The following is a 57,671-nucleotide window of genomic DNA, read 5'->3' as shown; positions in this document are numbered from 1 at the left end:
TTTCTTGCTGGCATTTGTTATTCTTTTAGTTTTGCTTAATCATAGGGCATTTATGAAATTGGCGTCGCTTTTTTCTACAAATAAAGTTGATAAAGAACTTCATAAATATGTAAAAGATAGTAAAAAAATGGGTCGCACAAGAAATGAAATCCACAATAGGCTTCATACTGTTGGGTGGGATGCTAAACGAATAGATGATATTTTAAGTCGACATTTTAAAAAATAGTTTAATTATTCTTTTAATTTTTTATTATTTTATTAAATAATATTTGCATAATTAATTGGTTGATAAGTATATGAAAAAAAATAAACTAAATATTCTAATTTTTTTACTTATTTTAATAATTTGCAGTTATTCAGTTATTTCTGAAATTGAGTCTTCAGAGATGATTGTTGATGCAGTAAGCAATGAAGATGCTTCTTGGGTGTATGTTAGTGACAATGTAATAGTTGATTTAAATATTAATTCTGGAATTACTATTCAAGCTACTGATTCTGATTGGGAAATAAGTTATTTAACAACTGATCTGTTATTTTTTCCAAAAGCCACCTGGAAACAAAAAATTCAGAGTTTTCTTAAAAATCCAGAACCTCAACAACAAACCGCGGAATATATGCGATTTAGGTGGGACGCACCAGTACTTGGAGATTATGATTTTGATATCCAAGCAAGAATAAAATCATTAAATGCATTCAAACTGATTCCAACAAAAGTAACTTTTCCAATAACTCAACAATTATCTTCAGAGGTTTCTAAATATGTTGTTAGTACGGATAATATTGATTCTGATGATGACGCAATAATAAATATTGCAACACAACTTGCAGAGGGAGAAGATGATTTATTTATATTAACTCATAAAATTGCAGATTGGGTGCGTCATGAAGTTGAATATGACTTAAGTACGTTAACTGCAGATGTTAGTCAAAAAGCAAGTTGGGTCTTACTAAACAAGCAAGGAGTTTGTGATGAATTAACAAGTTTGTTTGTTGCGATGATGCGAGCGGTTGGAGTTCCTGCAAAGTTTGTTAGTGGAATAAGTTATACTGATGATCTTCGATTTTCTGAATCTTGGGGTGCGCATGGTTGGGCAGAAGTATATTTTCCAGGAGTTGGGTGGGTTGATTTTGATGTAACTTATGGTGAATATGGATTTATTAATCCAACACATATTAAATTAAGTGAATCTGCAGATAGTTCTGATGCTGCTACAAAATATGAGTGGAAAGGACGAAATATTAATGGTGTCGCAAAAGAACTGGATGTTAAAACAAAATTAGTTAGTTATTCTGGTAGTATGTCTCCTTTGGTTTCATTAGAAATTAAACCTTTTGAAAAGCGAGTTGGTTTGGGATCCTACAATTTAATTGAAGTGAGTATATCCAATTTGGTGGATAGTTATATTTCAACTACTTTATTATTATCTAAAGTTCAAGAAATAGGTGGAATTTTAGAAGATGACTATGTTCGTCGAATTGCGCTAAAACCTAAAGAACTTAAAAAAACATATTGGCTTGTTAAAGTTAAGGAAGGTTTAGGTGAAAATTTTATTTATTCATTCCCTTTAGAAGTTAGGACTCCTCAAAATGATTTAGCTGAATCATTATTTATTTCAGTTAATGGTGAGACTGTACTTGGAAAATCTCAATTATTGCAATTAATTGATTCAACAAAAAAAGATGAAAAAAAATTCAATAAAGAACTTAACTTAAATTGCGTTTCAGAAAAACAAATATATTATTCTTATGAAGAACCAATTATTTCTTGTACTCTAAAAAATGTGGGTAATGTAAATTTACCAGAACTAAAGCTTTGTTTAGAGGGGGATTGTAAATTTGATGATTTAGTAATTAATCAAGAGAAAGTGTATGACTTTAGAATAGTTCAACCCCAACCTGGGAAAAATAAATTGATATTTTTTGTTGAAAGTGATGATGTATCAAAACAATTGTTTTTTGATTTGCATGTTAATGACAAACCTGAATTAATTTTAGACGAAACCGAATTTCCTGTTGAAGTCGAATACGATACAGATTATCAAATTAAATTTTTACTTAAAAAAGAAAGTTTATCTGAAGCTACGAATGTTCAAATACTTATTGATGCAGGAGTTATTAAACAAAATATCACTGAACAAACTTTTAATCAAAATAAACAATATGTTATTAATCTTCATAGCATTGATTTATTAACTGACTCAACTGAATTTTTTATAAATATTACTTATCAAGATTATAATCAAAGAAATTATACTCTCGAAGAACAATTTATGATCAAATTAAAACCCTTAACTATTTGGCAAAAAATAACTAGGGTGATAAGGCAAATTGATTTTAAATTAAGGTCTTGGTTTGTGAAAGATGCGCAAACTGAGAATACTTCACAATTTACGTCAGCAATTTAATAAAATATAAAAAGATAAAACTTAATTAACTATTTTAAGCATTTTAGACCTTGTGAGTGTTATCCTGTTTAATTTTGGGCGGGGTATTATGTTTAACTTGAAATTGGTTTATTATGTTTGATTGAAAATTAATTAGTGTGTGAAAAATGAATTATTCAAAAAAAATTAATTTAATTGGATTAGTTGTTTTGATTTTGATAGGTATATTTCTGGCGGGATGTCAAGCACCAACAAAGGTGGAATTAGATCTAATTAAACAAAATAAAGACTCTTGCAATCAAGACTCTGATTGTGCGTGCGGTGGTGTAGATATAGATTCGAGGCAGTGTTTTATAGGTAATGTGTTATATCAACAAAATTTTGTAGATAAAAGTGTGGATTGTCCTGGCTTTTGTCAAGCAAAAACAAAATGTGTTGTGCGAACATGTGTGAGTTTGCCTGATTTAGATCTTTCATCAGGTGTTAAAAAAACAGAATGCAGTGCGGATTCTGATTGTATTGTTGGTGGGTGTAGTGGACAAATATGTCAATCAAAAAATTTACCTCCTGAATTTACGACTTGTGAAGTAAAACCTGAATATGCTTGTTACTCGCAAATTAAGTGTGGGTGTGATGCTGGTTTTTGTAATTGGGATAAAACAAAAGAATTTAATTTATGTTATGAAGAAAAAGTAAATTTGCATTTGGAATAAATTTTAATTATTTGATTAATTATTGTTTGATTGAGCAATTGTTTGTGAGTGTTTTTTGTAAGCGTTGTTCGATTGAGTGATTGTTTGATTAATTGTTATTTGATTAATTATTAGTTTATTTATGAACTGTAAATTGGATGTTAATAAAAAATGGCAACAAAAATGAAAAAAATAAATCAAAAAGTGTCTGTTAATATGGATCCTAAGTTTGAGAAGATAACTCCTGACACTAGTGTTCTTATTGATGGGATATTATCAAAATTAATTCGAACTAAAAAAATAAGTCCTGTTGAAGTTATATTTCATGAAGCAGTTCTCGCTGAACTTGAACATCAAGCAAACGAGAATAGAACTACGGGAATATTGGGACTTGAAGAACTAAAAAAAGTACGTGAATTAGGACTAGAATTAGGATTTGAAGTAAAATTTACTGGCTCTCGTCCCACATTATATCAAATTAAAGATGCAAAATTAGGTGAAATCGATGCCATGATTCGAGATCTTGCGTGGGAGACAAATTCTTGTTTGGTAACCTCTGATAAAATACAAGCAAAAGTTGCTGAATCAAAAGGTATACTTTGCGAATATGTTCCAAAAACTCAAAAAATAACCAAATTAAAATTAGATCAATTTTTTGATGAACAAACTATGAGTGTTCATTTGCGAGAATTAGTACTTCCATATGCTAAAAAAGGAAGACCTGGTGCTTGGACATTTGAAGCTGTTCGAGAAACTAAGTTAACTAATAAAGAAATTAAGGAAATTAGTGATGAGATAATTGAAGAAGCAGAAAGAAGGCAGGATTCGTTTTTAGAAATAGAGCGAAAGGGAAGTTTAATTATTCAATTAGGTAATTATAGGATTGTTATTACAAAACCTCCATTTTCTGATGGGTGGGAGATAACTGCAGTAAGGCCAGTAAAAAAATTGAGTTTAGAAGATTATGAGGTTCCTCAAAAAATAATGGAGCGAATTGAAACTCAAGCAGAAGGAATACTTATTGCGGGAGCACCCGGACAAGGAAAATCTACTTTTGCACAAGCTTTGGCAGAATTTTATGCGAACTTGGGAAAAATTGTTAAAACTGTAGAAGCTCCTCGAGATTTAGTATTGCCTGAAGAAATAACTCAATATGCAATAAGTCATGGAAGTCCAGAAGAAATTCATGATATTTTATTGTTATGCAGGCCTGATTATACAATATTTGATGAAATGCGAAATACTCAAGATTTTAGTCTATTTGCAGATATGAGACTTGCAGGAGTTGGACTTGTAGGTGTTGTTCATGCAACTAATGCAATTGATGCAATTCAAAGATTTATTGGACGATTAGAACTTGGTGTGATTCCTCAAGTAATAGATACAGTTCTTTTTATCAAAGATGGGGGAATTGGAAAAGTATTTGAGATTGAAATGAAAGTTAAAGTTCCAAGCGGGATGACTGAAGCAGATCTTGCACGACCTATTGTTTGTGTTTTTGATTTTTTAACTGGAAAACTTGAGTATGAAATTTATTCTTATGGTGAATCAACAGTTGTAGTTCCCGTAACTGAAGAAGATTTAGATTCAGGAGACTCGCCTGTTCAAGCACTTGCAAAACAAGAAATAGAAAAAGCAGTTCAAAAATATGCGAAGTCAGTTGTTGTAGAAATGAAATCTGATCGGAAATGCACTATTAAAGTTCCTGAAAGTGATATGGCAACAGTTATTGGCAAACAAGGAAAAACAGTAATTGCACTTGAAGAAAAATTAGGTATGAAAATTGATGTGCAAGCATTAGCGGCTGACGAAGTTGATGAGCAAAGAGATCTTGGACAAGAAATAACTTTTGATATGGAAGTTAGCAAAAAAACAATACAATTATTTTTGGATTCGATGTATCAAAACGAACTTGTAGATGTATATGTTGAAGGAGAATTTTTGCTAGAAGTAAAGGTTAGTAAAAAAGCAATAATTAAAATTAAAAAAGATAACAATATTGGTAAAGTTCTTCTAAGGCATATTAAAAATGGTGATGAGATCAAATTATATGTTTGATTAAATTAATTTATTTTTTGATTTTTATTTTTTTTATTTTTTTAATGACTCATAAAACTTTTTTGCAGAAGTAAAATGGGGTAGGGAGTGTTGCTTTGCAATTTCTCTAGCTATTTTTTTATAACCAAAAATTGCGATGGGGGTTATTTTGATTGGAGTGTGATGGATTACCTCATTATATTCTATTAATTTGTGTTTTTGTTTTGAAAGTGTTTTGTGATTATTTGTTGTTCTAAATTTATTTACTTGATCCCATACTATGTTAAGAGTTGGGAATTTTTTTAATAAACTGGGTATGTTTTCGAATACAAACTTTTTGAATCCTGGGATTAAATTGTGGTTATAATAAATGTGGAGATTATTTTGAATTCGATAGTATTGGACAATTATTTTTTTAGCATCAGATAAAAGAACTAAATCGAATGGATAAATGAAATCTGGTTTTTTATTTGTAGTAAAAATTAAACCTTGTGATCTATATGTTTTTAGATAGTTTTCGTGTAAAAAAGAACAGGCTAATCGACGTTCCCTGCCAAAACTTTTAGTATTAGGTTTTATTGTGTTTGTTTTAATTATATTGTGAATTGATTGATAATTAATTTTTTCTTTTTCTTTTAACGTTTTTAGAATAAAATCGTCCTCAAAAGATTTTGCAAAAAATTGAGTTTTTTCAGAGAACTTTTTAGGTGGTTTTTTCATATTTTTAAAAAGAAAGTTTTTTGTTTATTAAATTTTCTTATTTTGGAGCTTTTTTTTGGATTGGATATTAATTATTTTTTTTCACAAATAACATATATTTTGACATATGGTGTTTTGTGCTCTCTATCTCTAAAATCAAGCATTCCCGAATATCTAAATTCTTCAGTGATTTTAAATGTTCTTTTTATTGTTTCATACCATTTTTTTTGTACGCTTGGATTTTGCATGGTGCATGAAGCAACAAAATAACCTGTATCTTTGAGCGGTTTTGTCCAATTATTAATATTTCCGCTGAATAGATTTGGAAAAAATCCTGTATTAAATAATCCTATTAGCATCATATTGTGCACAGAAATTACGTCAAATTCTTGATCTTGAAATGGTAATTTTTTTCTGGCATCATGAACTATGTCAACTCCTTCTTGTTCAAATAAATCAAGTCCTGTGTATGTTGTGTGTGGATAAATTGATCTAAGTCTAGTTCTTGTTTCTGTATTGCAACATCCAATATCTAAAACAGAGCCAGTCCATATGTGTGGAGTTGATTTAAAAAATTGATCAAAACCATCCATTTCTCTGACTGTTTCTTCTGTAAATGCGCCTAAATCTTGTCCTGGATGTAGTTTAATATCTCTATTTCCCCAAACTAGCTCTCTTCTGTCGTGATGTAATTTAATTGCAGTTTCTAAATGAGTTTCATCAATTAGTCCTTGAGAAACATATGCTTGTGCTTCTGTTAGTAATTCAGGTCTATTTGGTGCATGTAGTAATCCTATTCTCCATAGTGTATCTTCTGCTCTTGTTTCAAATGCTTTTCGAATTCCAGAATCTATAGTTGGATTTTGCATGGTTCTAATTTTTGGTATGTTTGTTATAAATTTTATGTTTTTTAGCTATTGATGAGTAATGAAAACAAAAGATTTAAATATGATGAGTGCGTATGAGTTGTTTATGAATTTAGAAAATTATGTTAATTATTTTGAATTTCTATTGGTTTATCTAGTTTCTAGTTCGAGTAGTTCGCAGTAAGCGATTGATCATTGTTTAAAATTCTGAGAGTTCTTAATGCAATTATGTTTAAGAAGTTAGAATAATCTATGTTGTATTTGGATTGTTCTTATTTTGTTTTTGATTGTAAAGAGCTAGTTAGAATTCTATTAAAAAATTAAAAAATATGTGAGGAAATGAAAAATGAAACAAATAAGACAAATAAAAATAAATGAAAAAAATGGATATATAAAAACTGAAAAAAATACAAAAGGTGGTTGTCCCTCTTGTCATATTTGATATGGATGGGACTTTGCTTGCCTGTGAAACATTAGAAGTTATTGCAAAAGAGATTGGAGTTGTCAAAGAAGTAAAAGAAATAACTGATGCTGCAATGAATGGTAAATTAGATTTTGAAGAAGCAGTTAAAATGAGATTAAATCTTTTACGAGGAATAGGTGTTGAAAAAATAGTTGAGATCGCGCATGAACTTCCTTTAATGCAGGGCGCACAAAGAACAATTAATGTTTTGAAAAAAAAAGGATTTAAAATTGGGATTATAACTGGAGGATTTGAACTAGTTGCAGAAGTTATAGCAGATAAATTGGGCGTTGATTTTTTTGTGGCAAATAAGTTGGAAGTAGTGGGTGGAGTATTGACTGGAGAATTTAAGTTAAATGTGAATGGAAATAAAGATTTGTTGTTAAGAAATGCTGCATTGCATTGGGGTGCAAAAATAACGGTTGCAGTTGGAGATGGTGCAAATGACATACCTATGTTAAAAGAAGCAGATTTGGGTATAGGATTTAATGGGAAACCAGTTGTTGTGGCTGCAGCTAATAAAAATATACAAAATGACTTAAGAAATATATTGCCAATTATAGACCCTATAGTGCAAAAATTTTTAAATAAAGTAAAATAATTAATTAAATACTATGCGAGGTGCATGAAATGTTCAATATCAAACTAATAAGAGAAAATAAAGAAGAAGTTATAAAAAATTTAGAGCGAAGAAAAGAACCTGAATTTATCAAAATGGTTGAAGAAGTTTTTGAAAAAGATGGTGAGTGGCGAAAAAAACAATTTGAATTGCAAAAACTCAAAAAAGACAAAAATGAAATTAATAAAGAAATTGCTGCGCTTAAAAAAATAGGTCAAAATGCAACAGCAAAACTTGCAGATGCTAAACTAATTCCTCAAAAAATTGAAGTAGCAGAATTAGAAGTAGTTCAAATGAAAGAAAGAATTGATTTTCTTTTAATGCGAATTCCAAATTTACTTCATGAAACAGTTCCGTATGGTGCGGATGATAATGAGAATGTAGAAGTAAAAAAATGGGGCACTCCAAAAACTTTTGACTTTGAACTTAAAACTCATGCAGAAATTGCGGAAGAATTAGGTGTTGCAGATTTTGAACGAAGTAGAAAAATTGCTGGAAAAGGATTTTATTTTTTGAAAGGAGATCTTGCGCTGTTAAATCAAGCAATAATTAGACTTGCTACGGAGTTATTAGTTAAGAGGGGATATACTTATGTTGAACCTCCATTAATGTTGCGACGAGAAGCGTATGAGGGAGTAACTGATCTGGCTGATTTTGAAACGGTGATGTTTAAAATTGAGGATGATGATCGCTATATGATTGCAACTGCAGAACATCCAATGGCAGCACAATTTATGAATGAAACAATTGATGAAGAAAATTTGCCTTTAAAATATGTTGGTTATTCTATGTCTTTTAGACGAGAAATTGGGACTCGCGGAGTAGATGAAAAAGGTCTTTTTAGAACACATCAGTTTAACAAAGTAGAACAATTTATTTTTTGTAAACCTGAAGATAGTTGGAAATTTCATGAAGAATTATTAAAAAATTCTGAAGATATATTTCAAGCGCTAGGAATTCCATACAGAGTTGTAAATATTTGTACGGGAGACATTGGAATTGTTGCCTCAAAGAAATATGATGTTGAAGCTTGGATGCCACGACAAAAACAATATAGAGAAGTATGTTCAAACTCTAATTGTACAGATTACCAAGCACGAAGATTAAATATTAGGTGTGGTAAGGAAGGTGGAGATAAAAGACTACTCCATACTTTAAACAATACTGCGGTAGCTACATCTCGAGCAATGGTTGCAATACTTGAAAATTATCAGAACAAAGATGGAACAATAACTATTCCTGAAGCTCTGCGGCCATTTATGTTTGGAAAAGAAAAAATAGAACCTTTGAAAAAGTTTTAATTTTGATTGAAGGAGGGTATTTTTTGTTTTAAAATAATTTTTTTTATTCTTATTTGTTTATTTTTAGTTTTTTAATTTCTGGTTTTGTTTATTTATTGGAAGTTATTTTTTTATTATTTTAAACTATTTTTATCGAAAGATTTATTAAAAATTTAAACTTAAAATTCATTTATTGGATTAAGAGGTGATTTTTTGTTAATTGAAGGAAAAAAACACGTTTCGATAACTTGGCATATTTATTTAGCAATAGGACTAATTGTTATTGTTTTTTCTGCGCTTATTGATGTGAAAAAAATGAGTTTATTTATTTTCTGCGGCATTGTATTTGTCATACTTGCTTTAATTAAATACCTTAAATTAAAAATTTCTGAATCTGGAAAAAAAGAACATAAAAATAATCAGCATCATTTGCATAAAACTTCAGGTCATCACTCTCAATTACACCCTCATAAAACAAAATATGTTAAATGTAATTCTTGTGGCTCAGTAAATCACTCTCATGTTTCTAATTGTCATAAATGTAAAACTAGATTTAAATAATTGTGTTAAAGATAAACTTGTTAATAATTTTAGGGATTATAGATTGGACTTGTAATTAAATGTTTAGAACAATTTTGTTTAATTAAGTCTCCAATTCCCATTCCATTAATATTGATAACAAAAATTCCTGTATTTTCTATTGGAAGAAATTTTGCAAAATTAACAATTTTTTCATTTAATAAATTAACGAGCATACATGCAATTGGAACTCCATGCCCCACTACTAAGATTGTTTCTTTATCATGTTTGGATTTGAGTTCTTCTAAGAATTTTTTAATGCGATCATTAACTTCTAAAACTGATTCTCCATCTAAGGGTCTAAATTTATAATATGGGAGTCCGACACTTTCAACTGCTTCGTTAATGACATAGCGAGGTAGTCGTTCATAAACTCCTTTGTTTTGCTCTCTTAATTCAGAATTTTTAATTAATGCTAAGTTTTGATGAAATTGAATAATTTCTTTAGCAGTATTCATTGTCCTGGAAAGATCACTAGAATATGCAAAATCAAGTTTTTCGTCTTTTAAACTTATTGCTACTTTTTTTGCTTGGTCAATCCCTTTTTGTGTTAATTGACTATCTGATTGTCCTTGAGTAATTCCTTCAATATTGTCTTTAGTTTCTCCATGTCTAACAATAATTAATTTCATAAAACACAAGATTTGGAACTCATTAATAAAATTTTTTGTGTTTTTTAATGATTAGGTCAAATAAGTATCCATTTGAGTTGGAAATGTTTATAAATCAGACTTTTTTTTTAATTGATATGTCTAATAAGCAGCTAGGTAAAGAATTTGTAAATAAGCCCATAATTCTTCCAGGAAGTCCATTTTGGAATGTTATGAAAACATTTGGTCGCGATGAAGCATTTGCCTGGGTTTTTAATACGATAGGAACAATAGTTTTTGAAATTCTAATTCGTATGAATTTTGTGCTTGTTGGAGCGTCACAAGGAACTCATGTTTTAGCATTATCACTTATTGGTCCAATTGTTGAAAAATTTGGTTTTTTTGTTGGGCATGTGAAAGAAGCTTGTGAAATTTATAAAACGACTCCTGTTAATGAACGAAAAAGTAGATTGTTTTATTTTAAGCGGGCAGTTAAGGGTGGTACAAAAAGTTTAATTTATGATTTATTAGTTCATGATCCAATCTATGTAATACTCATGTTTGTAGGTCAAAAATTATTACCAACAACACCTGCTTGGTTACTTGCGATGTCAAGTTTTGTTTTTGCAGTGTTTTTAGTTGCGGGTTTAGATGTTTTTTGGGAAGAATTGAAATATTGGTTATTCAAACAAAAATTAAAAAAATTTGGGTTTGGAATAGAAAGTTATTATGAATCAAGATTTTTAATAAGTTCAAAAAGAAATCCTCAAAAACTTGTAAAAAAAATATCAAAAGAATTTAATCTTACTAACTCTAAAACTTTTAAATATTCTGATCAATATTATGCAGATTCTTTATCTTCATATTCTGGGAGAAGTTCTAAAATAAGAATTAGAAATAGAACTAAATTATCTGGAACTTTTTTTAGAACAATTCAAATAGTGTATTCTCGAGCATCACAATTAGAATCAAACTTGCCTGAGCAATTTAATTTTTTTCCACAATATAAAGAAAAATTATATTATAAATTAAAAAATAAATCTTCTTTACAATTGCATAATTTAGAGAATAAATTTCTTCAAAAATTTATGAAATCAGTTACTGATGAAAGAACTGTTGAAATAGATTTTGAACGAACTTTAAATTATGGTGATGAATTACTAGTTTGTGTTGATAAAGTTAAAAATTTGAAAAAACCTTATTTTTTCTTAGAACTTAAAACCTATAAAGATAAACTTTTGTTAAAAGAAGCAATGCGATATGTTATGCTTCATTTTCCTGTTTTACAAATCACACATGGTAAACTTGAAATGAATCAAATCAAACCCGTCAAAAAAATAAAAAAGAAAAAATAATTTAGTTAATTTACTTATACTGGTCGTCTTAAATAAATTCGTTCTACGCAGGCAGGGTCATAAATCGGAAGTTGAGATTCAAGCCGCATTGGTTTAAAACCTAATTTTTGAAATAAAGTCATCGATGCAGCATTTCTAACATCAGTTCTTAGAGCAACTTCTGTTAAGCCTTGTTCACTTATTTCTTGAATGTATTTCAAACCCAATAAAGTTCCAATTCCTTTAACTCTCGAATCATTTCTAACTGCCATTTCATCCATATAATTTGTTTGACCATTAACAACAGGTTTTAGAAATTCAAATTGTTCTAAAGGCAGTTTATATCCCCAAGTAAATCCAACAATTCCTATGTCTGCTTCTGCAACTAAAACTACTGGATTTTGTTGATCTAATGCAAATTCTAAATCTTGAATTATATCTTCGCTCGTCCAAAATTCAATTAGTTCTAATTCAGTATCACATTTTTTGCAATTAGGTTTTTTACTTGTTTTGATTTTTTCTGCTTCTTCACGTCCATAGTTTACTTCACAACTTGTACATTTCATGTACTCGTTCCATGGAGGCTCTGCAAATGCTGACTTGTAAACACTAATTAAACCAGTTAAATCCGAATCTTCATAAGGTCTGATGAATACAACCAGCGCTTTCTTGCGCCTTAGCCTCCAGGGGTGTTAGTTTTGTTTGTTTGTTTGTTTTCATTTTTTTATTCCTCCAAATAGTTTATTTTTTTAGGTGAGAATGAAATTTGATCTAGAATGATCTTTAATTATGATGAGAAAAAAGGGCAGTAGGCGAGAATTGAATCGTTAAACAAAACTTTGCAAAGTTTTGATACAAAGCATTCCAGTTAGATCTTGTGAGCCTCGATCTAACGAAAATAAGTAGGGCGGTAGGCGAGAATTGAACTCGCGTCTCAGGATATCTATAAACAAATTTACAAAAATTTTTATTTATTTGTTTACCACAGTCCTGTATACTAACCGTTATACGACTACCGCCATTTGTAATCTTGATGAACGAAGTGAAGAAAATTATTTTGCGTATCAATTGAGCATAACCAATTGCCGTTATACGACTACCGCCATTTTTTGAGCTTGAAACTTTATTTAGAATTTTGTATGTTTTATTTTTTACTTGAGCGCTTAAGCTAGAACTTAATTTTTGAAACGCAATGCTATTAGAATCAGTTTGGCCAACAATGAATACAATCAGCGCTTGACTGCGCCTGAGCCTCAATTAAATCGGTTTTCATAATGAATTTAGAAGTTGCTTAAGTAATATTTAAATCTTTTGAAATGAGTTATTTTTTTGAATTTTAAAACTCAGTTAATTTTTTCATTTTACTTACGTGGATAATAGTTGTTCTACCTTCAGAACCGCCTGAAATAGTTTTAGTAGTGATATATTTATTATCTGAAAGTTTTCGAATTCTTCTTTGAAAAGTTTTGTATATTGCTTTACCGCCATTTTCTTGATAAACTTTGTAAATATCTCCAATTTTTTTCCCATCGTGATCTTGAATAATTGCTAAAATTGTTTGCATGTCATCTTCGAGATCTGCAGGTTTTTTTACAAAAAATTCTTCCATTTTAGTTAAAGTTTCTTGAACATGTTCTTTTGTGATTTTTTTAGAAGAATAATTTTCTGCAGTTAAACCTGATTCTCTCAAAATATTTAATCCTGCGCGAATATCTTTTAAGTCTCCTGCTTTATTTGCTGCAACTACAAATGCATCATCATCCCATACTCCTGGAACAAATGCATAGCCTAATCTTTCTTTTAAAATCCCGAATGTTTCTTGCGCATTATATTGTTTAAATTCAATCATTTCAGGAATAAGTCTTGACTTTACTCTTTGATCTGCATCAATTAACCATTCTTTGTAATTAGTTATTAGAAAAATTGTTTTTTTAAAAATCTCCTCAATAATAGTATATAGAAAATCTAAATCTTCAACTTTATCAATCTCATCAAACGCAAACACTACTGATTTTTTATTTAGAACATCTTTAACAATTCTAAATAATTCTTCTGTTTTTTTATTTTGAGTAAATCTGTAATCTATTTGAGCACAAATTTCTAAAATGATTTTGTAGGTAGTATTTTTTTGCCAACAATTAAGATATATGACATAAACATCATCACTTTCTTCTTCTAATTCTTTTAGAACAAATTTCATAGCTGCGGTTTTTCCAATTCCTGGAGCACCATAAATAAAAACATTTTTTCCTGTACGGCCTTGAAGTAATGGCTTGATGCATGCGGCCATTCTAAATTGTTCATTTTCTCTATATGGTAATAGTTTAGGTAAAAACTCATAATCTAGGGCTTGTTCCATTCTAAATAGTGATTCAGAAGCACCTAATGTATCTTTAAATAAACTCATGGGAATATGGAAATTTTTCTTTTTTATATAGTTTTGGGAAAAGATCTGATTTAGTAATTAGTTTTTGTTGCGTTATTTAATTAATTCTTATAATATTTAGTTAATTTTATTTTTTATTTTATTTTTGTTGTCCTGTGGTTATTTGGTGTCTGGACAATGAATTTTATGTTTTAGTGCTGTGCGAGTTTCATTGGACACTGGACATTGGTGCGGGTGAGCTATATAAACTGATTCTAGCACATTATGAATTATGAACATTGTTGCCAAACAAATTTTTTAAAAATTATTTTTTAGATTTTTTTGTGGTTTAATTGATCTAAAAAAAATGAATGAGGTGAAATAAATGATAGGAACACAACAATATGATCCATCTGATGTGAGATTAAGCACTATAGAAGATCTATTTTGGAGACAAATTACTGAAAAATCTGCAAATTGTATGGATCGTCCATTAGATAGTTTTGATAATCAATTTAGCGAATAAATTAATGTGTGAGTGAGTAAAATGTATTTAATTAAGTTATGTGCGAGGGGTGAGTATATGGTAAAAAAATTTAAAAAATCAAAAGATTTTGAAAGAACGCAATTTTTTCAGGAATTTGAAAAGAGCTTTGCTGATAAATCCAGTAAACATCTACATATTGTGGGAGGTCATGATCCTAAAGTATACAAAGAGTTTATTTCACCTTCAGAACTTTGGTTTAGGGTGAGTAGTAGAAACTCAGGTAGAAAGGTTGTTGTAATGAACAATTAATTTTTTTCTTATTTCTATTAGTTATTTAATTATGATTAAGTTCTTGTGTTGATTAAGTTATTGAGTGAATTAAGTTGCAGGTTATGCGTAATTAGGTTGTAGGGGGAGCGTAGTTTATAAGGGACACATTTAAATATGGATAGGTCAAAACTTGATATATGGCTTTAAATGATAGTTTTTATGTAAAACAAACCGTTTTTGAGAATAAATTAGAGTTATTTAATGTATTGTCAAAAGGAGCTATATTTGTATATCCTACAGATACAATATATGGGTTAGGTTGTGATGCAACTATTAAATCTGCGGTTGAGAATGTTAAAACTGCTAAAAATCGACAAGGTATGGCATTTTCAGTTATAGCGCCTTCAAAACAATGGATTTTAGATCACTGTGAAGTTAGTGGTAGTGGGTTTGTTTGGTTAGAAAAGTTACCTGGACCGTATACTTTAATATTTAAATTAAATCAAAAAGGACTTGAAGTTATTTCTCCTGAAGTCAATAAAGAATTTCCTGGAACATTGGGTGTTAGAATCCCTAATCATTGGATAAGTGAGTTTGTTTGCGAGTATGGGAATCCAATTGTTACAACGAGTGCAAATATATCTGGACAAGAAGTTGTTAGTGATCCTGCAAAATTAGTTTCAGACATGCTTGATAAAGTTGGATTTGTGGCTTCAGACGGGATCTTAACTGGAACTCCTTCGACAATAATAAATTTAACAACAGATAAAGAAGTAATTATAAAAAGATAATTATAATTAGTTTAATAATATTGATTGATGCTGCATGAGGGTTAGATTAATATTGTGTGGGGATAAGATTAATATTGTGTGGAGATAAGATTAATATTACTTAATGATAAGAATTTTTAGGTTGATAATTATGGATTTAAAAAAATCAGAACATAAAAAATTGAAAATACTTGCAACTGGAGATATTCATGGGGATATCACTTTAGTTCGACAATTAGCAGATAGAGCAGAGAAAGAAAATGTGGATTTAGTAGTTCTTTGTGGTGATCTTACTATGGCTGAACAAAGTACTGACAATATTGTTGGTCCATTTGTAAAAAAAGGAAAACGAGTTTTATTAATTCCTGGAAATCATGAAACTGTTGCTACTGCTGATTTTTTAGCAGAATTATATGATGTTAAAAATTTACATGGATATAGTGTCAGGTATAAAGATGTAGGATTATTTGGTTGTGGGGGTGCAAACATTGGACTACATCAATTAGATGAAAAAGAGATACATGATTTGCTTAAAGAAGGATTTCAAAAAGTAAAGTACTTGCCAAAAACAATATTGGTTTCACATGTACATCCCTCAGATACTAAAATGGAAAAATTATCAAATTTTATTCCTGGTAGTAAAGGTTTGAAAAAAGCAATAGATGAATTTCAACCAGATATTGTTCTTTGTAGTCACGTGCATGAAGCAGAAGGACTTGAAGAGAAAGTTGGAAAAACCAGAGTAATAAATGTTGGAAAACATGGGAAGATATTTGAGATTTAAATTTTACTTGTTATTTTTAGGTTATTTTGGTAATATTAATTTAAAAAAAATAGTTTAAATGAAGAAATAAAAAATATTTTTAAAATTTATTGAATCACTTGTGTTTGAGTCAATTTATTTGTTGCTTCTTGATCTATTTTAGTTATTTCGTCCCAAACTACATCAATTCCTTTTTCTTCTAAAAGTTCGCGTGCTTCAGAATATTTAATTCCTTTAGCTTTAGCAACAACTGTTTCGAAATTTCTTTCATCTGCTTGGCTTAATTGGCTCCCCAGTAAAGTAATATAATCTCCTTTCCCATAAAAATCTTCTAAAACAACTTTTGAAGGAATTAAAACATCTTTTAATTTAACATTATCAAACATGAATTCTTTAAATTCGATAACATCTGTTGTGTTTTGAGATTCAATAAATATTTTTAGAGGAAAACCAGAATAACTTTGCATGAACATTCGTCCATTTGATGAGGGAGATTCAAACTCAACTACCACAACATCAAATTTGCCATAAGTTGTTTCTTCAACAATTTTTGCTTTAGTTAATGAATTCAAATACTCTGTAGGAAATTTAATTTCAAAATATTCATAATCAATTTTATTTGCCATTAAATCTTTTTCACTACAAATATCTTCAGTACAATAAGTATAACAAGTTTCAGTTACTCTATCGCAAAAAACAACATCAAATTCAGAATTATTAATTCCTGCAAGATTTCTTGTTTCTGGAAGTACTACTTTAAAATCTCTTCCTGCAACAAAATACTTAAAACTATCTTGGTCGGAATTATCTTGAGAATAATTGAATGTTGTAGATTTTGCAGATTTCATTTTTATCAAAAGAGGAATTAGTGCATCATCTATTTCTGCAGTAGGATCTAATTGTAATAATTCTAATGCTTTTTGTTTAGGAGTCATAATCGGTCCTGGATTTGGTTCTGTACTTAAATTGGAATTAATACTTTCTCCAGAAACATTAATTTGCTCTACAACCATTGGTTTGCAAGCAACCACTGCAATAATTATGATAGCCACAAAAATTGCTAGCATTAATCCTTTAATTTCCACTCTTTTGTTTAATATCATGGTATTACTTCCAAGAAGAATTTGAGTTTATAAAGATTTTTAGTTTACACAGAATATGATTTAAAAATGGAGTGGTTAGTTTTAAAAAACTAATATTTGGGGAGTACAATAATTGTTGGAGTACAAAAAACTCAAATAATATAATTAAAAAAGAAAAAATTTTATTGTGGTGTTGGTTTTAGCTGTGTTCTTTTTTTTAGTAAGACACAAAAAAGGGTACTAATTCCAATTATGAATAAAGAGGACATCACAATCCAAATGGGGTTATCTATTAAGTTTCCATAAATGAAAAACGGAATCCCTACAATAAAAGCTACTAAAACACCCCAAAAAACTCCTCTTTCACTCAAGTTATTCCAATAAAGACTAAGTATGGTGGGAGTTGCAATGCATGCTGCGATTGTGTTAAATATCCACCATAAATGTTGAAGACCAAAACTTGGGATATATAACACGCCTAACGCGATTGATAAACCAACTACTGTAAATCCAATCATTGCTTTTCTTGCGGATTTAATTATTGTTGAATCAGTTAAACTGAATTTATTGTTTGATTGTTTTATGTCTGTAATCCACAATGAAGTTATTGCTGAAAGACCTGAATCAAGAGTTGAACTTAAACCTGCAAGTAACATAATTACAAATAATAATGTCGCCCAACTAGGAAGAAATGTTGCAACTGTTTGAACTCCAATCATTGATGCATCAATTCCTGCAGGTAGTTGGATTGCTAATTCGGGATTTGCAGCTAAAAATCCCAGTGTTGATAAAGCTAGGGGAACAATTCCAAATAGTATTGCTCCAAAAATAAATGCTTTTTTTAACTGATCTTTTTTTATTGCAAAACTTCTTTGCCAATATTGCTGATCTGATATTGCTCCTGCAAATAATCCTATTGCTGTAACAATTCCAAATGAAAATGCAATTCCTGGATTGAACATATCTCTTATGTTTGCTAGTCCTCCTAGGCCAAGATTTATTGCACTTGTTCCTCCTGCAAGACTCCAAACCCAGGGAAGTAGGGCTGCTCTAATTGTAAAAATTAATGTTAGTTGAATAAAATCAGTAATGATTGATGCTTTAAGACCTGACATTAATGTATACGACAAAGCAATTATTGCTAAAATGGGCATTGTAATTATTAAGGGTATTCCAGTTAACAACGATAATAATCCTCCGCCTGCAAAAAGTTGAACAGTTATTGCCATAATTTGATAAAAAAAGTAAGGGATCAAATACATTTTATGAACTCGTTCACTTTTTAATTTGTGTTTGATAAATTGGGGTAGGGTAAAACCTTTTGGTAATTTTTTTCTAATTTTTGGAGCTAGCAATGCAAACATAGCTAATGCGAGTATATTTGGAACTGTAAACCAAAAAACTCCTGCAATTCCTTTTTGATATGCTAATTGTACTGATACAAATAATGCGGGAGCCCAAATCCAAGAAGCTGCAATACTTGCACCTCCAATAAACCAGCCTACTTGTCTATTTGCAACAAGAAAACTTTCTTTTGTTTGTTTAGTTTTTAGTTTAGTGAAAAAATATGTAATTGCAATCATTCCTAGGCCAAATAATACCAGGAATAAATATCCGTTTTCTGGTGATATATAACTCATTTTTTTTACCTCTATGTTTTTTTTCTTTTTTTTTCTTTTTTTTTGTGATGTGTGTTGTGAGTATTTTTGTTAGTTTTTTTATTTAAACCACTGTTGAGTGGTTACTCTGTATTGTTGGTGGTTGAGAATGTATTTAAATATTGGCGGTGGTGATCGCCACCAAAATTCGAAATGTTTATAAATGAAGTTAGATGGAGTGGGTTTTATGTATGAAGAGCTATTGCGAGAATTGGGACTTAGCCCGAATGAATCCAGAGTTTATGAGGCACTTTTGCAACTAGGAGAATCCTCTGTACAAACAATTTCATTAAAATCTGGGGTTCATAGGAGGAATGTATATGATGCGCTTGCAAAACTTATAGGTAAAGGTCTATCTTCAGAACTTTTTGTAAAAGGAGAAAAACAATTCAAAGCATCAAATCCTCGCAGGTTGTTAGAACTAATTAAAGAAAAAGAAGAACGAATAAATGTAGTTTTGCCTGAAATGCAAGCAAAATATGATTTAGTGCAAGAAAAAGAAGAAGCATATTTTTATCGGGGAGTTGATGGATTCAAAAATTACTTACAAGATATTCTAAAAACTAAAGAAACAGTTTATTTTATTGGTGCTAAAGCGTTTTGGTTAGATCCTAGATTGAAACATTTTTTACCTAGATTTGAACGAGAACGAAAAAAAGCAGGAATAAAATTTAAACATTTATTTGATCATGAAGTTAAAACACAAAAACCAGAAATTTTGAAACTGGTAGGTAAGCCGTATAAGTTTTTACCAAAAAAATATTCAAGTCTAACTGCAGTTGATATATTTGGGGACTATGTTGTAACTTTTGTTGGTGTTGGCGTTGGCGTTGGACATTTACATGAAGAGCCATTACAGTTTGTACTCAAAAGCAAAAAACTTGCCGATGGATATCGAAAATTCTTTCAATTTATGTGGGATCATTGTGAAGAATAAGATAAAAAAGTAAAATGGATAAGTTAACTTGAGTTTTAAAAAATTTAAAAAAATAAAAAATTTAAGTTGTTTATTTTTTTGTGTTTAGATTTATCCTTTAACAACGCCTAAAGGAGTCATTCTTGCAACTTTTCTTGAAACATTTGCATTATGAACTGATTCAATTACTTGATCAATATCTTTGTATGCATCAGGTGCTTCTTCAGCTAAAACTTTTGGACTTGTAGATCTTGCAACAATTCCTCTTTTTAACAGACTAGCTTTAATGTCTTCACCTTTAAACGAATCAATTGCTTTATGTCTTGACATAAGTCTTCCTGCACCGTGGCAAGTTGAACCAAATGATTTAAACATTGATTCTTCAGTTCCACTCATAACATATGATGCAGTGCCCATACTTCCTGCGATTAAAACAGGAGTGTTTGGGAAACTTCTAGTAGCTCCTTTTCTATGAACATACAATTTACGTTTTTTTCCATCAACAGTGTGGTCTTCTAATTTGCAAATGTTATGTGCTAGAGCATAAACTGTGTGCATGTCCATACTTTCCCAATCTTTATTGAATATTTGTTCAAACGTTTCACGAACCCAATGAGTCATAACAAGACGATTAGCAAAAGCATAATTAACTGCGCATTGCATTGCTTTAAAATAATCTTGACCTTCGGAAGAATTTACTGGTGCGCAAACAAGTTGTTTGTCAGGTAGTTTAATGTTATATTTTTCTGCAGCTTTTCCATGAATTTTTAAATAATCTGATGCTACTTGATGACCAAATCCTCTACTTCCACAATGTAACATTATTGCGGCATTATCTTTTTCTAGTCCATATTTTTTTGCATGTTCATCACTAAAAATTTGATCAACTCGTTGAATTTCTAAAAAATGATTTCCAGCTCCTAGAGTTCCTAGCTGGGGTCGTCCTCTTTTTAATGCTAAATCGCTAACTTTTGTTGGATCAGCACCGCTCATTCTTCCTAGTTCTTCAGTATTTTTTTTATCTTTATCAATGCCGTATCCATTTTCGATACACCAATCGACACCGCCAAAAAGAACATCATTGAATTTTTCTGGAGCAACTCTTAGTCGTCCTTTGCTACCAACGCCGCAAGGAACATTTTCAAAAAGTTTTCCAATTAAAGGTCGAATTTTTGCTTTAACTTCGTCAGTGGTTAGATTAGTTCTAATAAGATTGATTCCGCAATTAATGTCAAATCCTGTACACCCGCAACTAATGACTCCTTCTTCTGAATCAAACGCACCTATTGCACCCATTGGGAGTCCATAACCTACGTGAGCATCAGGCATTGCACAAACTGGACCTACTACTCCTGGTAGCATTGCAACATTGGTTAATTGATTAATTGCATTTTCTTCAAGGCCATCTACAATAAATTGATTGCCAAAAATTTTTGCATCAACGAGCATTCCTTCGCGAGAAGTTTTTGGTAAAATCCATTCATTATCTGTTACTTTTTGTAACGTACTTTTCATATTAGTTATGTTATTGTTCATACTATTATTCATTAATATCACCTCAGGGATTTATTTACCTGAAAATTTAAGTGTTAAAAACTGAGAGGTATTTTTAAATTTTTGTGTTTATTATATTGATTAGTGGTTTTTAAGTCAGAAATTGGGGTGTGTTAAATTTGATTTATATAAGAAACCTTTAAATATTCTTTAAGGGTGATTAAATAAGTAATGACTAAAAAATATGGTACGGGATCTAAATATGGTGGTACTAGTAATAAAAAACCTGATTATTTGCGTGTTGTGAAAGGGGGCAAGGGTGATTGTGCCCTTCATGTTAAACCATTAACTGCGCAAGATTTGGGTGATAATTATCAGCGAGTTTTAAAGCGCGATGAAACTAAATCTCATGGTGCTTCAGATAAAAAAAAATCTGTGTGAAATAAAAATTTGTGTGAAATTTATTAAAATTTTATAAAATATTCATTAATTTAAAAAGAGTGTGAAAATTGAAGTTATTTAGAAAATCAAAACCAGTAACTGCTTTAATTGTGTATAAAAGTTATATTAGTTGTTTTTTGTTTAGAAGTAATTTTACTGAAGCAATAGATAAACAAGAATTTGTTTTAGATTCAAAAGATCTTCAAAGAAAAAAAAGAATTCTTGATTGCTTAGAATCAATTTATGATACTGCATTTAAATATCCTGTTGGACCTCATTTACTTAAAGAATATTATAAATCAATAACTGATTTTTTGGATCATATTTATTATGGTGAATACAATCAGGATAAGATTGGACATCAACCAAAACATGATTTTTATGCGCGTTTTTTGATGCCTAGTGAACAAAGATTTTATGACTGGTTAGATTCATTAATTAATCAAGATGTTTTTGTGACTGCAATGCAAGCAGAAAAATTTGAGGTGTTAGGTAAAACTGATGATGAGTTATTGAAAAGTTTTTTAAGCTATGATTTACATATTTTATCAGAATCTCCTGTTCAATATCCTGAAAGATTACTTAAAGTATTAGTTTCAGAAGGTAAATTTGTTTTTGGGGTGGACTCGTTACTTGATAAAGTTGAAATTTCGATTCTTCCCTTTGTTATATCTCAAGCAGAAAAATTTTTATCAAAACTGATGGATAAAAAATCAGAAGGTAAAATTTATTATGAAGAATTAGTCTCTTTTGGAAATCAACATGGAACTCAGTTAGTTGATATGGTTCCCCCATTAATAACTTTTCCTGCGAGTGCGAGGTTAACAAAGTCATTTATTTTACAAGTTCATGATTTTTTTAAAAATAGGATTCAAAAAGTAATAATTAAAGGGAGTAATTCTGCGGCATCTTGTTCGGGAAATGGTGAACTTAGTTATTATATTTTGGATGTTGGGCATCATAATTGGGAAGTTGAATGGTTTGAAAAAATAAAATTATATCAAAAAAAATATGTTGCAGGAGGTAAAAATGCTAAGTCGGCAATAATGATTCAAGCATGGGTTGCAGAACATGATGAATTACATCCTCGTGATAATTCTTTCCAACAACACTTAAGAATTGCGGCACATAAACACAATGTGGTGGGTGAGTCTGTTTGGGATGTTGGAATCAAATATGTAAATTATGTTCGTAGTTCTGGTTGGAAAAAATTTAAGTCAACAGATATGTCTGTTATTAGTGGTGCAAGAACTTTTAAGTCGGACATGGGGCATAAAAAAAATGAACTTGCAATACTTGGTCAATTTTTAAATTTAGTTTCTCCTATGGGAGGCCATGCGCTTGATTTTGTTTTTGGAAGACTCAAAGATGAAGCAGAACATAAAATATATTTGTTAGAGGCTAATCCTTCGCATGTTCGAGGAGATTTTAATGGGACTCATTATTATGCGGGATCAAAAGTTATTGAAGGATATGTCAAGTGGGCACTTGATCATTTTAAGGGAAATAAACGTGCGACTGGTAGATATACTAAAAAATTATTTAATGAATTGAGTTCGGATGCGAGAAAAGATTTTTTAAGGGGTGTATTTTCGTTATGGCATCTTACGCATGATTTGCTTTTAGATAAAATTCTTTTTTGTGATGAATCAGGACTTAGTTGGTTTAATTTAGAAAAAGCTCAAAAATTGGAATCATTGGCAGAGGAATCTGATCAAGTTTTAATTGATTCTGATGCCGCTTAACTTAATTGATTTTGATGTTGTTTAATTATTATGTTCTTTTTGCATAATCTAACCAAAATTTAATTCCTTGAAAATCATAATCTTCAAAATCTTTTGAATTACTTCTGGCACGTATTGTGCTTTTCGGAGTATTTCTTTCATATCCAATTGTTTCTAAAATCCATCTTCCAAGTTCTAAATCTGATTTTGTTGGGTGATCTCTAACTAATTGCGTTGCTAATTCTTGCGTTCTTTTAATTGTTTTTTGAGTAGTATCTAACCATTCATATCCTCTTTGGTTTCCTAATACTTGTCCATGTCCTGTAACTAATATGTCAAAATCTACTGATTTTAAAAGACTTAATGATGCTAAGTATAAGTCTCCATCATAATAAAATGGTAGAGGTGTTACAAAATCTGTTTTTGCATATGACTCTCCTTGAGGTTGAGCTAAATCTCCACAAAATAAAATTTTAGGCTGAGGAAAATAAATTGAAATGTCATCTCCTTGTTTGGAATGTCCGGGTGTTACGAAAATAGTTTCTTCAATTCCATCAATTACTTGTTTTACTTTGCCAGGATTTATATCTATTACTTGGTCTGCAAATTTTTTGAATGGAGAGTGAGGTCCTACTATTAATTCTAAATCTGGTGTTTGTCTAAGATATACTTGAAGATTCGCACAATGATCTTGATGGTTGTGAGATAAAATAACTCTTGTTATGGGTTTATCTTTGTGCCTAGCAAGCGCATATGTTTCATGTACGGATGTATCTGTTCTTGTTGAACCAACTGCATCCCATCCTGGATCAATAACTGTTAGTCCTGTTGTTCCTTCAATTATTAGTGATGTGCCTGTTTGGAAGAAGTTATTTGCTAGTTGTCGCATAGTGGTTATTTAAACTAATTATTTATTTATAAATGTTGTGTTTTTTGTTACTTTGGAGTCGTTATTCTTTTGGTGGTTTTTTGCGTTTTTATTTATAAATGGAGTCACACTTATATTCTTTACAACCTAAATATTTATATATTAGAACGATACATTACTATGTAGAGACAACAGATAACAATCATTGACTTTTTTATCTTCGAGGTTAGATTTCTAAACCCCCCCCTAAAACCTGCCTTGAAGTTAATAATTATGGAAAAATGGTTGTTACCCGTAACTCGATTTTTTTTCTTTATATTTTTTTTCTTATTTATTATAAATTTTAGCTTAGTATTTCTGATTAAATGTTTTTATTTTATGTACCAAAACTATAAAATAGATTGAACTTTTTTATCTTTTTGATTCGTATGAATGTGCAATGTTTGAAATGTAAGGGTAGAAATTTTTGTAATCGTCCAGTTTGTCCTATTAGAACAAAACTTAATAGTCAAAAAAAGGTTAATATTTCTGCAAAACAAGATTTTTTTGGAGAATCTCCAAATGTTTTTGTTGGTAAATTTGGATATCCTAAAGTTAATGTTGGTTTTTTAAGCGTTGAACAATATGAAGATCATGATGCACCTCTTAAATGGAGTTTGGAAAATAAACAAATTAATGAAATAATAGATTTGAGAACTTCTCTTATAAACAGTCAGTTTAAAGCAAATATTAAAGGATTTGATGATCGTTTAGTTGAAATATCGCAAGAAGTTTCGCTAGCATCAAAACCTGTTGATGTTGAAATTAATTTAAACAAAAAACCTTCATTTGATTTGAACTTTAATCAGGATACTATGCCTCATGGGCCTAACGTAAAAATAAATAAAATAAAAATAACTGAAAATACTAAAATACCTTTGGCAGTTGATAAATTAGTTAATGATTGTGTTAGTGCAACTGATGCAGTTAGTTTATTATATAAAAAAAATTTTGATGAACATTACTTAACAAAAATATTAAGTGTGGGAAATTTAGGTTTTGATAAAAATAAAAAATTAGTTCCGACGAGATGGTCCATTACTGCTGTTGATGATATAATTGGAAAAAAATTAATTAGTGAAATTAAAGATAATTCTCAAATGGGATATTTTGCTTGGTTTGGAGGTTATTTAGGTAATTATTATTTGGTTTTATCCTTTCCTGATGTTTGGCGATATGAACTTTTTGAAATGTTGGCAAATCAACCTCAAGTTGTGGGAGTGGGTGCTAATTTATCTTTTGCAACTGATTATGAAGATCATGGTGGCCGGCGAGAATATGCTCATTCAACTGCGGGGGGATATTATGCTGCGCGAATCGCAATTTTAGAAAAATTAAAATTATTAAAAAAACAAGGAAGTATTCTTTGTTTAAGATTTATTACTGATGAATATTGGGCACCTTTAGGAGTTTGGGTTTGTAGAAATGCCACTAGGAAATCACTTAACTCTTTTGGCGGAGGGGGACTTGAATTTGGAAGTCGAGAATTATTGATTGATTATGCAATTAAACTTGCTAGAAAAAAATTTAGTTTTAATTTAGAACCTATTTTGCGACAAAGTAAATTGTTAAATGAGGTTAAACTTCAAAAGAAATTATTTGAGTTTTAGAATTTAACAAAATTATTTTCTTATTATTACTTTTTTTAAAAATAAATTTTATGATGTGTTAATCTAGAATATGTATGATAAAAATAAATTGAAAAATAAAAAATTTAATTTTTTAAGTTTGGTTTTATTTGAAAACCCACTTAAGTCCTGCTAAAACGAATACTACGCTCCACCAACTTGGTTTAAACCATGAAACTAAACCATAATCTTTAGCCAAGAATAAAAGTCCTAATACCAGAATAAGGATTCCCCATCCGAAGCAATGACATTTACAGTCTTTTTTTGTTTCACATACTTCAGGTTTATGTGTCTTATGCAATTTGGTTGCAGTTTTTTTTGTTACACGTCTTTTAGTAGCCATTAAATCACCTCTATTGAATAAAATATCTTAATTTAAGCTAATATGAGTAATATTTGGTGTTTTTATATATAAATCTTTTTAAAAATAAGATAAAAAACGATTTTAAAATTATTTTTAATTAATTATTCTTTTTTTGATTCAGTTGAATTTTCTTTAATTTTTTCTTTAAATTCTTTTAATTCTTTTAAAAATCTTTGAATAGTATTTGTGATAACATCAGGTTGAGTATTAATTATTGTTCCTGCTTCTTTTAGGATGTCATGGTGCTCTCCATTAAATTCAACAGTTGATTCTAAATTAAGTTTTAATAATTCATCTGTAGAAAAAGATTTTTTTTTCTTAACTGCTTTTCGAGCTTTTTTCCATTTACTAAAAATTTCTTCTACTCGTCCCGGAATTTGATTTGGTGATACGTTTAAAATCTTTGCAATGCTACTTATTTGGTCATCAACATTTGCTTCAACATTTAGTGCGGCACTTCCTACTGCAAATTCAATTCTTACAATTCCATCTTGAACTTTAGTTGATCTTAAAATTTTGATTTTTTCAACTTCACCTGTACGATCAAGATGAGTTCCACCACAAGCTTCAACATCCAAACCTGGAATTTCAACAATTCTAATTTCTCTTCCTGGAACTGCACCTCCTTGGTAAAGTCTAAACCCATATTCTGCTTCTGCAAGATTTCTTGGCATAAATTTTTTGTAAACTGGGAGATTTTCATGAATTATATCATTTGCTTTTTCTTCAATTAATTCAAGTTGGTTTTTAGTTAAACTTTCATAATGGGTTATATCCAATCTTGCTTTAGTTGTAGATTTTGCAGCGCCTGCTTGCCAAATATGATTTCCAAGAATGCGTTTACAAACACCATTAATTATGTGTGTTGCAGTGTGGTGTTGAGTTAAGATTTTTCTACGATCAAAATCAATTTTACAATCAACAATATCTCCTTTTTTAAGATCATTGTTTGCGTTTTTATCTTGAGACTCAATTAAATGCAAAATAAATTGTCCTTGTTTTGATGCACCCTGAACAGGTATGTTATTTATTGAACCGAAATCACATAATTGTCCTCCTGATGTTGGATAAAAATAAGTCTCGTCAAGAATAAAGTATGTTTTTGGATTCTGAGTTGGAGTCTCTTTTGATGCAACTTCAATTTTTTGTAAAATTTTTGCACTAAATTCTGTTAATTTATAATTATCAAAATACTTTGCAGTAGTAGGTTCTGTATCTTTTGAAATATTGATTGCAAATTCTTTTTTAGTTGCAGTTTTTTGTTCTTTTTTTTCATGAATTAATGCAACTTGAGTATAAAAATCATCAGGGATTGTTATTATTTTTTTTAATTCAGCTGCTTCTTTTTTAATCGTTTCAGGAGAAATTCCCTGAGAATCATAAAGTTCAATTAAATCTTTTGTGGTGACATCTTTTTCTGTAATTAATCTTTTAACAACTCCTTTTGCTTTTTCTTTAGATGTTTTATACTTTTCAGTTTCAACAATGATTATTTGTTCTACTTGTTTGATATTATCTAAGAGTTCGGGAAATAATTCTTTTAATTCTTCTGCATGCCATTTACATACTTGTTTAAAATCAATATCCCATTCAAATTGATCGATAAATGATAATGCTCGTCTAAGAATTACTCTTAAATTATATCCCCCTCCGACATTAGAAGGGAGTCCGCCATCCACAATTGCAAAAAGTAATGCTCTTGCATGTTCTGTGATAGAATAAATCGCAGTCATTGGTAAAATTTTCTTTTTTAATTCATTTCCGCTATTAATATTAACTTTTTTTGCGACATCTGCCCATGCTTGTTTCATATCTTCCACTTCATCAACATTTAATAGTGCTGAATGTAGTGAAAATTTTGAAAATAATTCGCTATCATATTCAATATTTGTTTGTGATTTAATTTTTTCTAATACTTTTGGAAATGTAGCTTCAAAAATATTTGGAACTCCTTGAGAAAACCAAGCAACACGTTCCATTCCAAGGCCCATATCTAACACTTTGATATCTAATTCTTTTGTGCTGCCATCAGGTAATTGTTCAAACATCATATAGACTTGATTGAATAATTCAATACCTCTAGAAAAAAATTCCATGCAAGGACCGAAATTTCCGCCACCTGCCCAACTATCTTCGTGTAGGGTTAATTCACTTTTATCAAGTCCTACTCCGTCTATGAGGAATGAATAAATATGTTTGAATACTTGATTTTGATTCCAGTCTTTTGGTTCAACAAACATGTGTTGTCCAATCATTATAAATCCTGTGAGGTGAGATCCGGTAATTCCTACATTATCTACATCTCCAAATCTTAAACAAAATTGAGGAATTATTAATTTTCTTGCAGGAGGCTCTACTTCACCACTAATAACAAAAGGTTGGAATGCTGCAATTGAAGCATTAGTAAATTCAGTTGTTGGATTCCATCTAGCAATTACGGGATATCTCGCTACTGATTTGTAATTCAACTTAACGAACATTTTTTCAAATAATTTCCAGGTTTCAATATAAGATAAAGAATTTTTTGCAGGAGTTCCAGTAACTATTTTTATTCCCCCTTGACAAACGGGATCTCCACATATTATTTGATCTTGATTTGTCGTCCAGAAAAAAGTTTTACAAGTACATTGTTTGCGGATAAATCCTTCTGCTTTTAATGTTTCGGTAGCATAATATTTATCGGGCGCTAAACTAGCTTTAATTTTAAAATCTTTTTTCAATTCTTTATCTGTTTTAATCATTTTTTTTCACTCTAATATTAATAATTGTTTAATTGGTATTATTTATTCTTCGGTTGAAGTTTCACTTGATTTTTTTTCTTTATATTTTGTAGCACAAGCATCAGAACAACACCAAATTTTTTCACCATTGAGTTCTTCTTCAATTACTGTATCTAAATTATTAATTATGGTTCCACAATTAGCGCATTTTCCAAGATGGCCTCCTTCATTTGCACCTTCTGAAAATCCTTGTTCCCAAGTTTGTATTTCATCATCTTCTCTTAATTTTTCAAGGCCTTCGTTGTCATAAACATCTGCTTCACGCTTTCCCGTGTCCATTTCTTGTTCAATTTCTTCTTTGTTTAATTCGTTTTGAGCCATTTGATCACCTTTTTTAATTAAATTTATTTTGATTAATATTTTGTATTTTTAAAACAGCTAATTCTTTATATATATTACTTTTATTGGCTTTTTGAGTGGTTAGTTGAGAATTAATTTTGGAAGTGTGACTAACTAGTTTTTTTTAAGATTTTTTTTTATTTTTGTTGCAAAATTGTGCGCTTGATGTAATGGTTCTGGCAATTTATGTTTTTGAATTATTTTTTTAATTATTTCAATTGATGTTTTTAGACTAATTTTATGTCCTGGACTAACAAATATTGGATTTGCATGTTCTTTTGTTATGATTTTTTTTGCGCGAGCTTCTTTTTCAATATAAACTGAATTATCTAAAATTTCTCCGCAAGTTACTGTTTTTGAAATTCCTATTGTTGGAGTGTCAATTAAAATGCCTATATGGGATGCAAGACCAATTCTTCTTGGATGAAGAATTCCATTGCCTTCAAGAAGTAATAAATCTGGTTTTTGTTTTAATTTATTAAATGTTTCAACAATAATTGGAGCTTCACGATATGCTCTATAATTTGGGAGATAGGGAGTATTAGTTTCCATTATAGAATATTGTTTTTCAATAATTTTTAAAGTTTTTATATCCATTAAAACAATAGCTGAAATAATTTTTTCTCCAAAATGGGCTTGATTAATTCCTGCCACTAATTTGATTTTTTCAAAAGTGTCTTGAACAATTACTTTTTGGGCAAGTTTTTCTTGTTCTTTTTTTAATTCTCTTTTTTTTAACATTTTTTTCTTTTTTAGTTTCTTGTTATTTTTATTTGTGGTTTGTTTTTGTTGTTAAAGTGGGAGATAATTAAGTTTATGTGAATGATCAAATTTAAAATATTTAAAGTCGCGTATTTTTCCTTTAAATTGAATTTTTAATTTTTTAATTAGATTTGAAAATTGTTTAAAGTTGCTAATTTCTAGGCTGAATTCAAAATCTGATCCGTCGCTAATTGCTTGAGTTATTGAAACGATTGAATTTTGTTGTTGTAAAAATGTTATTAAACTTGATGTAATTGATGTATCTTCTAGTTCTAAATCTATGTGGTATTTTTCATATCCTAATAGGTTTAAATTAAGGTTTGCGCGGTAGCCTAGAATAATTTCTTTTTTTATCAATTGTCTTATGCGATAAATTATGCCCATGCTTCCAAGTTTTGTTATTTTTGAAAGTGTTTCAATTGGAACTCTGGCATTTTCTGTTAGTTCTTTAATAATTATCAAATCAGTTTTATCAATTTCGATAGGTTCATTTCTTCCAGTTTTCCATAAAAAATCATCTTTAACTTTTGAGGGCACTAAATAATTTTTTTTGAAATATATTTGGTGAGCAATTGTGCTTGTGTGGTATTTTTTAATGATTGGCCTAAATAAATTAATGAATTTAGTCCATTCTTCCCAGAATTCATTTACTGATTTCACATAAATTTTGGCAGTTAAATCCCATGTTCCTGTAGTTGTAAAAACTGAACCTGCTTTTTTATTTTTTGTTAGATATTGTATAAGTTCTTTTTCTTTTTCTAAATCAAATTCGTAAAAATCAAGGTATATTCTGAATATGAGATAACCTAATTTGGAATAATCAAATAATGTTTTATATCCGGTTATTATTTCTAGTTCTTCTAATTTTTTAATTCTGTAGTTTACTATGTTTTTGTTTAAACGAGTATTTTTTGCTATTTGGGTGTTACTTTGTCTGGCGTTTAAGTCTAGTTCACGTAGAATTTTTTTGTCTTTGAGTGTGATTTTTGTTAGATCGTCCATTTTACCTGTTTTGAGTGTTTTTTATTTATAAATGTTTTCTTAAAATTCATTTTTTTTCTTGTTTTTTTCTTATTTTGGTTGATTTTTTAATTAATATATGTTAATATTTTAGTTCTTCTGTTGTTTAATTTTCTACAACAACTAATTATATATTAGTTAGTTCTTCTAAGTAGTAACAGGAGGTGACTGAAATTGGGTTTAACAAAAGATCTTGGAACTACTGCTTGCGAACTTATCGCGGCAATTAATAAAATACAATATGGTGGAAAAACAAATTTGGTAAATTGTGCGGGCGAAACACTGCATCTTGATGTAAAAAGAAAAATAACTAAAATAAATTTAACTGGGATGGATTAAAAGTTTAATGAATAATCTGACTTGTTAATATTAATATAATGTGTATTGTTGAATTGTGTTGTGTGATTATTTGGTTTTATTTTTTTAGTAATTTTTTTATGTTATTTTTATTTTACTTTTTCTTATCTGCGTGTTGCCACATAAATTCAAAATAATGGCGATATGCTTTTGCTGCTGCAGAATTTTCAATAATTATTCCTTCAGGTTCATCAGTCCAAATAATTAAAGCAATTTTATCACCATAAATGTTTGTTACGACTGGAGATTCTACTGATTTTGGAACATATCTCGTTTGGCGAGCGTGAGAAGTTGGCTCTGCACGATCAACCCGCACAATTTCTCTAACAGATAATTTTTTTTCTTTAAGTTGCCTTACAAATTGGCCGTGATAAACGGGCATTTTATCTTCTAATTGATTTTCATTACCAAATACCAAATTTTCTTTTTCATCTGATAATATGTCTTGGAGAATCGTTCTTACTCCTTTAAATCCTTTAAATAATCTTACTTGTCCTGTTATTTTATTTGCTTTGTATCTTGCTACTAAATCGGGGAGGATGTCTTTTACATCATCTTCTTGTTGTTTTAGATATTCAATTAATCTTTTTGGATTTGCGGATTGAAACCATTTTATTTTTCCTATTGAAACATAGCTAACAAGACCTTTTTCTATTAAGTGTTTAAGAGAATTATAGCAGCTGCTTCTATCTATTTTGGATATTTTAGCAATAGTTCCTGCTTTGCATGATCCGTGATCATTAAGTGCGAGATAAACTTTAATTTCATTTGGGCTAAATCCCATATTTTCAAGAACGATTTGGATTTTTGTCATTTTATTGCCTCTTAATTTGTTTTGTTTTAGGTTTTCTTTGATGTTTAAATAACTTTGTGTTGTTTTATGTTCTACAACAAATGTTTAAATTTTTGCTACTTTATAATAATATAAAATGAATGAAATAAACCAAAAACAACTTGATAAAGTAAGTGAGATGAAGCAAATGCAAGGCTTAATTAGATCTAAGCATCCTGAATGGGGGCAAGAAAAAGTAAGATTTGTGGCTTTGAGAATGTTGTGTGAACTGCCTCGAAGATAATCTAACAAATTGGAGGAGTAACTAAAATGGGCGAAGATAATGAATATATGAAAACTTTGTTGGAGGCAAGACAACAACGTTTAGAATTTTTGTTGTTGAATGTTGGGCAAATCATTCCGACAGAAGAAGAGTTGAGAACTGAACTTGGGGTGTGCAGGGAAGTTTATTTTAGGTTGTATGGTGGTGAAAATCAAGCCGTGCAATCTCTTGGTGAGTGGCGTGGTTGTTGTTATGAGGGTGAGTTAAAAGAATTTTATGATTAATTTGTTGTAGATTGGTTAGCTTTGATTGTTATTGTTGTTATTTTTTTTTATTGCTAGTTTTTTTGTAATCAAAAACAGAAATTCCTAATTTTTTTAAATTTTTACAAAGGCATTGGAGTGGGAGGCCAATCACATTTGATGGGCAGCCTTCAATTTTTTCAATAAAAATTGCACCTATTCCTTGGATTGCGATGGATCCTGCTTTATCTAGGGGTTCTTTTGTTTTGATATATTCCTTTATTTCTGATTCTTCAATTTTTCTAAATTTGATTTTTGTTAATTCGTAGTCGAGAATTTTTTTATTGTTAAGTGTATCAAATATTGCTAATCCTGAATAAACGTTTAAAGTGTTTTTGGAGAGAAGTTTTAATGTTTTGAATGCTTCTTTTTTGTTTTTTGGTTTGCCAATTCTTTTATTTTTGAGTACGAGAAATGTGTCTGCGCCAATAACAATTCCAGTTTTTAAATTTTTTGCAACGTCATAAGCTTTACCTTCTGCTAAAACCATTGCTAATTTGTGGTGGGACATTTTAAGAGTCATATCTTCTTCATATTTGCTTGGTTTTATATCAAAATTAATGTTGATTTGTTGCAGGAGTCCTTTTCTTCTGGGTGATGTGGATGCAAGAATTATTTTTTGTTTCATTTTGTTTTTCCTTTTTTTTTTAAATTTTTATTGTTTTTATTTTTGAGTTTATTTATTGGTTATTTTTGAAGTATATTAATTTTTGTTTTTATTTTCTTACTTTGATAGATATTTTTGGGGTAACTTTTATATCTCTTTGGTGTGTTAATTATGTTAGTGTGTTGAAGTGAAATAAAGCAAGATTTTGCTTTCAAAAAGGTGAAACTAGTTTGTAATTAGTTAGAGTGAGTGTCGTTTTTCTTTTTTTAGTTAGAGCGAGGTTCACGGTTAGTTACGAACGAGTTAGTGTGTATTTAACACTTTATTTGTTGTTTAAACTTGAGTTTATCGAGTTTGAATGAAAATTGGGGTGAATATGTGTTGTTGGAGGACAAAAATGAAAGAAAGAATTGAAACCAAGTATGGGTTTAAGCAGGAGGGGGCTAGTAAATATGTTGTTGTAGCACCTCATGGTGCGGGAGATGATTTGCAAACTGATAAGTTGGTAGAAAAAATTGCAGAATTATTGGGTGCATCATTAGTTGTTAATAATAAAATTAGAAGAAGTCAGTCTGATTTTAATGATATTGCTGCTGCTAGAATGGGTGGACTTAAACATGAGTTTTATTCAGATATTTCTGAATTGGCAATGGGTGCGAGAATTCATTCGAAAGGAGAACATGATGGTGAGCAGCATGCATTGGTGATTTACATTCATGGTGTTTCGGATGATGGGCGCATTGGAATTGATTTAGGTATTGGGGCGAAATATAATTCTGCAACAAAAACTTATGTTGGTCCAAAAAAACATCCCAAGGGCAAATCAAATACAGGTGTTGTTAGAACAAACACTAAACTTGCAAGAAATATGAGGTTAAGTTTGGATGAAAAATTAAAAAATGACAAAGGACTAAGAACTTGGATTGGTAAAAAATATCCTGCCTGGAGTAAAAATAATGGGATTCAATATCACAAAGGAACTCCTGATCATTCGATGCAAATAGAAATTTGTAGAGAACTTAGAAGATCTGATAATTTAGATTATGTTGCACAACTAATTGTGGAGTCAGTTGAAGGGGCATATAAAAAATTATAATTTTTTTTATTTTATGTTTTTTGTTTAGGCTGGAGTGGGTTAATTATTTTTTTATCATATTTTTTTTAAGAATAAGTTTGTTAGTTAAACGACCAAATTTCATCACCTACATGGTGAATATTTTTAATTAATTTTCCTTTTTCTTTTTTTTCTAAATCTTCTGAACTAAGAGTTGGAATTCCTATTGCTAAAGGTTTTTTGTGAGTTTCGTCAATAATTACTATTGGTTGGTTTTTTTCAAAAAGTTCCATTTCTTTGATTCCTGGTCGCATAACGTCTGCGCCATTAATAATAAATTTAACTGCAGGCATATCGATGACTACTTTTGGAAGAAAATTATCTTCTATGAGCAATTTTAAAGTTGGAATTAATATTTCTTGGTAGTAAAAAAATATGGGTTTGTGGTTGCAGGTTATAATATAATCTTCTACGAGTTCTAATCTATCTTTTTTTGATATTAATCCTTCTATTTTGAATTTTTCTGTTAGTGTTTTAATTATTTTTTTCACTTCTTTGTTATTTATTTGTTTTCGTTTCATTTTTTTTATGTTGTTTATTGATTTTTTTTATTATTTTTTTTGTTTATTTATTGTGTTTTTTTTAGTGTGTGATTATTTTTTTATAGTAATTTCTAGTCCTGGGCCTATATTTAATGTTTTTGAAAAATAAGCTGGATTTTGTTTTACATAATTAATATATTCTTCTACTTTTTTTGAATGTGAGATTACATTATCGGCGAGGATTATGCATTTTTTTGATAAAAGGTTATTTGACTCTAGTAATTTGATATATTCTATATACTGGCGTTTCATTGCGTCAATGAAAATAAGATTGAATTGTAAATTTGGATTAATTTTTTCTTTTAATTTTGGAATAGTTTCAAGGGCATTTCCTATAATTAAAGTTATATTTGTAGATTCTGATTTGGCAATGTTTTTTTCTGCAATTGGCGCCCAATCGGGTCTTTTTTCGAGGGTTATTATTTGGGGTGGGGGATTTAATTTGTGGGCTGTTAAATTCATTTGAAGTGAGGAGAATCCATTGGACGTTCCTATTTCTAAAATATTTTGAGGTTTTATTGTATTAATAATTATTTGAAGAAAATTTGATGTTTCTGAACTAATGTTCCAAAATTCCTCTTTAGTTTGATTTAATTCCTCGAGAATTTTTTGGGTAATTTGTTCATTCATTTTTTTTTTATTGGTTTTTTAATTTAGTTTATTTTTGTTATAGTTTATTATGGGGTGATAAAAAAAAGAAATAAATTAAAATTTAAGAATTGTAGTTTTAACAATGCTTGCTTTTTTTGTTTTCATAAATTGATTCACTTCTGAAAAAACTTGCATTAAACCTTCTTCTACTGCTTCTAAATTTCTTAGGTTGGTTAGTGTTTTTTCTGGTGCTGTTTTTTGAGCAATGAAATAAGTTCGTTCGTTATATCTGGTTTCCGCAAATAATTTCATTTTTGAAATAAACTTTTTAGTCATTTTTTCAGGTTTATCTAATCTAATTCTTTTTTCAAATTCCATGTTTTTTCCATTTGCGTTAAGTATGACTAGAAAATGAACATATCCTGTGTCAAAATTTACCAGGGATTCTCCTTCTTTAATTCGTCTTTCAATCAATTTAATTTTTAGATTGAGAAGTTCTTCGTTGTCGCTTTTTGAAGAAATGGGTTTTTTAGATTTTTTGGCTGCCATGAAGTGTATTATGACTTAATTAGTATAAAAACTTATTGAAAATTTGAGTGATTGGAATTTTTTTTGGGTTTTATTTTGTGTTAAGAAGTGGAATAAATAAAAAAGGAGGCTTCCCGGAGCAAAAGTTGTTGGGGGTGGGTGAAGAATTTAGATTCGAGAAGCCTCTTTTTTAATGTGATAATTATTTTCTCGATTTTTGTTGTGTTTGGTATGTATTTGATTATTTTGTTATTTTTTTGTTTGTATTTGCGAGTATTATTCTAATTTTTTTGGGGTGATTTCTTTTTGCCATAGTAGGCTTATTTTTTTTAATGAATCGCAAAATTGGTTGGATATTAAATATTTTTTTTTATACATGTCGTAATCAATTAAGCCCATTGCTTTCATGGGAGTTAATATTCGGTCATAAAATTGTCTTTTATTGTATGATATTCTAATTTTTTTCTTTCTGCTTATTGGCCCTACTGGTTCATCAATTTCAACGTAAGTCCCATCATGCATTCGATTTGCAAAAAGGGACATCTCTGTTTTTCCTAGCACTCCGTTATTTTCTTTAAATTCATCTATTAACATTCGAGCTACAATTTTCTGCTGCTCTGTTGCAAACACTATTTCAAATATGTCCTCAGGTAGATGAAATTGATCAAATAAAAGTACCATTCGTTATACAAAGCACAATTAATATATAAATGTTATGTTTTTTACTACTGGTATGGTTATTGCCACACTAAGAATTTGGTTTAGATTTTAGTTTATCAGTAAATTTGGGTTGAATTTTTTTTTTTTTTTTTTTTTTTTTGAGAATATTTTGATTTTAGGACTAATAAATATTTATGGACTTTATTGGTGATTTTTACTGATTATTTATTTTTGATTGAAGAAATCTTTAATTGGAGGTTCAAAGTCTCTAGTAACTTGAATATTCCAATCCCGGGGAAAATGTTTTGCATAATTGCTCCAAACATATCTTGCATCTAAAAATACTACTAATCCTCTATCAGTTCCTGAACGAATACATCTTCCAGCACTTTGTAAACATTTAGAAAATGCAGGTGCTACATATCCATAATCCCATCCTTGTCCAAATTTTTGATCATAATAATCAATTAATTTTTTTGTTTCAATATCTGGTTGTCCAAGAGGAAGACCAACTACTATAACGCACTTAAGATAATCTCCGGGTAAATCAATACCTTCACTAAAACTTCCACTCATAACTCCTAAAAGAACTGCGCCAATATTTTTGTAATCTTTAAATCTTTCTAAAAGATCGCTTTTATCTTCTTTAGTCATAGAACTATCTTCGAGAAATGTTGTTTTTTTAGAAATTTTATTGAATGTTTTGTAAACTGAATTTCTTAAACTATAACTTGGGAAAAAAATTGCACAATTTCCTTTAACTAAATTAGTTATGTCTGCACAAATCTCACCCATTCTTTCGAACTGCGCTTCACTTCTCATGCTAAACTTTGTTGTGGTTTCAGGAATGATCATATTTAATCGATTATCCTCGGGGAATGGAGATGGATAGCTTTCTTCGAAACTTTCTTTTGGGAATCCGAGAATATTTTTAAACATAGAAGTTGGATTTAGAGTTCCTGACATTAAAATAACTGAATGTGCATTTTCAATAACTTCTCTTGAAACAAGACTTGGATCAAGACACCTATATGAAAGGGAAATTAATGATTCATTTTTAAAAAATTTGTGGGATGCAATACGAACAAAACCTTCATCTTCTCCTCTCCAAGCATCAATAAATTTTGCCACTGTTCCAATAGAACTTCTTTTTTCTTTTTCTCGAACTAATTCTGCTGTTGATTCAAAATCTTCAATTAATGTTTCATAATTTTCTATTTCTCCACTTTCAGAATTTAATGAGGATAATAAGGAGATGAAATCATTTTTAGGAACTAATTTTTCGGATGAGTGAAGTTTTTCAGATACGTTGAGTAGTGCTTCTTGTACTTTTACTAAGCGCCTAACTGTGTCTGAGTATTCAATTTTTCTAGCTTCTTTAATTGATCTTTTAATAACTACGTTGGATATTTGTGAAGTTAATAAACTTCTAATTCTATCGGGAAGGTTATGTGCTTCATCAACAATAATTATGCAATCTTCTAGGGATATCTGAGCTCTTGCAAAAAATAAATCTCTTACTTTTGGATTAAAAATATAATAATAATCTGAAACTATTACTGATGCATCTTTGGCCATTATTGCTGCAAGTTCATAAGGGCACAGTTCATTATCTTTGCAAAATTCTTTGAAATCTTCAACATGTAAGGGTGATCTTTGTTTAAGTTCATTAAGAACTACTGTTGCTTCGGGAGTTAATTTATTATTTTTTTTAGTTTTAAGATAAAATTCGCATTTATTTTCTTCTCGTTGTTTTTTGCAGTATTCTGAAAATTCATTTGAATATAAGTTTTCAATACCATCAACAGAACACATGTGTTTTTTACCAATCATGTCTACTGATACAAAGGGAATATTGAATTTATTTTTTATTGCGCGTAAAGTATCGATTGCAATTGTGTGTTGGGTATGTCTTGATGTCAAAAAAAATATTTTTTTATTATTATCTAGAGCATATTTTAATGCGGGAGCAATTGCTGCTGCACTTTTACCAAGACCTGTTGGTGCATGCGCGATAAGATTATTTCCTGTATTAATTGTTTCACTAATCTTTTCAAGAAGTTCAATTTGGATTTCTCTTACTTGATCGAATGGAAAAAGAAATTTTTCACCTAAATCTTCATTATTATTTGTCATTGTGGTTGGTTGGTTAAGAGATGTTTTAAATAAGTTGTGGAAAGCTTCTAGGAAAGTTTAGGCAGCTGATTTGTGAGTTATTTTTAATGTGTTTTTGGTCTGCGTTTGTGTTAAAGTATTGAACGCAGAATTTTATTAATTTCACAAAACGATCCATCATTAAGAATTATTAAATCAAACTGAGCTTTAAATAAATCAAGTTGTTCTTCTACTTTATCATTTAAAAAACCAATTTTTAATACTAAATTAGAATCAAATCCTTCGGTCATTTTTAAATCACCTAAAGAATCTCCAAGAAGAATAACATTTTTTCTATTTTTTACATCTTTGAAATGGGGTGATTTGGAAACTTGAGCTTCATTTTTATTGAATGTGTGGATTAATGGTTTTGTGTGATCGATCGCTTTTCCCCCATCATCAAAAATAAGAAAATTAGATATTAAATGAATATTGTTTGTAAAAAGATTTTTTGATTTGAAAAATTCTTTAATTAAATTTCCAAATCCTGCTGAAAGAATTAAACAAGGAATATCTTCTTTTATGAGTATTGAGAAAAATTGGTCACAGTTATCTCTTAGTTGAATTAAATTCTTTTCAATTACATCGTTAATGATTGCTAAACTCATGTTACATTCTTCCATTAAAGCGTAATGTTTGTCCCACCATTCTTCCATTTTTTTATTTTTAATATTTTGATCTAGGGTTGGATCTATTTCAATAGGATAATAAATATTAACTAAATCAGTTGCTCTTTTAGTATAATTGTTAGTTAAATAATTTCCATCTCTTATGTGTGCATAAGAACTTTTATTTTTTTTTCCATTTGCAGTAAATTTGGTTAGAGTTTTATCAAAATCTGCGATTATGTGTAAGTGATTTTTACCTTTAGATTTGAGAATTTTAATTTTTTTTTCAAATTCATCTGGATTTGGGATTAATATGTTTGAAGAATTATTTTCGTCCATGCTTGGTCAGGACTGGAGATGATTTATATAATTTTACAAAAAATGATTCGCTTTTTTAAGTGACAAATATTGGTGGCAGGAGTCGTCTGTTACTTAAGTAAATATTTTTAGTTAGGTTATAGAAAGATATATAAATAAGCTTCAATACCTTATTTTGTAATAATTATAACCAAATCTCTATATTGGAGATTCATAATAATTGAGTTGCAATTATTAAAAAAAGAGTGTTGATAAACAAAACTTGTATTTTTGGGGGAGTTTAAATGGATGATTTAAGAGGTAGTTTAAAAACTAAAAAAGACGTGATATTTAATGTATTTTTTAGAGAAAAACCTGCATCATTATTGGTTACTCTTAATAATGCTAAGAAGGATATTTATGCTTCAAATTTGGCAAAACAAATAGATTGTACATATTCTCATGTTGTGAAAATATTACAACAAATGGAAGATGCAGAGCTTATAGAATTTGATAAACAGGGACGTTTAAAACTTTTAACTTTAACTAAGAAAGGAAAAGAAGTTGCTGAACATATCGATAAAATTAAAACTTTGATATAAATAATTTTTTTTTAATATTTTAATTCTTTTTTTTTTGAAGTTTTATTTGATTTATTTTTTCTTAATTTCTTTTTTAGAATTTTTTTCTAATTGTTTAAAGAACTTAATTGCTGCTCCGATAAACGCTTTTTCTTTGCTGGTTTCAATTAAAGCGCCTGCAGCATATTGGTGCCCTCCACATTCACCACCTACTTTTTTAATAATTGATTGTAGAGTATTTCTTAAATTTAATTGCTTATTATTTCTTGATTGTGCAATGCGTAAACTAATTTTAGAAAAATCTTTTTTGTTCCAAGCAATGGATAAAATAAATGTTCCTTTCGGAAAAAATTTACCTCGAGAAATGATTGATGCGAGAGTTCCAATCATAGTGTGCATAATATTATCTTGAGCATTAATAATTATATAAGGTGTTTTAAGAGTTTTTTTAGTGTGAGGATCATATACTTTTTCAATAACATCAATACCGTTGCGGTGATTGTTAAACCAAGTAATTGCTCCGAGAATTTCTTTTTTATATTGAGCGAGATTTAGTAATGCTTCTTTTTTAATTTTAGTATTGTTAAGGCAAGCACCAATTCCTAACGATGCTTTATTTAATCTTCCGCAAGAATTTAATAATGTGGAAAATTCTCTTGCATCTCTAAATGGTGTTTGTGGTTCTTCGTTTAATAATATATAATTCAATCCAAAAATATTTTCTGGATTTGGTTGATCTTTTCTTTTAAGAATTATTGCTTTTCTAAGATCTTGAATTTCTTGCGCGGATAAATCATTTAATTTTTTCCAATCAGGATTTGGATTAACATCTCTATTTTTTGAATTAGTTTTAGGTTCGATGCCTAGATCTTGTAAAAATTTAATTGCGCCACTTTCATTTCCGCTAACTCCTGGAATATATGGATCGGTGCAATAATCTAATAATTTGTAAAGTGGTTTTGTTTGCGCACCAAAAAAATTTAATCCAGTAATTACCTCAATTGTATTATTTGAAATGGCATCCTCTAGAATTTGTTTGTTTAATCCGACAAAACCTTTTTTATTAATTTCTTGAGCATCGCCAATTGCGCCAATAACTGCTAAATGTGCTGAGTCTTTATTTTTTTTATTGAGTTCTTTACAAAATAAATAAACAACTCCACTACCACTTACTTGGCTGCCACCATCAATTTCTTGAAAGTGAGGATTTATGTGTGTGATTGAGGAAATTATTTCTTGTGATTCTGGTTTATGATGATCAAGAATAAATACTGGAATTTTTGTTTGTTTACTAGTCTCTAAATCTTTAATTTTTTTTGTTATAAGATTAAATTGACCTGAACCGAGATCTGTAAAAAAAATTATATCAAATTCTTCGTTAAGAATATTTTCTAAATTATCAGAATCTAGTGTACTAACAATAGAAATGGAATGAATAACATTTTCTCGCTCTAATGCTTTAATTAAAATGGAAGCTGCACTAATTCCATCTGCATCCAAATGTGAAATTATTTTGATACGTTTATTTTTATAAATTTCTCTAAATTTGCTGACTGCAATTTTTAAAGAATTAAAAAAAAGATCTAGTTTCATTTTGGTATAAAATTTAGTTTGTTTAAGTTCATGTTAAAAATAAGATATAAAAAAAAGAAAAAATTAAATTTAACAAATAATTAATTTATTCTAGATAAGTACTAGCTTTTTTAAAGTTGTATTTCCATTCAATAGCAAGTTCGCCAGTTTTCTTGTAATATTTTATTAATCTGTTAATTTTACTTTCAGTTGTAGTAAGCCCTCTACGACCTGGTTGATCTTTATGATTATCAGCTAAGTGAGTTCTTAGGGCTAAACTTGTACGAATTAAAGCTCGCAGATCTTCGGGAATTGGGTGTGTTAATTTTTTTTCCTTTAAAATTGCAGTAATTTTTTTCCCTGTAACAGTTTTTACGCAAGGAATACCATAATTATCTCTTAAAAATAAACCAATTTGAGAAGTTGTTTTTCCTTCTTTTGCAAGTTTACCAATTAATAATTCAATTTCTTTAGGTTTGTATCCCATCCATGATGGAACTTTTTTTTCGATAGGTTTTGTTGATTGAGATTTACCTTTTCGTCTTGAATGCATTCTAGCCATAATTATCACCTAAATAGCTTATTTTTTTGTTTATTTTTCAATAACGGAGAAATAATTGCGAGTAATCTCATTTTAAACTAAATTTGAGTTTAAGTGAGTATTTGATGAACTCTTAGTCTCCAGTATAAACGAGCCAATAATTGACCAATTTATCCATTGAATAGATCTGAATAATTATGAGTCATTTATAAAGATTGTGGTGGTTTTGGAGGGTTTTGGATGTTTTTAATTAAATTGGTGGTTTTTAGGTGTTTTTTTTGTGGTTGTGGTTTTTTTGTTTATGTTTTTGTTTATGTTTTAGGGTGATTAAATAAGTTAAGTTTAGTATTTAATGAGAAAATTTAAATAAAAACAAAGATTTTATTTAAAAATTAGGTGATTTAATGAGTTTTAAAAGAGGCAGGGTTAATTTAAAAATTATATTCATTCTACTAATTTTAATTTGTTCAATATTTATTGCAGGTTGTAAAGTAAAATATATTTGTGCAGATGGTAGTGAACAAGTTAACCCTAAAAAATGCAAAAAACAATATTTTTGTTTTGATGGCAAAGAAGCGACTGACAAACGACGTTGCTCATTTGTTGAAATAGCACCTATTGTACAAAAAGATGCAAATGAAATTGCACTTTCTTATGTTAATGCATATACTGCACTTGATAAAGTTAATGCTAAACTAATTAATTCATATGAATTTAGTGAAAATGAAACTGCAGGATATGTTGCTAAATTGGTTGTTCAATTAAAAGAGGGTCCATATGAAACAACTCTTAAAATAAATGGAAAAACAGGAGAAGTAATCTGTACTGAAAATTGTCAGTATACAAAATAATTTTATGAAGTTTATTTTTAACATTGATATTTTAACATTAACAGTTTAATTTGAATATTTTAGTCTTGGTGATTTGATGAAACAGAATTTTAAAAAAATTATGGTGGTTGTGTGTTTAGTTGTGTTATTGTTAGTTTTAACTGGATGTAGGACAACTTATGTGTGTCCGAATGGGGTTGGCAAGGTAAAAGACGCAACTTTATGTAAGGATCAACATGTGTGTCCTGATGGTAAAGTTAGAAGTGTAGTATCTGATTGTAGTTTTGAAAAAGAAGTTACTATTGAGCGTGATGATGCTGAAAAAATGGCAAAAACATATGTTAATGCTTATACTAATTTAGTTGATACGAATGCAAAAGTTATAACTGTTTATTTAACTGAAAAAAATGAAGAAACTGAATATGTGGGTGGAGACTACATAGCAATTCTTGTTGTTCAAGATAAAACTAAACCCTATGAAACTGAATTAAAAATAGATGGTGCGACAGGTAATACGGAATGCATAAAAAATTGTCAATATTTAAAATAAATTCTCTTTTTTTATTTGCTTAATTTAGTTTGTTTAGAACGAGAAAACTTAACAATATTTTGCGAAGTAGTTTTGACTTTGATATCTGTTAATTGATCATATTCTGACGCGATTCTCATTAAAAGAGTTAAACCTTTTTTTGTTAGTCTTAATTCTTTTTCTTTATATGCTATAAGTTTACTTTTTTCAAATTTAACTAAATCTTTGTAAAGTGCTCTTTCTTGTTTGTCAAAAAAATTTGTGTTTAATAAATATTCAACAAATTCAGCTTTTGAAACAGTAACTAAAAGAGGACTTTTAGCAAATCGTTTATCTGATTCGGTTAGAAATCTGCCTAAACTCCAAAATACAAAAAGATCACCTAGTTTTGATTTAAAAGACATTATTTGATGATTTAGGTATTTGAAGTATAAAAAGGTTTTGAGAAATTAAGTTGTTATTTGAGTAAATTACTGTAATAAATAATAAAAAAATAAAATAAAAAATGTTGTTAATATTTAACTAATTCAAGCGATTTCATAAACTAAAGTTACTTGAGCACTTACTTCTACGTCTGAGGGTTGAAGATTTACTGAAGAATCCATAACTTTACTCTCTGCAAAACTTGCACTCATCATAGGATATTTTTCAATCGGATAATAATTAGTTTCACTTTCGTAGACTTGAGTAATTTTAACTAAATTTATGTCAAGACTTTTTGCTAAGTTTTGTGCTTTAGTTTTTGCATTTTTTGCCGCTAAATCTAATGCTTGGGATTTTACTTCTTTACTTTTTTCATCACTTAAACCAAAACTAATTCTATTAACTCTATTCGCTCCTGCTTTAATTGCGGTGTCAAGATAATCTCCTACCTGATCTATATTTTTAGTTTCAATTTTTAGTGAATGAGTTACTTCGTAACCTACTAATTCACTTTTTTCAGTGTCTCGATTCCATTCTTGTTTTGGATATAAATTAAAACTGTTGGTTTCAATGTCTGATTCATCAATTCCTTTTTCTTTTAATGCTGCAATTACTTGATCAGATAATTTTGCATTTTCTTCTTGTGCGGCGTTAGCAGTAGTTTTTAGAGTTGTAATTTCAACATAACTGGTTGCTTTGTCAGGTTCAACAGTTATTTCACCGTCAGAACTAACTTTAATTATGTTTGTATCGGTTTGGGTGACTGAAAGAGTTTCAATACTCGATCTTCCAAAGCTCAATACAACAATTACTACGATAAGTGCTAAAACAACTAAGTGTGCTAAATTTTTGTGTAATTTATTTTCTTCATGTTTCATAATGAACACCTCATAAGTTTGATATTTTGTTAATTAATTAATAGAAAGTGCTTGAATTTTAAATAGATTGTTGTAGTTGCAATGAATGTTGAAGTTATGATTGATGGGATTTTTGAAAATTTGTTGAGTTTTTTTTGTTTTTGAGTTTTTTGAAAGGTTATTACTTTTTAACGGTTTTATCGATATATTTCTATTTTAACCACTATTAAGTTACTATTAAATGAAAACATTTATATATGAGTTCGACAAGGGTGTTTCTAGGTTTAAAAAATGCAAAATATGCTTTTAAATTGGGTTGTTGGATTGATGTCAAACGATTTGACTAGTGAGCCTGAACGTAATTTGCATGATTCTTTGGTTGAATTAGGCGTTTCTCAGCTTGAAATGCAAGCGAATGCAACTGGGGAGCAGGTTTTATTAAATACGATGCGTGTTGATGATCCTAATTCTAATAATACTTTTCAAAGCTCTGAAGTTGTAAGGGTTAGTGCAAAAACTGATGGTTTTGGAGAATTAGAAGTTTTTGTTAAAACTGGAGAGCCAGAACTAGAACCATTATTATTTCCTGATGCGTTGAGTGATGGAACTTTTGTTTATTCTGAAAAGGTTGGAGTACAAGATTTTCCTGCTTATTGGAGCTCAATTCAAGCAGATCCTGTTAAACGAAAAGTTGCTCTTGAAGATGTAACAACTATTCTTGTTGATGAAACGTTGAGACTAAAAAATTTATCTTGTGGTGGCGAAGTTATTGTGGGTGAGAAAAAAAGAACTTTAGATAAATTGGGACTTGGCAGTAGAGTTGGTGATTTTAAAAATATTGATGATTTAATTATGTATGGTGCAAGAATTAATGTTTCTTCTTATTTGGTGAGTTCAACTAATTATGGTTTTGAGGGGTGCGGAATTATTTTTGAAATTTTAGCAGCAGCTCCTGATAAACAGATTTGTAGGGATACTGTTGCAAAAAATATTCGTGTAACTTCTACTGGGGATTATGTTATTATTGATGGTGATAAATCTTCTTATGAAAATCCTATGTTGATGGCAGTTTATTTTGCAACTCAGGGGAGTTTGGAATTAGAGTTAGATGAAATTGAATTTGTTAAAGAAAAATTTTTAGAACAATTTTATGGTGAATCTCGAACAGATGAACATGATAAACTTTTTTATGCATTGATGGTTGATAGAACATTGAGATTTTCTGGACATGCGGGTGAAAAAATTTATGGGGGCGATTCATTAAATTCTGATCCAAAAGTTTTAGCTACTTACAAAAATGATTTAGAAAAAGCGATGTATGCAGTCGGTAAATTAACTGAATTTGTTTGTGGGCGTGCGAGTTTACAATTGAATAGATTGGGAGAAGAATTAATTAGAGAATATCGTTTAGTTGATTGTGATGATGTTTTGGAACGATTAGAAATTCGATCTGAATATGAACTAAATGTTTGTAATCTGAATTAGTAGTTTTAAATTTGTATTATTTATTCTATGTTGATTGCAACTACTGGAGAAATTAATTCATCAATTCTTAATTTAATTTCGAGGATAGGCTGATTTTTATTGCTTTTTTTTGCATCTTTTGCTTCTTTTCTTAATTTAGTATATAATTCGTCCATTTTTTCAAAATTAAAATTGTAAAATAATTCGTAAAGTTCTCTTAAATTTTCATTTGCGTCTTTAAGCTCGTTAATTGGATTTTTTTTAAAAGTTTCTTTTGTTAGATAATAATAGTGGTCTCCTAAATTTTCTAATTGTTTAACTAAATAATAATAGTCATAACTTTTTTTTAATTTATTTCTAAAAATTATGAGGAGTCTTTCGCAGTATGTTGAGAACTTATTTATGTTGTCTTCAATAAATTTAGCACTTTCTTGTTTTTGTTTTTTTTCTAAAACTTCGACGGTTTCATTTGCGAGATCTAGAATTAATAAAAATAATCTTCTTAATGCATTATCAAAATCATAACTATCTATTTTTCCTAATTGTCGTAAAATACATTTTTTGTCTTTATGAGTTACGACTTCAAAACCAATTAATCTTTTTTCAGTTATGTTATAAATTTCTTTAATATTATTTTCATTCGGATTTTTAATTGTTATTTCTGTGAACCCTTGTCTATATAGTGTGGCAATTATTCTTTTGGTAGTATTAGTGTTTTGGTGTGCGTTTATTTCTATTTTTTTTTCGATAATCTCTGCTTCTTTTGTTAATAATAATGCATTTTCTTTAATTTCTAAATCTAATTCACTTCCAGGATTTAATTCTTGTTCCTTTGCCCATTTTTGGGGGATAGAAACTACTAATGTTGATTTTCCTAATTGTATTAATTTACGCTTCATAGGTTGCGTTAATGGGTTTTAATATATAAAATTTGTGTTTGTATATATTTATATGTGTAAAATATATAGTTGTGGATGGTTGTGCTACTAGTAGGTGATAAAAAATGCTTTTTGCCGATTTGAAAAACGGAACCCAAGTAGATGATTTGAATCTTTCAGAACTTGTTGAAAAAATAAGGAAAGAAGCAGGATTTGAAGTTTCAGTGCATGCTAGGGGAAGAACTGATCTCAATGATTGGGACGCAGATCTTTTTACAAGATCAAAACCAAGATATCATCAAACTAAAGCAGTTTATAATAGAAAAATTAGAGAAAGATATATTTTTTCATTAGAAGCAGTGAACGGCGCTATCGGGGGACATATTAGTAGAGATCAAAGAGAGTTGAATGTTGTTGCTTATGGTAAATTACCCAGAGCTACAAAAAAAATAGTTGAAGAAGAAACGCAGGGATATCATATTACCAAATATGTCGAAGCGTTTGGAAGAATTTTGCTATCTTATCAGAAATACATTAAACCTGTTAAGAATTCAGTTGAAAGAACTTTTTATGAAGGCGTTCAAAAATTGTGTGATGTAATAAAAACAGAAAGTACTGTGGATGCTCATTATGTTCAATTAACAATTCCTGCAAAAATTAGAGAAGGATTTCATGATGCAGGTTTTGCAGGTGTTCCTGTAATTGCATTTTTTGGAACACAAGAATTAACTCAGGAAATTGTAAAGTATTTAGCAAATAATCCTGGACAATATAATGAATTTATAGAACAAATTCTTCCTGAAGAGAAATTTCCTAAAGTTTATGGCGGAATTGTAAAAAAAATGAATTCTAATGATAAATTAGTTTTTCTTAATACTGATGAATTTAATCAAGATAATCCTAGAAAGAGATCTAATTATAATTTCGAATTAGCTCCGTGGGTTTATTCTCACTACGGTGAATTTGTTAATTTTTAAAAAATTGAGATTAATTGAGGAGAAAAAAATGGCAATACAAGAATTAAAAAATGATTTTGTAGAAAAAGCATTAAAACATATTAAAAAAAATATTGGAACGATTTTAGAAGATTGTTCTGTTACTGGTAAATCTGTATCTATTGATGTTCTTACAAGTCCAACTTTGGATGATCCTAAGTTGCAGTTAGTTGCAAGAGATGAAGGTCCTTTTGCAACAAAGTATGAGGTTTTATTGGGCTATCATCCAGAAGATGAATCTATTCACGCATATTTTGATTATTGTTTGACTTTTACAAAATATTCGGGGGGATTTAGAAATGTTGATGCGCCTGATTTGGCTTTGCTTGCAAATGGAAGTTCAATTAATTCTGATGATTCTGGTTTGAATGGTGATAAAAAACAAAACTTTAGAGTTTCTTCTAAGGTGAAAATTCAATCTGAATATGTTGTTGGAGATCGACAGAAAATTGACGTATCTAATCGAGGGGATGTCGAAATATATCGAGCTTGTAGAAATGCAATAACTGAATTTATTGGATCTGAAAGAGCAAAAGCTTTACAGTCTCAACTATTATTTGAGGGCGAACAATTCTATGAATTTAAAGAATTTTTTAGTGCAGTTAGTGGTGTTATTTCAGATCAACTTGAAAAATTGTATGAATAACTTATTTGCTTTTTTGTTTTATTGTTGGTTTATTATTTTTTTTTAGATTTTTTTGGCTTTAATTTTGACTTAAATTTTTTTGGTGAACATAAATGAAAAATCCTATAATTCGGTATGTTATGAAACCTGCACTTAAAATGGTGAATGCGTCTGAAAATCCAATTAAAGGGGGACTTTCAGTAGCATTAGCATCAGGGGTAGTACATTATGGGTTGGTAGAAATTGTTGGACAAGTTTCAGATGTTGTTTTAGGAACTAATTTTGCAGATGTTACATCTAAAACAGTTTTTATGAATCTTCCAGTTTATGTTCATGCGTTATTTATTGCAAACATGGGAATTAATTTTGGTGAGGGAGTTAGAAAATATTTTGTGAGGAGACAATACGAAAAAAATTGAACTTGGTTTATTCTGAAATGGAAACTTTTTTTTCATGCTTGGACGTTTCTTTTTTAGAGTCTGTTTCTTCTAGCTCTTCTTTTATTTTTTGTAGTTTTTTAGGTAATTTGATAAATTCGTCAAGCTTTTTTTCGATTGTTTCAAGATCTAAATCTGTGATTGCACCATATAGTTCATTAACTTCAGTTTCAAGCTCGTTACTTATGTGGTTATAAATTTTTTCTGTTATTATTTTATTTAATTCTTTTTTAATTCTAAGAGCTTTTTCTAATGCTATTAATTGATTTAATATTTTAGAATGGTCTTTTAACTTATCATATTTTTTTTCTTTAATTGCTTCATGCAGTTCTCCAATTTTTGCTTCGATTGGCGAATGAGATATTCTTCTATGTAGATCTTCACTTTGTAATAACTCTCTGATGTCTTTGTAACTTTTGTTAGCATCGCTTAATAATTTTGCTCGTCTTTTTTTCATTTCTTTAGCAGCTTTTAGTGCTTCTTTTTCTTTTCTTAATGTTTCTTGATTTGTTTTTTCTGTTTTTGTTCTTATGCTTTTTAAAATTTGCAATGCTCTTTTTTCATATTGTTTAATTTCTTTTTGTGAATATCTTACTTTCTTTTTTTGGTGCATTGGAAATTTAGTACTTTTTAATCTTCTTTCTTTTTCTTTGATTTCTCTATCTATTTCATTAATAATTCCAGTTTCGGCTTTAATTGTTTCTCCATTATTGGTGGCCCCTGCGTTATCTCCATTAATTAAATAGTATAATGCAGAATGAATAAATGATATGTCTAAACTAAGTCCAATAACTGTTCCTCCTCCAGCATCTCTTTCGGATAAATCTTTTCTACTGTGGATCTCTACATACTTATCATGTGTGAATAGAATTATTTTTTTGAACTTTGTTAATTCATGCAATATGTTTTTTATGTTTTTTGGATGTAAATCAATTTCATGATGTTCTATGAATTCTTCAATTTTTTCAATTGTTTGGATGATGATTTTTTCATATTTTAAACTTAATTTGAGATTTGAAACTAATAACTCATTAGGTTGGACTGTAACATAATCGTAACCTTGATCTAAAACTGCATATCCTAGTATTTTTCCAGTCTTCCATTTAAAATTTATTGCTTTAAATCTGCCTTCAGCGTTTAAACTATTGTATATTTTTGTTAATAGTTGCATAAGAGCTAAAATTTTTTCTTTTAGATCGTCTAGTGTTTCAGCAATTTCTAGGTATTCAAGTTCTAATTCTTTTGCTTTTTCTTTTGCTTTTTTTATATTTTTAACTCTAACTTCAATTATTCCTTTTAACGCAACTTTGCAATCTTTAATTCCGTCTTTCAGATAATATAAATGTTGACTTCCTCCAAATAATGCTGAGTGGTTAGTTTTTTCATTAAAACTGTCGAATTTTAATTTATCGTACCATAATAAAATAAAACCTTCTTTATGATGTGAAAATTCTTCGACTGGGTGCACAGTATTAATTCCTGCGAATAAAGATCTTTCAGGTATAAGATTTAATTTATGGATTTGAACCCCGTCAAAACCTAGCACATTTTCGCTGGTTCTATTATTTCCTAATTCTAAAACTAATTCTAAATCCTGTAAAGGGATGCAACGAAAAAGATGATTTGATAATAAAAAAGGCAATAATCTATAAATAAATTCATATTTATTGATTCCTTCGATTGTAATTCTATTTAACGTAAAAAATTCTTCAAATTCAGTCATTCCTTTTTTTGGTGATAAAAATGTTCTTTGTTTTTTTATAAAATAGTTTGTGGTGGGACCTTTTAGTAATTCTCTTATTATTTTTAAAGAATTTTCTTGATTTTCTTCGTCTATTGTTATTACTATGTGTTTCATCTTGTAAATGACTTGATTTTTAATTATATAAATATTTGTCTTAATTGAGGAGTGTTAATTTAGTTAAATATTTTTTTTATGATTGATTTGTGTGAGAAGTAAAATAATAGTCCCGCGCGGATTTGAACCGCGGTCCCAGGCTCCAAAGGCATGGATGATTGGCCACTACACTACGGGACTGTGTTTTATATGGTTTCTAGAAAAATGACTCATTTATAAAATTAACGCTTAAATTCGAGATTGGGTTAGTTAAATTCGTATTTAAATTTAGTTATGACTGAGACTTGGGGTAATTATTAAAATAAGAAAGAAAAAAAATTAATAAAAATTTTAATTTAGTTTATAATTTTAAACCAATAAATCCTCCAATGTTATAGGATAAATCACCTTGGTTTCCAATTTCTGTTAAATCTAGTGCTGCACCGACCATGTATCTTTCATATAGTGTTATTCCTGCTCTTAGTTTTTGAACACTGAAATTATGTCCGTCTTCGCCTACGCTAGTTAGATCTTCTAGATTAAGTAATAAATCTACGTCTCCAGTTAATCCTGGGGTGTATCCTAAATTTATGACAATTTCTCCGTCAGGATGATCCATTGTTTTAACTGTTGCTAAACTATATATTGAAAAGTCATCAAATTGTCCGAAGTATTGCAATCCTGCACGAGGAATTACTCCTACTCCTGGAATTGCTTGACCTTCTATTACGACATCAAGTCCATCTACTAAGTTAACACTTAAGTCTGCTAAGAAAAACAAATCTGTATTTCCGTCGTAGTCCATTGTGGTAATTTGTCTCATAAATAAGTTAGTTAATGGTGCTACTTCTGTGAAAACTTTGGTGTCGAGTGTTGCATAGTCGTGTCCTGTAGTTAATTCCACAGAACCGTCTGCTAGTGCGGTGGTTGGCAATCCAGTTAAAGCCACTAATGCAACTCCTGTCGCATATGCTGCAATTTTTGGATCTTTTAGTCTTTCTAATGTGTCTTTAGCACCTGTTACAAATTTTTCCCATCTTGTCGGTTCTCGTACGACAACTAATCCATTTTGTTCGCTAATTACTTTTCCAGGTCCTGCTAGTTCTTCAAGAACTCTTTCTTCAGCAGTTAGAATCTTTGGTTCTTCTGTTTTAGGGTCTTCATCTATATTTTCTGGTAGATAAAGTTCGCCTCCAGTTCTCCAATATGTGCTTCCTCCTGTTGTTATGATTTCAGGGGGGGTTATTAGTTTATTTTGTTCGCTACTCATTTTTTTCTCCTCCTTTTTTTTAATAAACAGAAAGGACAACTGCTTACTACTGCTTAGTAATTAAAAGTTCGGAGAAAGTATTTAAATTGTATCTCCCCTTTAAGGGGCGAAAAAATGGAAAGATTTATTAGGTGCATTTTCTTTTTGATTTTATATGAATTTAGAGCTCTTGAAAGAAATAGGATTAACGGATGGGGAAATTAAAGTCTATTTGGCGCTTTTCAAGTTGGGTTTGACATCAACTGGGCCATTAATTAAGAATTCAAAAGTTCATGCATCAAAAGTATATCTTATTCTTGACAGACTTATGGATAAAGGGTTAGTTTCGCATATTAAAGAGGGGAAAAAAACTCTTTATTCTGCAAATCCTGCAACTACTATTATTTCTTATTTAGATAAATTACAAAGTAAGATAACTCTGCAAAAAAAGTCTGCAGAAGATTTGATAAAAGATTTAACTGAACTTAAAAATTTAAAAACTGCAGAATCTGAAACGACTGTTTTTAAGGGTGCTAAAGGTTTGAGGAATGCGTACAGCATAGTTGTTCAAGATTTAAAAAAAGGAGATGTTTGTTATGCTATGTTTTTGCCTGCAGTTGTAGATTATTTATTGCCTTTTTTTGAGAATTTTATCAAATCAGTTTCTAAAAAAGGAGTAGTTCAACATTTGTTGTATAGTGAAGCATCTCCTGAAGCTGAGTTAATAAAAAATTTACCTCTCACTCATGTTAGGGTTGAATCGAGCAAAGGTTCTTATTCTCCTGCGGAAATGTGTGTTTATGGTGATTATACTATTATTTCTACTTCTGGCGGAAAAGAATATTTGACTGTGTTGATTAAAGATAAAGTTATTGCTGAATCATTTAGAAATCAATTTCATTTGATTTGGAATCAACCTGTGCAAACATATCGTGGTTTGGAGGGTATGAGGAGTGCATTTTCAGAAGCATTGGACGCAACTCCTGTGGGTGCTAGGACGTATGTGTTTGGCGCAACAAAAACTTCAAAAGAAACGGATGCGGTTTTGTTTGAGTATAATCAAAAAAGAGCAAAGAAGGGAATTAAATTAAAAATTCTTTTTAATGAAGAGGCAATTAATTCAAAAACTACAAGATCTTCTAGAAAAGAAACAAATCCTTTGGCTGAAATTAAAATTATGCCACAAGAATCGACTCCTAGTGTTTATGAAATATTTCCTGATAGGGTAATTATTTCTACTGCTTCGAGTAAAGAGCCTACATCAATAGTTGTTAAAGATAAAGAGTTTGTAAAAACATGTAAAGTTCAATTTGAGGAATTGTGGAATCGAAATACTAGGACTTATATTGGTGATAAAGGAGTTCATAAAGTGTTTAATGATGCTTTAAATTTTGGTGAGATTAAGTTTATAGGTGGTAATTGGGGGATAATAAAATATTATGAAAAATTTTTTAAAGAATGGAATCAACGTCGGGAAGAGAATAAAGTAAAATGGTTTGATTTAGTTGATTCTGACTTTTTAATTGGTAGAGAAGAACAGCCTGATACTTTAAAATTTTATGAGCGAAAATATTTGCCTGAACAAGTAACTAGTCCATCTGTGTTATTTATTTACGGGAATGTTGTGGCAACTATTATTTGGAAGAAGAAAACGCTTGTGAATGTTGTCGAAAATAAAGAAATAGCAGATCATTATAGAAAATATTTTGATTATTTGTGGGAACAAAGAGTAAAAACATATTCGGGACTTGAAGGGATAAAAATTTTACTTAATTCTGTATTAAATTCAGGGTCGAATGAGTATTTTTCTTATGGTGGGTCGAAAAAAGCAGGAGATTTACTTGGGTGGGATTTTTGGAAGAAGTTTCATGGATGTAGGGTAAAACAAAAAATTGATGCAAAATTATTATTTCATTCTTCTTTGGCTGATTGGGGTGGGGTGTTATCAAATTTAAATCACACTTTTGTTAAAACTACTGAGAAAAAGTTTGAAGCACTAACTGAGACTGTAATTTGTGGGAATAAAGTTGCAATAATTGTTTGGTTGGATGTTCCGTTTGGAATTCTTATTGAAGAGCCTCTTGCAGCACAATCATATCAACAATTCTTTAAATTAATATGGTGAGAATGATTTAGTGGGGGGTTTTTAATGCTTATTTAAGTAATTCGATTGCTTCTTCTTCCATGAAATGAAGTTTTCCTGGAATTATTAAAGAATGAAGTGGTGCTCCAAAATCAAAATTAAGAAGTTCTTTTGCAGTTCCTGCTTTGAGTGTTTGAGAATTCGCACCTAATCTGGCACAACCAATACAAATGGTGTTTTCAGAAAAAATGTGTTTTTCTAATTTGTTTTCTAGTTCTAATAATTGTTTGATTGCTTGATTTATTGTCATAAATCTATTTTGATCAGTTTTTATATCTAATAGTATTAGTGTGTGTGCGCCAATGGATAAATTTTCACTAAGTATATTATAGGGGGTTTGTGGAATAAAGTTTGGTTCAAAGAATGGCATTGAAGTAGTTTTTCCAAATTTGTATAATTCTAATCCTGTAACTCCTACTGCATTTATTATTGAAGTGTTATGGATTAGTTTTGTTGGTATGTTTTTTTGTTTTGCTCTGATCATTAAATCAAGATGAGTTGTTGCTCCGAGCGCATCACCTATAACTAAAAATGCGATATCTTTGGTGGAATCAAGAATTTCATCAGGTGTTTTTTCAACTAATTCTCTATTTGCAATAATTACTTTTTTTCCATATAATTTTTCTAAGTTTTCGATTGGACAATTTAATTTAGATGTGTATGATTCAAGAAATATTTTGTCGCTTTTTTTGATTATTTCAAGTCCTTTTACTGTGATATCTTGTTCATTATCTAGTCCAATTCCAATAAAATATAGTGTCATAATCTTAATTGTTCGTATGTACTATTAAAAGTTTTTGAAAATTTGAGTTTGGAAGTTATTTGAATTTTTTTTATTATTTTTTATTTTTTCGAAATTTGGGTGTGGGTTATTTTTAATCTAGTTACTAAAATAGTATACTGGTTTATTGATGTGTGTTACATTTCAGGTTATTTTTAGAGTATATTTATCATTTCTATTAGTATACTAAATTGTATATTGCATTATTATTTTGTAAAGTATATGATAAAAATGGGAAATATTTAAATAGAATGAAGTATGTCTTTTATAGAGACAAGATTATTATTTTTAAAAAAAAATAAGAAATCAGTCGAGTTTGGCGACTCAACTTAATTTAATTATCGAATTTTGGCGAATTCTAAGTTAGAATATAGTGTAAACTACTATTTAAATGTTTCGTTAGTTTGCTGAGTACAAATTGACAATTTAAAACAAAAAAAAGGGTAAAAAGGAAAACATAAAGGGGGTTATAGAAAAATGGATTTTTTGGTTCAAAACGCATTAAAAACTGCAGAACAATGTAACACTGAAATTGAGGTTAACCAAGCAAACATCAAAGTTTTTGGAGTTGGTGGTGCTGGAAATAATATGGTTAATTGGTTATATAAAAAAGGTATTCAAGGTGCTGAAATTTTAGCTTGTAATACTGACCAACAACATATACAGATTACTGATGCAGATAAGAAATTTTTAATTGGTAAGGATTTAACTAGAGGTCTGGGCTGTGGAGGATTTCCTGAAAGAGGCGCAGAAGCTGCTAAAGAAAGTATGCAAAAAATTAAAGAAGTATTAAAAGATGCGGACATGGTATTTGTTTGCGCAGGTATGGGTGGTGGAACTGGAACTGGGGCAGCACACGTTATTGCTCAAGCAGCAAAAGACCAAGGTGCAATTGTTATTGGAACAGTTACGATGCCTTTTAAAATTGAAAGAGCAAGAGTAGATAAAGCAGAATTTGGACTTCAACAACTTAGACAAGTTTCAGATACTGTAATTGTAATTGACAATAATCGACTTGTAGCAATAGCTGGAAATTTACCTGTACAACAAGCTTTCGCAGTAGCAAATGAATTAATTTCAACAATGATTAAAGGAATTGTAGAAACAATTGCAATACCAAGTTTAGTAAACTTAGATTATGCGGACGTTAAAGCAATTATGACTGATGGTGGTGTTGCCGCAATTGGTGTTGGTGCATCAGATACTGCAAATAGAGTTGATGAAGCAGTAAGAGGAGCATTATCAAATCCATTATTGGATATTAATTACGACGGAGCAACTGGAGCAATCATCCATATTAGTGGTGGTCCTGAAATGACTCTTGATGAAATCTCAAGAATTGGAGAATTAGTTACTGAAGCTATGGATCAAGATGCTAATGTTATTTGGGGTGCAAGAGTTGCTGATGAATTCAAAGGAAAATTAACAGTTATGACCATTATTACTGGTGTAAATTCTCCTTGGATTTTAGGAAAGAATGACCACAAAAAACCTAGTTACAACTCAGTACAAGTTAGTAATGAGCTGGGGATAGATATCGTAAGATAGATAAGAGGTGAATGGCAGCCTATTCAAGATTTTGTGTGGGCTGTAAATATTTTATTTTATTTTCAGGTCAGATAATTATTAAATAGATCATAGATCGTTGAAATTCATATTCATTTTTTTCACAAATTCACGCTCTATTTCTGGCCTTCATTTTTTTAACCACCCCCAACAACTTAAAGGATGAAGGCACGCGTTCCTTCATTGCGAGATCGTGCAATGAAGTTTTTTTTTTTTTTTTTTTTTTTTTTTTTTT

59 protein-coding genes and 2 tRNA genes (1 of these 61 running past the window's edge) are annotated in these 57,671 nt (G+C 29.6%); 29 read left to right on the top strand and 32 right to left on the bottom strand.

Annotated features, from left to right (window positions below; all coding sequences use genetic code 11):
- From HN587_00305 to tadA, 4 genes are all read left to right on the top strand, one after another.
- Window positions 1-226: the end of a PGF-pre-PGF domain-containing protein gene (locus HN587_00305; protein ID MBT7902280.1), read on the top strand. It extends 989 nt beyond the left edge of the window; only the last 226 of its 1,215 coding nucleotides appear in the window; its start codon lies off the left edge, out of view; its stop codon occupies window positions 224-226.
- A gap of 70 nt (window positions 227-296) precedes the next feature.
- Entirely contained in the window at window positions 297-2,405 is a 2,109-nt protein-coding gene (locus HN587_00300; protein MBT7902279.1) for a transglutaminase domain-containing protein, read from the top strand.
- Between the two features lie 146 nt (window positions 2,406-2,551).
- Window positions 2,552-3,097 (top strand): eight-cysteine-cluster domain-containing protein, encoded by a 546-nt coding sequence (locus HN587_00295; GenBank protein ID MBT7902278.1) that lies wholly within the window; start codon window positions 2,552-2,554, stop codon window positions 3,095-3,097.
- 195 nt (window positions 3,098-3,292) lie between these two features.
- The gene (gene tadA, locus HN587_00290; protein ID MBT7902277.1) at window positions 3,293-5,134 is read left to right on the top strand and encodes a Flp pilus assembly complex ATPase component TadA; all 1,842 of its coding nucleotides are present in this window, start codon (window positions 3,293-3,295) and stop codon (window positions 5,132-5,134) included.
- 33 nt (window positions 5,135-5,167) lie between these two features.
- On the opposite strand, the gene HN587_00285 is transcribed toward tadA, so the two are convergent.
- Entirely contained in the window at window positions 5,168-5,833 is a 666-nt protein-coding gene (locus HN587_00285) for a hypothetical protein (protein ID MBT7902276.1), read from the bottom strand.
- Between the two features lie 71 nt (window positions 5,834-5,904).
- Entirely contained in the window at window positions 5,905-6,681 is a 777-nt protein-coding gene (locus tag HN587_00280) for a hypothetical protein (protein ID MBT7902275.1), read from the bottom strand.
- A gap of 413 nt (window positions 6,682-7,094) precedes the next feature.
- Between HN587_00280 and serB the strand changes: the two genes are divergently transcribed.
- The 3 genes from serB (at window position 7,095) to HN587_00265 (ending at window position 9,601) form a co-directional block, all read left to right on the top strand.
- The gene (serB, locus tag HN587_00275; protein ID MBT7902274.1) at window positions 7,095-7,742 is read left to right on the top strand and encodes a phosphoserine phosphatase SerB; all 648 of its coding nucleotides are present in this window, start codon (window positions 7,095-7,097) and stop codon (window positions 7,740-7,742) included.
- Between the two features lie 29 nt (window positions 7,743-7,771).
- Window positions 7,772-9,061: a serine--tRNA ligase gene (gene serS, locus HN587_00270; GenBank protein ID MBT7902273.1), complete on the top strand. Its 1,290-nt coding sequence runs from the start codon at window positions 7,772-7,774 to the stop codon at window positions 9,059-9,061.
- Window positions 9,062-9,253: 192 nt separating this feature from the next.
- On the top strand, window positions 9,254-9,601 hold the full coding sequence (locus tag HN587_00265; GenBank protein MBT7902272.1) for a hypothetical protein: 348 nt from the start codon (window positions 9,254-9,256) through the stop codon (window positions 9,599-9,601).
- A gap of 29 nt (window positions 9,602-9,630) precedes the next feature.
- Here HN587_00265 and HN587_00260 read toward each other — a convergent pair whose 3' ends face one another.
- Entirely contained in the window at window positions 9,631-10,251 is a 621-nt protein-coding gene (locus tag HN587_00260) for a histidine phosphatase family protein (GenBank protein MBT7902271.1), read from the bottom strand.
- Between the two features lie 116 nt (window positions 10,252-10,367).
- Here HN587_00260 and HN587_00255 point away from each other — a divergent pair, with 116 nt between their 5' ends.
- The gene (locus HN587_00255) at window positions 10,368-11,564 is read left to right on the top strand and encodes a hypothetical protein (protein MBT7902270.1); all 1,197 of its coding nucleotides are present in this window, start codon (window positions 10,368-10,370) and stop codon (window positions 11,562-11,564) included.
- Between the two features lie 14 nt (window positions 11,565-11,578).
- Here the strand turns inward: HN587_00255 and HN587_00250 are convergent, their stop codons facing one another.
- The 3 genes from HN587_00250 to HN587_00240 all read right to left on the bottom strand — a co-directional run bounded on the left by HN587_00250 (window position 11,579) and on the right by HN587_00240 (window position 13,950).
- Window positions 11,579-12,205, bottom strand: coding sequence for a GNAT family N-acetyltransferase (locus tag HN587_00250; GenBank protein MBT7902269.1), 627 nt, complete (start codon window positions 12,203-12,205; stop codon window positions 11,579-11,581).
- 244 nt (window positions 12,206-12,449) lie between these two features.
- Window positions 12,450-12,562 (bottom strand) — tRNA-His (locus HN587_00245).
- A 317-nt stretch (window positions 12,563-12,879) separates the two neighbouring features.
- On the bottom strand, window positions 12,880-13,950 hold the full coding sequence (locus tag HN587_00240) for an AAA family ATPase (GenBank protein MBT7902268.1): 1,071 nt from the start codon (window positions 13,948-13,950) through the stop codon (window positions 12,880-12,882).
- A 343-nt stretch (window positions 13,951-14,293) separates the two neighbouring features.
- On the opposite strand from HN587_00240, the gene HN587_00235 reads away from it, so the two are divergent.
- From HN587_00235 to HN587_00220, 4 genes are all read left to right on the top strand, one after another.
- Window positions 14,294-14,434, top strand: coding sequence for a hypothetical protein (locus HN587_00235; GenBank protein ID MBT7902267.1), 141 nt, complete (start codon window positions 14,294-14,296; stop codon window positions 14,432-14,434).
- Window positions 14,435-14,491: 57 nt separating this feature from the next.
- A complete protein-coding gene (locus HN587_00230) occupies window positions 14,492-14,704 on the top strand; it encodes a hypothetical protein (protein ID MBT7902266.1) in 213 nt (70 codons plus the stop codon).
- Between the two features lie 158 nt (window positions 14,705-14,862).
- A complete protein-coding gene (locus tag HN587_00225) occupies window positions 14,863-15,456 on the top strand; it encodes a threonylcarbamoyl-AMP synthase (GenBank protein MBT7902265.1) in 594 nt (197 codons plus the stop codon).
- A gap of 130 nt (window positions 15,457-15,586) precedes the next feature.
- Window positions 15,587-16,219, top strand: a complete 633-nt coding sequence (locus HN587_00220; GenBank protein MBT7902264.1) for a hypothetical protein — start codon at window positions 15,587-15,589, stop codon at window positions 16,217-16,219.
- Window positions 16,220-16,305: 86 nt separating this feature from the next.
- Here the strand turns inward: HN587_00220 and HN587_00215 are convergent, their stop codons facing one another.
- Together HN587_00215 and HN587_00210 are read right to left on the bottom strand one after the other, a co-directional pair.
- Window positions 16,306-17,301, bottom strand: coding sequence for a hypothetical protein (locus HN587_00215; protein ID MBT7902263.1), 996 nt, complete (start codon window positions 17,299-17,301; stop codon window positions 16,306-16,308).
- Window positions 17,302-17,462: 161 nt separating this feature from the next.
- A complete protein-coding gene (locus HN587_00210) occupies window positions 17,463-18,920 on the bottom strand; it encodes a hypothetical protein (GenBank protein MBT7902262.1) in 1,458 nt (485 codons plus the stop codon).
- A gap of 205 nt (window positions 18,921-19,125) precedes the next feature.
- On the opposite strand from HN587_00210, the gene HN587_00205 reads away from it, so the two are divergent.
- Window positions 19,126-19,875, top strand: a complete 750-nt coding sequence (locus tag HN587_00205; protein MBT7902261.1) for a hypothetical protein — start codon at window positions 19,126-19,128, stop codon at window positions 19,873-19,875.
- 90 nt (window positions 19,876-19,965) lie between these two features.
- On the opposite strand, the gene HN587_00200 is transcribed toward HN587_00205, so the two are convergent.
- Window positions 19,966-21,369 (bottom strand): RtcB family protein, encoded by a 1,404-nt coding sequence (locus tag HN587_00200; GenBank protein MBT7902260.1) that lies wholly within the window; start codon window positions 21,367-21,369, stop codon window positions 19,966-19,968.
- A gap of 210 nt (window positions 21,370-21,579) precedes the next feature.
- Between HN587_00200 and HN587_00195 the strand changes: the two genes are divergently transcribed.
- Together HN587_00195 and HN587_00190 are read left to right on the top strand one after the other, a co-directional pair.
- On the top strand, window positions 21,580-21,789 hold the full coding sequence (locus HN587_00195; GenBank protein ID MBT7902259.1) for a hypothetical protein: 210 nt from the start codon (window positions 21,580-21,582) through the stop codon (window positions 21,787-21,789).
- A 68-nt stretch (window positions 21,790-21,857) separates the two neighbouring features.
- Window positions 21,858-23,534, top strand: a complete 1,677-nt coding sequence (locus HN587_00190; protein MBT7902258.1) for a hypothetical protein — start codon at window positions 21,858-21,860, stop codon at window positions 23,532-23,534.
- Between the two features lie 28 nt (window positions 23,535-23,562).
- Here HN587_00190 and HN587_00185 read toward each other — a convergent pair whose 3' ends face one another.
- Window positions 23,563-24,402: an MBL fold metallo-hydrolase gene (locus HN587_00185; protein ID MBT7902257.1), complete on the bottom strand. Its 840-nt coding sequence runs from the start codon at window positions 24,400-24,402 to the stop codon at window positions 23,563-23,565.
- 407 nt (window positions 24,403-24,809) lie between these two features.
- Between HN587_00185 and HN587_00180 the strand changes: the two genes are divergently transcribed.
- Window positions 24,810-26,030, top strand: coding sequence for a hypothetical protein (locus tag HN587_00180; protein ID MBT7902256.1), 1,221 nt, complete (start codon window positions 24,810-24,812; stop codon window positions 26,028-26,030).
- Between the two features lie 124 nt (window positions 26,031-26,154).
- Here HN587_00180 and HN587_00175 read toward each other — a convergent pair whose 3' ends face one another.
- From HN587_00175 to HN587_00155, 5 genes are all read right to left on the bottom strand, one after another.
- On the bottom strand, window positions 26,155-26,391 hold the full coding sequence (locus HN587_00175) for a hypothetical protein (protein ID MBT7902255.1): 237 nt from the start codon (window positions 26,389-26,391) through the stop codon (window positions 26,155-26,157).
- A gap of 122 nt (window positions 26,392-26,513) precedes the next feature.
- A complete protein-coding gene (alaS, locus tag HN587_00170; protein ID MBT7902254.1) occupies window positions 26,514-29,153 on the bottom strand; it encodes an alanine--tRNA ligase in 2,640 nt (879 codons plus the stop codon).
- A gap of 42 nt (window positions 29,154-29,195) precedes the next feature.
- Window positions 29,196-29,513: a hypothetical protein gene (locus tag HN587_00165; protein ID MBT7902253.1), complete on the bottom strand. Its 318-nt coding sequence runs from the start codon at window positions 29,511-29,513 to the stop codon at window positions 29,196-29,198.
- 132 nt (window positions 29,514-29,645) lie between these two features.
- A complete protein-coding gene (locus tag HN587_00160) occupies window positions 29,646-30,272 on the bottom strand; it encodes an endonuclease V (GenBank protein ID MBT7902252.1) in 627 nt (208 codons plus the stop codon).
- Window positions 30,273-30,323: 51 nt separating this feature from the next.
- Window positions 30,324-31,295, bottom strand: a complete 972-nt coding sequence (locus tag HN587_00155) for a winged helix-turn-helix transcriptional regulator (GenBank protein ID MBT7902251.1) — start codon at window positions 31,293-31,295, stop codon at window positions 30,324-30,326.
- A 192-nt stretch (window positions 31,296-31,487) separates the two neighbouring features.
- Here HN587_00155 and HN587_00150 point away from each other — a divergent pair, with 192 nt between their 5' ends.
- Window positions 31,488-31,652 (top strand): hypothetical protein, encoded by a 165-nt coding sequence (locus HN587_00150; protein ID MBT7902250.1) that lies wholly within the window; start codon window positions 31,488-31,490, stop codon window positions 31,650-31,652.
- A 112-nt stretch (window positions 31,653-31,764) separates the two neighbouring features.
- Here HN587_00150 and HN587_00145 read toward each other — a convergent pair whose 3' ends face one another.
- Entirely contained in the window at window positions 31,765-32,484 is a 720-nt protein-coding gene (locus HN587_00145; GenBank protein ID MBT7902249.1) for a hypothetical protein, read from the bottom strand.
- A gap of 115 nt (window positions 32,485-32,599) precedes the next feature.
- Between HN587_00145 and HN587_00140 the strand changes: the two genes are divergently transcribed.
- Together HN587_00140 and HN587_00135 are read left to right on the top strand one after the other, a co-directional pair.
- The gene (locus HN587_00140; protein ID MBT7902248.1) at window positions 32,600-32,746 is read left to right on the top strand and encodes a hypothetical protein; all 147 of its coding nucleotides are present in this window, start codon (window positions 32,600-32,602) and stop codon (window positions 32,744-32,746) included.
- A gap of 26 nt (window positions 32,747-32,772) precedes the next feature.
- Complete coding sequence (locus HN587_00135) at window positions 32,773-33,009, top strand: hypothetical protein (GenBank protein MBT7902247.1); 237 nt, start codon at window positions 32,773-32,775, stop codon at window positions 33,007-33,009.
- Window positions 33,010-33,046: 37 nt separating this feature from the next.
- Here the strand turns inward: HN587_00135 and maf are convergent, their stop codons facing one another.
- Entirely contained in the window at window positions 33,047-33,655 is a 609-nt protein-coding gene (gene maf, locus HN587_00130; protein ID MBT7902246.1) for a septum formation inhibitor Maf, read from the bottom strand.
- 376 nt (window positions 33,656-34,031) lie between these two features.
- Here maf and HN587_00125 point away from each other — a divergent pair, with 376 nt between their 5' ends.
- Window positions 34,032-34,730 carry a hypothetical protein gene (locus HN587_00125; GenBank protein MBT7902245.1) on the top strand — a complete coding sequence of 233 codons (699 nt, stop codon included), beginning with the start codon at window positions 34,032-34,034 and terminating at the stop codon, window positions 34,728-34,730.
- Window positions 34,731-34,810: 80 nt separating this feature from the next.
- Here HN587_00125 and HN587_00120 read toward each other — a convergent pair whose 3' ends face one another.
- From HN587_00120 to HN587_00095, 6 genes are all read right to left on the bottom strand, one after another.
- Entirely contained in the window at window positions 34,811-35,269 is a 459-nt protein-coding gene (locus tag HN587_00120; protein ID MBT7902244.1) for a DUF1947 domain-containing protein, read from the bottom strand.
- 72 nt (window positions 35,270-35,341) lie between these two features.
- Entirely contained in the window at window positions 35,342-35,920 is a 579-nt protein-coding gene (locus tag HN587_00115) for a methyltransferase domain-containing protein (protein ID MBT7902243.1), read from the bottom strand.
- 75 nt (window positions 35,921-35,995) lie between these two features.
- Window positions 35,996-36,430: a hypothetical protein gene (locus HN587_00110; GenBank protein MBT7902242.1), complete on the bottom strand. Its 435-nt coding sequence runs from the start codon at window positions 36,428-36,430 to the stop codon at window positions 35,996-35,998.
- A gap of 255 nt (window positions 36,431-36,685) precedes the next feature.
- The gene (locus HN587_00105; protein ID MBT7902241.1) at window positions 36,686-37,090 is read right to left on the bottom strand and encodes a hypothetical protein; all 405 of its coding nucleotides are present in this window, start codon (window positions 37,088-37,090) and stop codon (window positions 36,686-36,688) included.
- A gap of 204 nt (window positions 37,091-37,294) precedes the next feature.
- Window positions 37,295-39,205 (bottom strand): ATP-dependent DNA helicase, encoded by a 1,911-nt coding sequence (locus HN587_00100; GenBank protein ID MBT7902240.1) that lies wholly within the window; start codon window positions 39,203-39,205, stop codon window positions 37,295-37,297.
- A gap of 110 nt (window positions 39,206-39,315) precedes the next feature.
- Complete coding sequence (locus HN587_00095) at window positions 39,316-40,170, bottom strand: hypothetical protein (GenBank protein ID MBT7902239.1); 855 nt, start codon at window positions 40,168-40,170, stop codon at window positions 39,316-39,318.
- A 263-nt stretch (window positions 40,171-40,433) separates the two neighbouring features.
- Between HN587_00095 and HN587_00090 the strand changes: the two genes are divergently transcribed.
- A complete protein-coding gene (locus tag HN587_00090; GenBank protein MBT7902238.1) occupies window positions 40,434-40,730 on the top strand; it encodes a hypothetical protein in 297 nt (98 codons plus the stop codon).
- Between the two features lie 51 nt (window positions 40,731-40,781).
- On the opposite strand, the gene HN587_00085 is transcribed toward HN587_00090, so the two are convergent.
- On the bottom strand, window positions 40,782-42,302 hold the full coding sequence (locus tag HN587_00085) for a DHH family phosphoesterase (GenBank protein MBT7902237.1): 1,521 nt from the start codon (window positions 42,300-42,302) through the stop codon (window positions 40,782-40,784).
- Window positions 42,303-42,387: 85 nt separating this feature from the next.
- Window positions 42,388-42,843, bottom strand: a complete 456-nt coding sequence (locus HN587_00080) for a 30S ribosomal protein S15 (GenBank protein ID MBT7902236.1) — start codon at window positions 42,841-42,843, stop codon at window positions 42,388-42,390.
- A 383-nt stretch (window positions 42,844-43,226) separates the two neighbouring features.
- On the opposite strand from HN587_00080, the gene HN587_00075 reads away from it, so the two are divergent.
- On the top strand, window positions 43,227-43,673 hold the full coding sequence (locus tag HN587_00075) for a hypothetical protein (protein MBT7902235.1): 447 nt from the start codon (window positions 43,227-43,229) through the stop codon (window positions 43,671-43,673).
- Window positions 43,674-43,749: 76 nt separating this feature from the next.
- Window positions 43,750-44,202 carry a hypothetical protein gene (locus HN587_00070; GenBank protein ID MBT7902234.1) on the top strand — a complete coding sequence of 151 codons (453 nt, stop codon included), beginning with the start codon at window positions 43,750-43,752 and terminating at the stop codon, window positions 44,200-44,202.
- A gap of 11 nt (window positions 44,203-44,213) precedes the next feature.
- Here HN587_00070 and HN587_00065 read toward each other — a convergent pair whose 3' ends face one another.
- Window positions 44,214-44,585, bottom strand: coding sequence for a hypothetical protein (locus HN587_00065; protein MBT7902233.1), 372 nt, complete (start codon window positions 44,583-44,585; stop codon window positions 44,214-44,216).
- A gap of 123 nt (window positions 44,586-44,708) precedes the next feature.
- Window positions 44,709-45,482, bottom strand: coding sequence for an SIMPL domain-containing protein (locus HN587_00060; protein ID MBT7902232.1), 774 nt, complete (start codon window positions 45,480-45,482; stop codon window positions 44,709-44,711).
- Between the two features lie 270 nt (window positions 45,483-45,752).
- Between HN587_00060 and HN587_00055 the strand changes: the two genes are divergently transcribed.
- Window positions 45,753-46,946, top strand: coding sequence for a hypothetical protein (locus HN587_00055; GenBank protein ID MBT7902231.1), 1,194 nt, complete (start codon window positions 45,753-45,755; stop codon window positions 46,944-46,946).
- Between the two features lie 20 nt (window positions 46,947-46,966).
- Here HN587_00055 and HN587_00050 read toward each other — a convergent pair whose 3' ends face one another.
- Window positions 46,967-47,824 carry a phosphate uptake regulator PhoU gene (locus HN587_00050; protein ID MBT7902230.1) on the bottom strand — a complete coding sequence of 286 codons (858 nt, stop codon included), beginning with the start codon at window positions 47,822-47,824 and terminating at the stop codon, window positions 46,967-46,969.
- A 104-nt stretch (window positions 47,825-47,928) separates the two neighbouring features.
- On the opposite strand from HN587_00050, the gene HN587_00045 reads away from it, so the two are divergent.
- The 3 genes from HN587_00045 to HN587_00035 all read left to right on the top strand — a co-directional run bounded on the left by HN587_00045 (window position 47,929) and on the right by HN587_00035 (window position 49,842).
- A complete protein-coding gene (locus tag HN587_00045) occupies window positions 47,929-48,780 on the top strand; it encodes a hypothetical protein (protein MBT7902229.1) in 852 nt (283 codons plus the stop codon).
- 28 nt (window positions 48,781-48,808) lie between these two features.
- Window positions 48,809-49,444: a hypothetical protein gene (locus tag HN587_00040; protein MBT7902228.1), complete on the top strand. Its 636-nt coding sequence runs from the start codon at window positions 48,809-48,811 to the stop codon at window positions 49,442-49,444.
- A 92-nt stretch (window positions 49,445-49,536) separates the two neighbouring features.
- Entirely contained in the window at window positions 49,537-49,842 is a 306-nt protein-coding gene (locus tag HN587_00035; protein MBT7902227.1) for a hypothetical protein, read from the top strand.
- 7 nt (window positions 49,843-49,849) lie between these two features.
- Here the strand turns inward: HN587_00035 and HN587_00030 are convergent, their stop codons facing one another.
- The 3 genes from HN587_00030 to HN587_00020 all read right to left on the bottom strand — a co-directional run bounded on the left by HN587_00030 (window position 49,850) and on the right by HN587_00020 (window position 52,967).
- A complete protein-coding gene (locus tag HN587_00030; GenBank protein ID MBT7902226.1) occupies window positions 49,850-51,718 on the bottom strand; it encodes a hypothetical protein in 1,869 nt (622 codons plus the stop codon).
- A 107-nt stretch (window positions 51,719-51,825) separates the two neighbouring features.
- Window positions 51,826-51,898: transfer RNA gene (locus HN587_00025), tRNA-Gln, on the bottom strand.
- Between the two features lie 160 nt (window positions 51,899-52,058).
- Window positions 52,059-52,967, bottom strand: coding sequence for a hypothetical protein (locus tag HN587_00020; protein MBT7902225.1), 909 nt, complete (start codon window positions 52,965-52,967; stop codon window positions 52,059-52,061).
- Window positions 52,968-53,121: 154 nt separating this feature from the next.
- On the opposite strand from HN587_00020, the gene HN587_00015 reads away from it, so the two are divergent.
- A complete protein-coding gene (locus HN587_00015) occupies window positions 53,122-55,071 on the top strand; it encodes a hypothetical protein (protein ID MBT7902224.1) in 1,950 nt (649 codons plus the stop codon).
- Window positions 55,072-55,099: 28 nt separating this feature from the next.
- Here HN587_00015 and dph5 read toward each other — a convergent pair whose 3' ends face one another.
- Entirely contained in the window at window positions 55,100-55,852 is a 753-nt protein-coding gene (dph5, locus tag HN587_00010; GenBank protein MBT7902223.1) for a diphthine synthase, read from the bottom strand.
- Between the two features lie 495 nt (window positions 55,853-56,347).
- Between dph5 and ftsZ the strand changes: the two genes are divergently transcribed.
- The gene (gene ftsZ, locus HN587_00005; protein ID MBT7902222.1) at window positions 56,348-57,418 is read left to right on the top strand and encodes a cell division protein FtsZ; all 1,071 of its coding nucleotides are present in this window, start codon (window positions 56,348-56,350) and stop codon (window positions 57,416-57,418) included.
- The last annotated feature ends 253 nt before the right edge of the window (window positions 57,419-57,671 follow it).

The organism is Candidatus Woesearchaeota archaeon (assembly GCA_018675335.1).
Taxonomy (GTDB): Archaea; Nanobdellota; Nanobdellia; order Woesearchaeales; family UBA11576; genus JABJCP01.
Note: the sequence above shows the minus strand (reverse complement) of the source record. Positions and strands in the feature narration are given on the sequence as shown.

Bases quoted from the DNA above. Each gene is read 5' to 3' on its own strand.
- HN587_00115 (MBT7902243.1), bottom strand. From the start codon at position 35,920: ATGAATGAACAAATTACCCAAAAAATTCTCGAGGAATTAAATCAAACT.
- HN587_00095 (MBT7902239.1), bottom strand. From the start codon at position 40,170: ATGGACGAAAATAATTCTTCAAACATATTAATCCCAAATCCAGATGAA.
- HN587_00015 (MBT7902224.1), top strand. From the start codon at position 53,122: ATGAATTTAGAGCTCTTGAAAGAAATAGGATTAACGGATGGGGAAATT.
- HN587_00235 (MBT7902267.1), top strand. From the start codon at position 14,294: ATGATAGGAACACAACAATATGATCCATCTGATGTGAGATTAAGCACT.
- HN587_00255 (MBT7902270.1), top strand. From the start codon at position 10,368: ATGTCTAATAAGCAGCTAGGTAAAGAATTTGTAAATAAGCCCATAATT.
- HN587_00230 (MBT7902266.1), top strand. From the start codon at position 14,492: ATGGTAAAAAAATTTAAAAAATCAAAAGATTTTGAAAGAACGCAATTT.
- HN587_00260 (MBT7902271.1), bottom strand. From the start codon at position 10,251: ATGAAATTAATTATTGTTAGACATGGAGAAACTAAAGACAATATTGAA.
- HN587_00020 (MBT7902225.1), bottom strand. From the start codon at position 52,967: ATGAGTAGCGAACAAAATAAACTAATAACCCCCCCTGAAATCATAACA.
- HN587_00080 (MBT7902236.1), bottom strand. From the start codon at position 42,843: ATGGCTAGAATGCATTCAAGACGAAAAGGTAAATCTCAATCAACAAAA.
- HN587_00240 (MBT7902268.1), bottom strand. From the start codon at position 13,950: ATGAGTTTATTTAAAGATACATTAGGTGCTTCTGAATCACTATTTAGA.
- HN587_00160 (MBT7902252.1), bottom strand. From the start codon at position 30,272: ATGTTAAAAAAAAGAGAATTAAAAAAAGAACAAGAAAAACTTGCCCAA.
- HN587_00300 (MBT7902279.1), top strand. From the start codon at position 297: ATGAAAAAAAATAAACTAAATATTCTAATTTTTTTACTTATTTTAATA.
- maf (MBT7902246.1), bottom strand. From the start codon at position 33,655: ATGAAACAAAAAATAATTCTTGCATCCACATCACCCAGAAGAAAAGGA.
- HN587_00165 (MBT7902253.1), bottom strand. From the start codon at position 29,513: ATGGCTCAAAACGAATTAAACAAAGAAGAAATTGAACAAGAAATGGAC.
- HN587_00060 (MBT7902232.1), bottom strand. From the start codon at position 45,482: ATGAAACATGAAGAAAATAAATTACACAAAAATTTAGCACACTTAGTT.
- HN587_00205 (MBT7902261.1), top strand. From the start codon at position 19,126: ATGTATGAAGAGCTATTGCGAGAATTGGGACTTAGCCCGAATGAATCC.
- HN587_00145 (MBT7902249.1), bottom strand. From the start codon at position 32,484: ATGACAAAAATCCAAATCGTTCTTGAAAATATGGGATTTAGCCCAAAT.
- HN587_00215 (MBT7902263.1), bottom strand. From the start codon at position 17,301: ATGATATTAAACAAAAGAGTGGAAATTAAAGGATTAATGCTAGCAATT.
- HN587_00135 (MBT7902247.1), top strand. From the start codon at position 32,773: ATGGGCGAAGATAATGAATATATGAAAACTTTGTTGGAGGCAAGACAA.
- HN587_00070 (MBT7902234.1), top strand. From the start codon at position 43,750: ATGAAACAGAATTTTAAAAAAATTATGGTGGTTGTGTGTTTAGTTGTG.
- tadA (MBT7902277.1), top strand. From the start codon at position 3,293: ATGGATCCTAAGTTTGAGAAGATAACTCCTGACACTAGTGTTCTTATT.
- HN587_00110 (MBT7902242.1), bottom strand. From the start codon at position 36,430: ATGGCAGCCAAAAAATCTAAAAAACCCATTTCTTCAAAAAGCGACAAC.
- dph5 (MBT7902223.1), bottom strand. From the start codon at position 55,852: ATGACACTATATTTTATTGGAATTGGACTAGATAATGAACAAGATATC.
- HN587_00100 (MBT7902240.1), bottom strand. From the start codon at position 39,205: ATGACAAATAATAATGAAGATTTAGGTGAAAAATTTCTTTTTCCATTC.
- HN587_00035 (MBT7902227.1), top strand. From the start codon at position 49,537: ATGAAAAATCCTATAATTCGGTATGTTATGAAACCTGCACTTAAAATG.
- HN587_00140 (MBT7902248.1), top strand. From the start codon at position 32,600: ATGAATGAAATAAACCAAAAACAACTTGATAAAGTAAGTGAGATGAAG.
- HN587_00175 (MBT7902255.1), bottom strand. From the start codon at position 26,391: ATGGCTACTAAAAGACGTGTAACAAAAAAAACTGCAACCAAATTGCAT.
- alaS (MBT7902254.1), bottom strand. From the start codon at position 29,153: ATGATTAAAACAGATAAAGAATTGAAAAAAGATTTTAAAATTAAAGCT.
- HN587_00195 (MBT7902259.1), top strand. From the start codon at position 21,580: ATGACTAAAAAATATGGTACGGGATCTAAATATGGTGGTACTAGTAAT.
- HN587_00280 (MBT7902275.1), bottom strand. From the start codon at position 6,681: ATGCAAAATCCAACTATAGATTCTGGAATTCGAAAAGCATTTGAAACA.
- HN587_00030 (MBT7902226.1), bottom strand. From the start codon at position 51,718: ATGAAACACATAGTAATAACAATAGACGAAGAAAATCAAGAAAATTCT.
- HN587_00040 (MBT7902228.1), top strand. From the start codon at position 48,809: ATGGCAATACAAGAATTAAAAAATGATTTTGTAGAAAAAGCATTAAAA.
- HN587_00220 (MBT7902264.1), top strand. From the start codon at position 15,587: ATGGATTTAAAAAAATCAGAACATAAAAAATTGAAAATACTTGCAACT.
- HN587_00120 (MBT7902244.1), bottom strand. From the start codon at position 35,269: ATGAAACGAAAACAAATAAATAACAAAGAAGTGAAAAAAATAATTAAA.
- ftsZ (MBT7902222.1), top strand. From the start codon at position 56,348: ATGGATTTTTTGGTTCAAAACGCATTAAAAACTGCAGAACAATGTAAC.
- HN587_00050 (MBT7902230.1), bottom strand. From the start codon at position 47,824: ATGAAGCGTAAATTAATACAATTAGGAAAATCAACATTAGTAGTTTCT.
- serS (MBT7902273.1), top strand. From the start codon at position 7,772: ATGTTCAATATCAAACTAATAAGAGAAAATAAAGAAGAAGTTATAAAA.
- HN587_00155 (MBT7902251.1), bottom strand. From the start codon at position 31,295: ATGGACGATCTAACAAAAATCACACTCAAAGACAAAAAAATTCTACGT.
- HN587_00065 (MBT7902233.1), bottom strand. From the start codon at position 44,585: ATGTCTTTTAAATCAAAACTAGGTGATCTTTTTGTATTTTGGAGTTTA.
- HN587_00200 (MBT7902260.1), bottom strand. From the start codon at position 21,369: ATGAAAAGTACGTTACAAAAAGTAACAGATAATGAATGGATTTTACCA.
- HN587_00180 (MBT7902256.1), top strand. From the start codon at position 24,810: ATGAATGTGCAATGTTTGAAATGTAAGGGTAGAAATTTTTGTAATCGT.
- HN587_00295 (MBT7902278.1), top strand. From the start codon at position 2,552: ATGAATTATTCAAAAAAAATTAATTTAATTGGATTAGTTGTTTTGATT.
- HN587_00085 (MBT7902237.1), bottom strand. From the start codon at position 42,302: ATGAAACTAGATCTTTTTTTTAATTCTTTAAAAATTGCAGTCAGCAAA.
- HN587_00090 (MBT7902238.1), top strand. From the start codon at position 40,434: ATGGATGATTTAAGAGGTAGTTTAAAAACTAAAAAAGACGTGATATTT.
- HN587_00285 (MBT7902276.1), bottom strand. From the start codon at position 5,833: ATGAAAAAACCACCTAAAAAGTTCTCTGAAAAAACTCAATTTTTTGCA.
- HN587_00125 (MBT7902245.1), top strand. From the start codon at position 34,032: ATGAAAGAAAGAATTGAAACCAAGTATGGGTTTAAGCAGGAGGGGGCT.
- HN587_00075 (MBT7902235.1), top strand. From the start codon at position 43,227: ATGAGTTTTAAAAGAGGCAGGGTTAATTTAAAAATTATATTCATTCTA.
- HN587_00210 (MBT7902262.1), bottom strand. From the start codon at position 18,920: ATGAGTTATATATCACCAGAAAACGGATATTTATTCCTGGTATTATTT.
- HN587_00055 (MBT7902231.1), top strand. From the start codon at position 45,753: ATGCAAAATATGCTTTTAAATTGGGTTGTTGGATTGATGTCAAACGAT.
- HN587_00045 (MBT7902229.1), top strand. From the start codon at position 47,929: ATGCTTTTTGCCGATTTGAAAAACGGAACCCAAGTAGATGATTTGAAT.
- HN587_00225 (MBT7902265.1), top strand. From the start codon at position 14,863: ATGGCTTTAAATGATAGTTTTTATGTAAAACAAACCGTTTTTGAGAAT.
- HN587_00185 (MBT7902257.1), bottom strand. From the start codon at position 24,402: ATGCGACAACTAGCAAATAACTTCTTCCAAACAGGCACATCACTAATA.
- HN587_00105 (MBT7902241.1), bottom strand. From the start codon at position 37,090: ATGGTACTTTTATTTGATCAATTTCATCTACCTGAGGACATATTTGAA.